At 64.1% G+C, this 56,116-nt stretch carries 56 protein-coding genes and 1 pseudogene (2 of these 57 only partly in view); 40 read left to right on the forward strand and 17 right to left on the reverse strand.

Translation table 11 applies throughout. From position 1 onward, the window contains the following. From IB236_RS13130 to IB236_RS13175, 10 genes are all read left to right on the forward strand, one after another. On the forward strand, positions 1 to 244 hold the 3' portion of the coding sequence (locus IB236_RS13130) for a hypothetical protein (protein WP_192421119.1). It extends 236 nt beyond the left edge of the window; only the last 244 of its 480 coding nucleotides appear in the window; the start codon falls outside the window, past its left edge; its stop codon occupies positions 242 to 244. Between the two features lie 48 nt (positions 245 to 292). Next, a complete protein-coding gene (locus IB236_RS13135; protein ID WP_192421120.1) occupies positions 293 to 757 on the forward strand; it encodes a hypothetical protein in 465 nt (154 codons plus the stop codon). Next, the gene (locus IB236_RS13140; protein WP_192421121.1) at positions 757 to 1,452 is read left to right on the forward strand and encodes a DUF6682 family protein; all 696 of its coding nucleotides are present in this window, start codon (positions 757 to 759) and stop codon (positions 1,450 to 1,452) included. Before IB236_RS13135 ends, IB236_RS13140 begins: the two co-directional genes overlap by 1 nt. A gap of 56 nt (positions 1,453 to 1,508) precedes the next feature. Further along, positions 1,509 to 1,913, forward strand: coding sequence for a hypothetical protein (locus IB236_RS13145; RefSeq protein WP_192421122.1), 405 nt, complete (start codon positions 1,509 to 1,511; stop codon positions 1,911 to 1,913). A 10-nt stretch (positions 1,914 to 1,923) separates the two neighbouring features. Continuing rightward, entirely contained in the window at positions 1,924 to 3,114 is a 1,191-nt protein-coding gene (locus tag IB236_RS13150) for a hypothetical protein (protein ID WP_192421123.1), read from the forward strand. Then, the gene (locus tag IB236_RS13155) at positions 3,108 to 4,280 is read left to right on the forward strand and encodes a hypothetical protein (protein WP_192421124.1); all 1,173 of its coding nucleotides are present in this window, start codon (positions 3,108 to 3,110) and stop codon (positions 4,278 to 4,280) included. The genes IB236_RS13150 and IB236_RS13155 overlap by 7 nt, the downstream gene beginning before the upstream one ends. Further along, positions 4,277 to 6,364: a DUF1311 domain-containing protein gene (locus IB236_RS13160; RefSeq protein WP_192421125.1), complete on the forward strand. Its 2,088-nt coding sequence runs from the start codon at positions 4,277 to 4,279 to the stop codon at positions 6,362 to 6,364. Before IB236_RS13155 ends, IB236_RS13160 begins: the two co-directional genes overlap by 4 nt. Positions 6,365 to 6,367: 3 nt before the next feature. Continuing rightward, the gene (locus IB236_RS13165) at positions 6,368 to 6,802 is read left to right on the forward strand and encodes a hypothetical protein (protein WP_192421126.1); all 435 of its coding nucleotides are present in this window, start codon (positions 6,368 to 6,370) and stop codon (positions 6,800 to 6,802) included. After that, positions 6,803 to 8,650 (forward strand): hypothetical protein, encoded by a 1,848-nt coding sequence (locus IB236_RS13170; RefSeq protein WP_192421127.1) that lies wholly within the window; start codon positions 6,803 to 6,805, stop codon positions 8,648 to 8,650. It abuts the gene before it with no gap. 102 nt (positions 8,651 to 8,752) lie between these two features. Then, on the forward strand, positions 8,753 to 10,570 hold the full coding sequence (locus tag IB236_RS13175) for a hypothetical protein (RefSeq protein WP_192421128.1): 1,818 nt from the start codon (positions 8,753 to 8,755) through the stop codon (positions 10,568 to 10,570). Here the strand turns inward: IB236_RS13175 and IB236_RS13180 are convergent. Then, positions 10,561 to 11,151: a hypothetical protein gene (locus tag IB236_RS13180; RefSeq protein ID WP_192421129.1), complete on the reverse strand. Its 591-nt coding sequence runs from the start codon at positions 11,149 to 11,151 to the stop codon at positions 10,561 to 10,563. The two genes, IB236_RS13175 and IB236_RS13180, sit on opposite strands and share 10 nt — an antisense overlap. Between IB236_RS13180 and IB236_RS13185 the strand changes: the two genes are divergently transcribed. The 15 genes from IB236_RS13185 (at position 11,150) to IB236_RS24335 (ending at position 27,942) form a co-directional block, all read left to right on the forward strand. Next, positions 11,150 to 12,007, forward strand: a complete 858-nt coding sequence (locus IB236_RS13185; protein WP_192421130.1) for a histidine kinase — start codon at positions 11,150 to 11,152, stop codon at positions 12,005 to 12,007. The genes IB236_RS13180 and IB236_RS13185 overlap by 2 nt on opposite strands. Beyond that, entirely contained in the window at positions 12,001 to 12,288 is a 288-nt protein-coding gene (locus IB236_RS13190; protein ID WP_192421131.1) for an STAS-like domain-containing protein, read from the forward strand. The genes IB236_RS13185 and IB236_RS13190 overlap by 7 nt, the downstream gene beginning before the upstream one ends. Before the next feature lie 112 nt (positions 12,289 to 12,400). After that, positions 12,401 to 21,940: a PLxRFG domain-containing protein gene (locus tag IB236_RS13195; RefSeq protein WP_192421132.1), complete on the forward strand. Its 9,540-nt coding sequence runs from the start codon at positions 12,401 to 12,403 to the stop codon at positions 21,938 to 21,940. 49 nt (positions 21,941 to 21,989) lie between these two features. Next, on the forward strand, positions 21,990 to 22,337 hold the full coding sequence (locus tag IB236_RS13200) for a hypothetical protein (protein ID WP_192421133.1): 348 nt from the start codon (positions 21,990 to 21,992) through the stop codon (positions 22,335 to 22,337). Continuing rightward, positions 22,327 to 22,677 carry a hypothetical protein gene (locus IB236_RS13205; RefSeq protein WP_225581141.1) on the forward strand — a complete coding sequence of 117 codons (351 nt, stop codon included), beginning with the start codon at positions 22,327 to 22,329 and terminating at the stop codon, positions 22,675 to 22,677. The genes IB236_RS13200 and IB236_RS13205 overlap by 11 nt, the downstream gene beginning before the upstream one ends. Positions 22,678 to 22,690: 13 nt before the next feature. After that, positions 22,691 to 23,413: a head decoration protein gene (locus IB236_RS13210; protein ID WP_192421134.1), complete on the forward strand. Its 723-nt coding sequence runs from the start codon at positions 22,691 to 22,693 to the stop codon at positions 23,411 to 23,413. After that, positions 23,413 to 24,033 (forward strand): hypothetical protein, encoded by a 621-nt coding sequence (locus IB236_RS13215; protein ID WP_192421135.1) that lies wholly within the window; start codon positions 23,413 to 23,415, stop codon positions 24,031 to 24,033. The genes IB236_RS13210 and IB236_RS13215 overlap by 1 nt, the downstream gene beginning before the upstream one ends. Before the next feature lie 2 nt (positions 24,034 to 24,035). Continuing rightward, positions 24,036 to 24,641, forward strand: a complete 606-nt coding sequence (locus IB236_RS13220) for a hypothetical protein (protein ID WP_192421136.1) — start codon at positions 24,036 to 24,038, stop codon at positions 24,639 to 24,641. Further along, entirely contained in the window at positions 24,601 to 24,966 is a 366-nt protein-coding gene (locus tag IB236_RS13225; protein WP_192421137.1) for a hypothetical protein, read from the forward strand. Before IB236_RS13220 ends, IB236_RS13225 begins: the two co-directional genes overlap by 41 nt. A gap of 68 nt (positions 24,967 to 25,034) precedes the next feature. Continuing rightward, positions 25,035 to 25,304 carry a hypothetical protein gene (locus tag IB236_RS13230; protein ID WP_192421138.1) on the forward strand — a complete coding sequence of 90 codons (270 nt, stop codon included), beginning with the start codon at positions 25,035 to 25,037 and terminating at the stop codon, positions 25,302 to 25,304. Continuing rightward, a complete protein-coding gene (locus tag IB236_RS13235) occupies positions 25,301 to 25,939 on the forward strand; it encodes a glycoside hydrolase family protein (protein WP_192421139.1) in 639 nt (212 codons plus the stop codon). The genes IB236_RS13230 and IB236_RS13235 overlap by 4 nt, the downstream gene beginning before the upstream one ends. Positions 25,940 to 26,034: 95 nt before the next feature. Beyond that, positions 26,035 to 26,208, forward strand: a complete 174-nt coding sequence (locus tag IB236_RS24325; protein WP_225581142.1) for a hypothetical protein — start codon at positions 26,035 to 26,037, stop codon at positions 26,206 to 26,208. Continuing rightward, positions 26,205 to 26,684, forward strand: coding sequence for a hypothetical protein (locus IB236_RS13245; protein ID WP_192421141.1), 480 nt, complete (start codon positions 26,205 to 26,207; stop codon positions 26,682 to 26,684). The genes IB236_RS24325 and IB236_RS13245 overlap by 4 nt, the downstream gene beginning before the upstream one ends. Positions 26,685 to 26,692: 8 nt before the next feature. After that, positions 26,693 to 27,148: a hypothetical protein gene (locus IB236_RS24330; RefSeq protein ID WP_225581143.1), complete on the forward strand. Its 456-nt coding sequence runs from the start codon at positions 26,693 to 26,695 to the stop codon at positions 27,146 to 27,148. Positions 27,149 to 27,198: 50 nt separating this feature from the next. Further along, complete coding sequence (locus tag IB236_RS24335; protein WP_225581144.1) at positions 27,199 to 27,942, forward strand: Gp49 family protein; 744 nt, start codon at positions 27,199 to 27,201, stop codon at positions 27,940 to 27,942. A gap of 347 nt (positions 27,943 to 28,289) precedes the next feature. On the opposite strand, the gene IB236_RS13260 is transcribed toward IB236_RS24335, so the two are convergent. From IB236_RS13260 to IB236_RS13280, 5 genes are all read right to left on the reverse strand, one after another. Next, entirely contained in the window at positions 28,290 to 28,568 is a 279-nt protein-coding gene (locus IB236_RS13260) for a hypothetical protein (RefSeq protein ID WP_192421142.1), read from the reverse strand. An 84-nt stretch (positions 28,569 to 28,652) separates the two neighbouring features. Next, on the reverse strand, positions 28,653 to 29,930 hold the full coding sequence (locus IB236_RS13265) for a site-specific integrase (protein ID WP_192421143.1): 1,278 nt from the start codon (positions 29,928 to 29,930) through the stop codon (positions 28,653 to 28,655). A 268-nt stretch (positions 29,931 to 30,198) separates the two neighbouring features. Further along, complete coding sequence (locus IB236_RS13270) at positions 30,199 to 30,687, reverse strand: dihydrofolate reductase (RefSeq protein WP_121943287.1); 489 nt, start codon at positions 30,685 to 30,687, stop codon at positions 30,199 to 30,201. 32 nt (positions 30,688 to 30,719) lie between these two features. Next, entirely contained in the window at positions 30,720 to 31,328 is a 609-nt protein-coding gene (locus IB236_RS13275; protein ID WP_056743682.1) for a DUF4337 domain-containing protein, read from the reverse strand. A gap of 74 nt (positions 31,329 to 31,402) precedes the next feature. Continuing rightward, positions 31,403 to 32,272, reverse strand: a complete 870-nt coding sequence (locus IB236_RS13280) for a thymidylate synthase (protein ID WP_192421144.1) — start codon at positions 32,270 to 32,272, stop codon at positions 31,403 to 31,405. A gap of 112 nt (positions 32,273 to 32,384) precedes the next feature. Between IB236_RS13280 and IB236_RS24340 the strand changes: the two genes are divergently transcribed. Together IB236_RS24340 and IB236_RS13290 are read left to right on the forward strand one after the other, a co-directional pair. After that, positions 32,385 to 32,972, forward strand: a complete 588-nt coding sequence (locus IB236_RS24340) for a hypothetical protein (protein WP_225581145.1) — start codon at positions 32,385 to 32,387, stop codon at positions 32,970 to 32,972. Then, positions 32,863 to 33,168 (forward strand): annotated as a pseudogene (locus IB236_RS13290) (N-acetyltransferase family protein); the annotation flags it as partial. The gene IB236_RS24340 and the pseudogene IB236_RS13290, both read left to right, overlap by 110 nt. Before the next feature lie 106 nt (positions 33,169 to 33,274). On the opposite strand, the gene IB236_RS13295 reads toward IB236_RS13290, so the two are convergent. Then, a complete protein-coding gene (locus IB236_RS13295) occupies positions 33,275 to 33,568 on the reverse strand; it encodes a DUF4148 domain-containing protein (protein WP_192421145.1) in 294 nt (97 codons plus the stop codon). Between the two features lie 55 nt (positions 33,569 to 33,623). Further along, on the reverse strand, positions 33,624 to 33,917 hold the full coding sequence (locus tag IB236_RS13300) for a DUF4148 domain-containing protein (RefSeq protein WP_099729858.1): 294 nt from the start codon (positions 33,915 to 33,917) through the stop codon (positions 33,624 to 33,626). A 440-nt stretch (positions 33,918 to 34,357) separates the two neighbouring features. Between IB236_RS13300 and IB236_RS13305 the strand changes: the two genes are divergently transcribed. The 11 genes from IB236_RS13305 (at position 34,358) to IB236_RS13355 (ending at position 45,290) form a co-directional block, all read left to right on the forward strand. Beyond that, positions 34,358 to 35,689 carry a sugar ABC transporter substrate-binding protein gene (locus IB236_RS13305; protein WP_192421146.1) on the forward strand — a complete coding sequence of 444 codons (1,332 nt, stop codon included), beginning with the start codon at positions 34,358 to 34,360 and terminating at the stop codon, positions 35,687 to 35,689. A 157-nt stretch (positions 35,690 to 35,846) separates the two neighbouring features. Beyond that, positions 35,847 to 36,710, forward strand: a complete 864-nt coding sequence (locus tag IB236_RS13310; protein ID WP_056743676.1) for a carbohydrate ABC transporter permease — start codon at positions 35,847 to 35,849, stop codon at positions 36,708 to 36,710. 15 nt (positions 36,711 to 36,725) lie between these two features. Beyond that, positions 36,726 to 37,571 (forward strand): carbohydrate ABC transporter permease, encoded by an 846-nt coding sequence (locus tag IB236_RS13315; protein ID WP_056067136.1) that lies wholly within the window; start codon positions 36,726 to 36,728, stop codon positions 37,569 to 37,571. Between the two features lie 46 nt (positions 37,572 to 37,617). Beyond that, positions 37,618 to 38,661, forward strand: coding sequence for an ABC transporter ATP-binding protein (locus tag IB236_RS13320; RefSeq protein WP_192421147.1), 1,044 nt, complete (start codon positions 37,618 to 37,620; stop codon positions 38,659 to 38,661). Next, the gene (locus IB236_RS13325) at positions 38,658 to 39,392 is read left to right on the forward strand and encodes an SDR family oxidoreductase (protein WP_192421148.1); all 735 of its coding nucleotides are present in this window, start codon (positions 38,658 to 38,660) and stop codon (positions 39,390 to 39,392) included. The genes IB236_RS13320 and IB236_RS13325 overlap by 4 nt, the downstream gene beginning before the upstream one ends. A 19-nt stretch (positions 39,393 to 39,411) precedes the next feature. Continuing rightward, on the forward strand, positions 39,412 to 40,815 hold the full coding sequence (dalD, locus tag IB236_RS13330) for a D-arabinitol 4-dehydrogenase (RefSeq protein ID WP_192421149.1): 1,404 nt from the start codon (positions 39,412 to 39,414) through the stop codon (positions 40,813 to 40,815). A gap of 29 nt (positions 40,816 to 40,844) precedes the next feature. After that, positions 40,845 to 41,780 carry an AraC family transcriptional regulator gene (locus tag IB236_RS13335; protein WP_056743668.1) on the forward strand — a complete coding sequence of 312 codons (936 nt, stop codon included), beginning with the start codon at positions 40,845 to 40,847 and terminating at the stop codon, positions 41,778 to 41,780. A 129-nt stretch (positions 41,781 to 41,909) separates the two neighbouring features. Next, entirely contained in the window at positions 41,910 to 43,394 is a 1,485-nt protein-coding gene (gene xylB, locus IB236_RS13340) for a xylulokinase (protein ID WP_192421150.1), read from the forward strand. 28 nt (positions 43,395 to 43,422) lie between these two features. Beyond that, positions 43,423 to 44,457 carry a PfkB family carbohydrate kinase gene (locus IB236_RS13345; protein ID WP_192421151.1) on the forward strand — a complete coding sequence of 345 codons (1,035 nt, stop codon included), beginning with the start codon at positions 43,423 to 43,425 and terminating at the stop codon, positions 44,455 to 44,457. Between the two features lie 72 nt (positions 44,458 to 44,529). Then, positions 44,530 to 44,805, forward strand: coding sequence for a hypothetical protein (locus IB236_RS13350; protein ID WP_192421152.1), 276 nt, complete (start codon positions 44,530 to 44,532; stop codon positions 44,803 to 44,805). Continuing rightward, positions 44,802 to 45,290, forward strand: coding sequence for a GNAT family N-acetyltransferase (locus tag IB236_RS13355; protein ID WP_192421153.1), 489 nt, complete (start codon positions 44,802 to 44,804; stop codon positions 45,288 to 45,290). Before IB236_RS13350 ends, IB236_RS13355 begins: the two co-directional genes overlap by 4 nt. Positions 45,291 to 45,434: 144 nt before the next feature. Here the strand turns inward: IB236_RS13355 and IB236_RS13360 are convergent, their stop codons facing one another. Genes IB236_RS13360 through IB236_RS13375 form a run of 4 tightly spaced genes read right to left on the reverse strand, consistent with a single transcriptional unit; the run spans position 45,435 to position 48,467 of the window. After that, on the reverse strand, positions 45,435 to 46,055 hold the full coding sequence (locus IB236_RS13360; protein WP_192421154.1) for an SMI1/KNR4 family protein: 621 nt from the start codon (positions 46,053 to 46,055) through the stop codon (positions 45,435 to 45,437). 20 nt (positions 46,056 to 46,075) lie between these two features. After that, the gene (locus tag IB236_RS13365; RefSeq protein WP_121943278.1) at positions 46,076 to 46,543 is read right to left on the reverse strand and encodes a GNAT family N-acetyltransferase; all 468 of its coding nucleotides are present in this window, start codon (positions 46,541 to 46,543) and stop codon (positions 46,076 to 46,078) included. A gap of 19 nt (positions 46,544 to 46,562) precedes the next feature. Beyond that, the gene (locus tag IB236_RS13370) at positions 46,563 to 47,978 is read right to left on the reverse strand and encodes an FAD-binding oxidoreductase (RefSeq protein WP_192421155.1); all 1,416 of its coding nucleotides are present in this window, start codon (positions 47,976 to 47,978) and stop codon (positions 46,563 to 46,565) included. 57 nt (positions 47,979 to 48,035) lie between these two features. Then, on the reverse strand, positions 48,036 to 48,467 hold the full coding sequence (locus IB236_RS13375) for a DUF2069 domain-containing protein (protein WP_192421156.1): 432 nt from the start codon (positions 48,465 to 48,467) through the stop codon (positions 48,036 to 48,038). A gap of 21 nt (positions 48,468 to 48,488) precedes the next feature. On the opposite strand from IB236_RS13375, the gene IB236_RS13380 reads away from it, so the two are divergent. Next, a complete protein-coding gene (locus tag IB236_RS13380; RefSeq protein ID WP_056067158.1) occupies positions 48,489 to 49,739 on the forward strand; it encodes a YihY family inner membrane protein in 1,251 nt (416 codons plus the stop codon). Positions 49,740 to 49,843: 104 nt separating this feature from the next. Here IB236_RS13380 and IB236_RS13385 read toward each other — a convergent pair whose 3' ends face one another. From IB236_RS13385 to IB236_RS13395, 3 genes are all read right to left on the reverse strand, one after another. Then, positions 49,844 to 50,191, reverse strand: coding sequence for a DUF962 domain-containing protein (locus IB236_RS13385; RefSeq protein WP_192421157.1), 348 nt, complete (start codon positions 50,189 to 50,191; stop codon positions 49,844 to 49,846). 161 nt (positions 50,192 to 50,352) lie between these two features. After that, positions 50,353 to 51,171 carry an alpha/beta fold hydrolase gene (locus IB236_RS13390; RefSeq protein ID WP_192421158.1) on the reverse strand — a complete coding sequence of 273 codons (819 nt, stop codon included), beginning with the start codon at positions 51,169 to 51,171 and terminating at the stop codon, positions 50,353 to 50,355. 2 nt (positions 51,172 to 51,173) lie between these two features. After that, complete coding sequence (locus IB236_RS13395) at positions 51,174 to 52,496, reverse strand: O-acetylhomoserine aminocarboxypropyltransferase (protein ID WP_192421159.1); 1,323 nt, start codon at positions 52,494 to 52,496, stop codon at positions 51,174 to 51,176. Positions 52,497 to 52,654: 158 nt separating this feature from the next. On the opposite strand from IB236_RS13395, the gene IB236_RS13400 reads away from it, so the two are divergent. Next, entirely contained in the window at positions 52,655 to 53,104 is a 450-nt protein-coding gene (locus tag IB236_RS13400) for a CBS domain-containing protein (protein WP_015013536.1), read from the forward strand. 63 nt (positions 53,105 to 53,167) lie between these two features. On the opposite strand, the gene IB236_RS13405 is transcribed toward IB236_RS13400, so the two are convergent. Together IB236_RS13405 and IB236_RS13410 are read right to left on the reverse strand one after the other, a co-directional pair. Next, the gene (locus IB236_RS13405) at positions 53,168 to 55,405 is read right to left on the reverse strand and encodes an EAL domain-containing protein (RefSeq protein WP_370539916.1); all 2,238 of its coding nucleotides are present in this window, start codon (positions 55,403 to 55,405) and stop codon (positions 53,168 to 53,170) included. Between the two features lie 225 nt (positions 55,406 to 55,630). Beyond that, positions 55,631 to 56,116, reverse strand: the end of a protein-coding gene (locus IB236_RS13410) for a caspase family protein (protein ID WP_192421160.1). It continues 1,086 nt past the right edge of the window; the window shows 486 of its 1,572 coding nt (coding positions 1,087–1,572); its start codon lies beyond the right edge, outside the window — the gene reads right to left on this strand; it ends in the stop codon at positions 55,631 to 55,633.

Genomic DNA, 56,116 nt, shown 5'->3' on the forward strand with positions numbered 1-56,116 from the left:
CACCGGCGACTTGGGCTTTGCCTACAAGGACGGAGTGGATGACGCCGCTGTGCCGCAGGACGCGGACTACTTCGGCGCCGGCCTGGCTATCGCCACCGCAGCCCGTCTGCGCAATGCGACCACCAACCCCAGCATCGTCCTGCCGAAGGATGCCAATCTGCTGCTGACCGTCAAGACGGTGGGCAACGACAAGGCTTCGGAAATCGAAGTCGTGATCTACGGCATTGCCGAAGGCGTGAAGTAAGGAACGGCGGGCCGGGAAACCGGCCTGTCTCCTTTTCTGGAGGCTCCAATGAAATTTGAGTTGATCCGCTACGAGGGCACATCCCCGTACACCGACCGTACCCCCATGCGTAACGCTTGGGAGCCGGGCGAGGAAAAGCTGGTGTCCGAGGTGGATGCCAAGTTGCTGATGCGCTACCTGGAGTTCAAGCGCGTGCCCGCTGTCGCCAAGAAGGCCGCCAAGGCTGAGAAGTCCGACAAGGCGGGCACGGAGCCGACCTCTAAGACCGATGACAGCAAGGACGACAACGCTGCTGCACTGGCCCAGGCCCAAAAGGCAACCACCGAGCAGCTGCTGCGCGAGAAGCAGGCCAGCGAGCAGATCGAGGCGACGCTGCTGGAGGTGTCGCACATGACCAAGAACGCCTTGTCGGACTTCGCCAAGGCGAACTACGGCGTGAAGCTGGACATGAAGGACAAGGCCGATGACCTGCGCAACCAGGTCACAGCGCTGGTGCAGGGCGGGCTCAACTGATGACGCTGGCCGATTTGATCCGCCGCTTCCGCGTTCTGGCGGAAGACAAAGTGAAGCCGTACCTGTGGTCTGACGAAGACATCACGGACTGGCTGAACGATGCCCAGGCCCAAGCCGCCGTGCGTGGCCGCCTGCTGGTGGAGGATGCAAACCCGGCCATTTGTGAGGTGGCGGTCGTAGCTGGCCGCCATACCTACAAGCTGCACCCCACGGTGTACGAGCTGGTGCGTACCGGCTTCCGTCCCGCCGCTGCAGGTGGGCGCCCTTGCAAGTTCTCGCTCAAGTCGCGGGAGTGGCTGGACGCCAACTACCCGGAGTGGCGCGATGCTGACGACTGGCAGTACACCCGGGATGAGCAGCGCTACCTGGTGCAAAACGACACTTCGGTGCGCATCGTGCCGGTGCCAGGTGAGGACGGCACGCTGACCATTGAGGCCTACCGCCTTCCTCTCAAGAAGCTGACCGCCGACAACGATACCGCTTCCCCCGAGATCCATGCCGCGCACCACGAGCACCTGATTCAGTGGGCTCTGCACCGGGCTTTCAGCGTACCCGATTCCGAGGTGTACGACCCAGTGCGCGCGGAGAAGGCCGAGCGCGCGTTCACCGCGTACTTTGGCCCGATGCCGGACAGCGACATGCGCCGCGTCACTCGTGAGGATGTCCCGCACCACAACGAGGCGATTCTGCCGTGAGCCCTGCGCGCGGCTGACTGACACATCTATCCATTATTTCCATCGGAGGAAGCACCATGGCCAACGACGTTTACACCAAGGGGAAGAACCGCATCCTCACGGCCCAAATCAATTTCGCAACTGATCCCTTCAAGGTTGCTCTGGTCGGCATTGGTTACGCCCCATCTTTGGATGTGCACGAGTTCCTTTCGGACCTGGGCGCCAACACTATCGGCACCAACCAGACGCTTGCAAACAAAGTGGTGGCCAATGGCACCTTCGATGCAGATGACCCTGTGTGGGCCTCCATCGCTGCGGGCAGCACCGCCAAGGCACTGGTGATCTACAAAGACACCGGCGTGGCGGGCACGTCGCCCCTCATCTTCTACATCGATGAGGTGACGGGCTTCCCGCTGTCCACCAACGGCGGCGACATTTCGCCCCAGTTTGACAACGGCCCGTTGAAGATCTACTCGCTTTAAGAGGGCGGCCATGCCCTTGACCCCGACCACCTGGGACGCCAGCGGCGCAGGCCCGAATGCCGCTATCTCAGGCGGTGGGCTGATCTACTCGACCTCCAACTACTACGCCAACGGTGTTCGCACCGTGGCGGGTAGGGATGATGGGCTGTTCTATTGGCAATACACGCTCGACCTGTTCCCCTCGGGCTCCACATTGAAGATCGGCGTAGATGCCGATTCGGCCTCCGAGTCGGGCCTGTTTTGGTCCGGCAGTGTCAGCACCCTCGATGAGGGGGATGTGCTGGGCTTTGCTTTTGATGTGGCTGCCGGCACCCTGGTAGTGACTCGCAATGGCACGGTGTGGAAAACGCTGACCAGCGTGGCCCGCGACCCGGGCCTGCCGCCAGCTTGGGGGCCGTGCATCGCTCAGGTGGACGCATCCGGTCCGGTGCAGATCACTGCCAATTTTGGCGGATCGGCCTTTGTGGGCACGGTTCCCGCAGGCTATGAAGCGGGCTTCGGATCGTCTGACCCGGTGCTGCTGGTGACGGGCTTCAAGAGCGCGGCCCTGGGCACGCCGACCATTGACTATCCGCCCATCATTTCAGGGTTCAAGTCGGCCAGCTTTGGCAGCCCGCGCCTGGTGCAAAAGGGCGATGTGTCTGGGCTGCAGGCCGCATCAGCATTTGGCCGCGTGGTGCTGCGCACCAACCAGGGCGCCAATGTGCGGGGATTCAAGACTGGCCGCTTCGGCTGGATCTCGGTCCCCGGTGGCGTGACCGGACCCACCAACCAGGCGGGCTATGTGGCGGGCATTCGTGGCAGTGCTTTTGGCGCTGTGGCTGTGTCGGCCGTGGTAGAGCCCGAAGTCACAGGCCTGCGCAGTGGCTCGTTTGGCCCCGTGCGGGTTGCGCAGATCCTGCCAGTGCAGGGACTGCAGGCGGGCGCCTTTGGTGTTGTCGGCCTGGCGATGGCGGGCGCCGTCAAGCCCGTGCACCGTGGTGCCGTGGGGCGGCCTACCGCCGTCCTGATCCAGCCCGTAGCGGGGTTCTCTGGCGGTGCATTGGGCAAGCCACGGGCCTTTGCCAGCTCATCGCACGAGGTCAGCGGGTTTGGTGGTGGTCAGCTGGGCGCTGTGACTGGGCGCTGGACCTATCGCGCATTTCCTGTCGTCGGGCGCGGCCGCTTTGGCCGCATTGTTCTGGGGAGCCTTCCATGCTGACGCTGGAGAAGTTTTCGGGCATCAACAACGTGGTGCCGCAGGAGCGGCTGGACACCACGGATCTGACCGTGGCCACGAACGTGGACATTGGGCTCACGGGCGAGGTGTGGCGGCGCGGCGGGTATTCAGTGGCGACCGATGGGTGCCACAAGAACGTGCATGAAGGCGTGGGCTTCAAGCTGGCCACCGCAGAAGGCGCTTTGGTGGGCATCGCGCCCGATAGCGCGAAGACTGTCCTGCACCCAGCCCTGGGCGGTGCGCGGGTCTGGTACTGCAATTTTCCCGATGGGCGCACGGCGTTCTCCAACGGCCTGGTCCGCGGACTCACCGATGGCAAGGTGGCGACCGAGTGGGGTGTGCCAGAGCCTGACAGGGCAGGGGCCGCATCGCCCGTGGCCGGCGCATTGCACCCCGGCGAGTATCGCTACGTCCTTACCTATGTGCGCCTGCTCGATGGCCTCGAAGGCGCTGGCCTGTGGAGCGCGCCGGTGCAATTGCCCGATGGAGGCATCCTGTTGATGAACCTGCCCCAGCGGGAGGGCTACAAGATCAACGTGTACCTCACCGGAGCCAATGGAACATCCGCGCACCTGGCGGGCAGCACGCTGACCAACAGTTTCAGCTACCTGGGCGCCAATGATGCGCTCGTGACCCCATATGCCACGGACGGGCTGGTGCCTGCCCCTGCGGGCATCTGTCTGGCTTTCTGGCGCGGTCGGGCCCTCATTGCGGTGGGCAAGGTGCTCTATGCCTCGCGCCCGCACCAGTGGGAACTGTTCGACCCTCGCAAGGACTTCAAGCAGTTCAGCTCCGACATCACCCTGGTGGAGCCCGTCAAGAGCGGGATCTACGTGGGGACAGGCACCGAGCTGGCATTCCTGGGCGGTGTGGACTTCGACTCTCTGGCCTATGACAAGGTCATGGACGGGCGTGTGGTTCTGGGCTCTGGTGTTTCGGTGAGCGGCGATCAGGTCAAGGCGGGTGACGGTACCGGGGCTGGCCGGGCCATGATGTGCATTGCTGGCGGCGAGATCGTGGCCGGGTTCGATGGCGGCACGCTCTCGCACCTGAGCGCCAACCGGTACACCACCGACGTGCGCGAGGTGTCCGCCACCTTCCGCAAGGTCAACGGCATCCCGCAGTACATCGCGGTGGCCCAGCAATGAGCCAGCTCACGCCCAACAACTGGATGACGCTGGAGGGCGCGCCCGTGACCGGCGCCACCCCGCCGCGCCTGATCGTGGTTGAGGGCCTGATGACCGACCGACAGCATGCGCTGGTGATCCATGAGTACACCACCTTCTGCCTGCGCAAGACGACTTCCATTTGTGAGCACTTGACCGAGAACCGTGTGCTTGCGGACGGTACGCGCGTGTTCATGGAGTCCATTCAGGGCAAGGACCGGGTGATGGTGTGGCCTGCCGCAACGGTGGCCGGTGGTGGGAAGGCCTTCATTGCCGTCCCGGCCTATGTGAACCTGGGGTTTGCGCCGATCTTTGATCGCCTCGTCATCGACCTGAGCGGTGATGAAAAGCCGCCGTACCCAGAAGAGCCAGAGTTTGACCTCCCCTTTCCGGTGCAGCAGTTCGCGCCCATCGTGCGCGTACGGTTCAGCCAGGAATACGGGGCGGTGGTGTCTTTCCCCGAGGCGCCGGGCAGCTTCTTTCGGAACATCACCTATCGCTCCACCATCACCGCAGGCGGCGAAGAGACCTATGCGCTGGATGGCTCCCTCACCTGGACCAGCTCCATCCTGTTCGACCTGGTGAATGCGCCGCTCGTGCCCATGGCGTTGCCAGACCCTGAGAACCCGGACAAGTTCTACAGCGCGGAATACAACAACGCAGGCGCCAACCCGGACGACTTCACACCAGGGGAAAACCTTGGGCCTTATTCCAACGTCTATTTCTTCATCCGCACGGGGTCGAACGCATTTTCTGGCGCAACGCAGTACAAGGATTTCGTGCCCGGCGGAGCGACCGGGATTGCCGTGTCGGTGAATGCCGCGCTGTGGACTGAATACCAGTCGCAGGAGGCCGCCGCCGCCGCGCTGAATGCAATCTACGAGGCGGCCTACTTGGCTGCTGTGGAGGCATGGGGCATCGCGCACGAAGAGTGGCTGGCTACCACCTACCAGGCGTGGCTGGATGCCTGCCAGGCCATTGACGATATGTACCCACCTCTGGGCCCGTACCCGGGCATGGCCGAGCTGCGTGCCGAGCAGCGGGCAATCCAGCTGACTGCGTTGCGCAATTGGCTGGACGGTGGCGTGCAGAGCAGCCCGCACCTGGCTGCGCGCATGCTGGAGTTCCCATGGAACATTGCTACCAAGCCCGCAAGCACCTTGCCTGCCCTGGGCGAGGTGACGGCATCGGGCCCGAACGGCGATGACATCGACCGGTATCTCGATTTCACGGTGACGGGCGCTGATCGCCAGGCGATAGTGCCTGACCCGATCACCGACAACCCGATTGATGAAGCCCAGTTTGGGCACGATGCACCGCATCCCTTGGGGCGCGATTTCGCCATGCCGAAGTGCCTGTTCGGCTGGGTGGCGAACGGCACCTATCAGCGGTTTGCCGCCTATCGCGCGTTCCACAACGCAGAGCCGCCCGAGGTGCGCCCCCACGATCTGAGCACGATGGCGTTTGACGTGCGCTCGCAATATGACCAGTTCCTGGCTACGGGCGTGGTGCGCGCCACCACCAACGACTCCCGGGTGAACTCTGATGGGTATGTGCCGCCTGGCACGCGGCTCACTGTGGTGCACCTGGAATACGAGGTTTTCGATCTGTTCACGGGGCTGTGGATCTGGACGCCGTGCTTTGACATCCGCCGCTTCGATTCGCTATGGATCGCCAGCCTGGGCCGGTACACCATGCCGCCCGCGCCTGTGCCGCCCGATGGTGCCGACCGGCCGCGCCGTGTGCGCGTGCGCAAGGTGCAGACGCTGCGGCGCAAGCCTGACATGACCTGGAGCGTCCCCGAGCTGGTGGACCCCAAGAAGCTCAAGGACGAGGGGGTATGGGACAAGGAAGTGTTGGCGGGCACGGGCAACAACCCGTTCGCCGTGGTCATTTTCGAGGGCCTGCCGCCAACCGCTTTCCCCATCGCCAATGGCGTCCTGTCGCCGCCGCTGTGGAGTGGCGACCTCAAGATCATCCGCGAGCTGCTGGCGCAGGAGTGGGATGGCAGTCTCAACATTCCGCCGCTGGTTGCCCACGCGCTGGACATCACCAAGAAGGTTTGAACCATGACCACCATCGTCATGAACACCCTCACCGGCGCGGTGAGTGAATACGACTGGGATTTCCAGTCCATCACGCCGACCCACGCCGGTTCTGCGGTGGCGCTCTACGCCCTCGGCGGCGATACAGACGCCGGGCAACCCATTGACGCCACGATCACCACGCCCAAGCGGGTGTGGGGCGAAACCACCAAGAGCCTGATGTCGGGCGTCTATTTCGCCATGCAGAGCGCGGGTAACGGGGTGCTGCAGGTGCACACACCCAGCGATACCTATTCCTACCCGGTGCAGTCCCTGCCAGATGGCGTTTCGCGTGGCGTGCCTGGGCGTGGCATCCGCGAGAACTACCTGGGGTTCTCCTACAAGAACGTGGCCGGTGCCTTCTTCCGCATCGACCGCATGGAGATCCCTTCCATCAAAACCAAATCCCGGAGGCTCTAAATGGCCAGCGCAGCAGAACTTGTCAACAACACCTTCGCCCTCGCCCAGGGCTATGCGCAGAGCGCGCAGCAGAGTTTGGTGTCGTTCTCGGATCGCCTGAAAAACGCGATCTACACCCCGCCCACCCTGAGCGTCACATGGACAACGCTGGGGGCGCCCACGCTCGCGGCCATGCCCACAGCGCCGACGATGCCCACCATCAATTTTGATCCGGGCATTCTGGGCAACGCGCCGAGCCTGTTCAACGAGGCCGCGCCGAACTTGGCGATCTCCGACTTCGCGGATGTGGCGCCGGACCTGAGCCTGCCCACGGCCCCGGCCATCAGCTACGGAGACATCCCGGCCGTGCCCTCTATCGGGGCAGTGGCTGTCCCCGATGCACCGACCGTGAGCATGCCTGCCGTGCCCACCTACGTGAGCATCAATGCCGTGCCCTTCGGCGGTATTGACCTGCACGACGAATGGCTCGACAGCCTGGGCGACCGGCCTACGCTGGAACTGGCCGCGCCCACTCCGTATTCCTACGCGCGCGGTCCTGAGTACGCCTCCGAGCTGCTGAACAAGCTGAAATCGGTGCTTGATACCCGCATGAGCGGTGGCACCGGCTTGGACCCCGCGGTGGAGCAGGCCATCTGGGACCGTGCGCGCGGGCGCGAGACGCAGATTGCCCTTGCTAACCAGGCCGAGGTGATGCGCACCAGCGAATCCTTCGGTTTCTCCCTGCCTACGGGTGTGCTGGCGGCCCAGCTGCGCGATGCCCAGCGGGACTACTACGACAAGCTCTCCGGTCTGTCCCGCGACATTGCCATCAAGCAGGCGGACCTGGAGCAGGAAAACCTGAAATCCGCCATCGCGGCCGGTATGCAGCTTGAGCAGCAGCTGATTACGTACTCCTACCAGATGGAGCAGTTGTCTTTCGAGGCCTCCAAGGCCCTGGCCGACAACGCCATCCAGATCCACAACGCGGCCATTGAGCAATTCAAGGGGCTGCTGCAGGGCTACCAGACCTACGCCAGCGTCTACAAGACCATCATCGACGGCCAGTTGGCCAAGGTGGAGGTGTTCAAGGCGCAGCTGCAGGGTGAGCTGGCCAAGGCCGAGATCAACAAGGTACTGGTGGAGCAGTACAAGGCCCAGATCGAGGCCGGCATGTCGCAGGTCAAGATTTACGAGGCCCAGGTCGGTGCCGCGAAGACCCTGGTGGAGTTGGAACAGGCCAAGATCGGCGCGGCGGGCGAGCAGATCCGTGCCTACGTGGCCCAGGTCAACGCCGAAACCTCCAAGGTCGAAGCGTACAAGGCCAGCGTGCAGGCCGAGGCCACCAAGATCGACATTTGGAAGACCAAGGCGCAGGTGTACGGCATCCGGGTGGGGGCGCAGGCCGAGCACTCGCGCGCGCTGATCTCGCGCTACCAGGCCCTGATTTCTGCCAAGACGGGGGAGTGGGAAGGCTACCGGGCCCGCGTGCTGGCCGAAAGCACCCGCATCGAGGCGCTGGGCAAGCAGTCAGGCGCGCTGCTCGATGGCTTCCGTGCACAAACCCAGGCGCTCAGCGCGCAGGCCGAGCTGCAGACCAAGGTCTGGGAATCCAACATGAAGCAGTACGAGGCGGGCGTTCAGGTGGCGATGCAGGCCGCCAAGATCAACAACGACGCGGCCATCCAGACCAACAACGCGCGCCTCGATGCGGCCAAGGCCGGCACGCAGGTGTACGCACAGCTCACGTCGAGCGCCTACAGCATGATGCACGCGAATGCCGGCATCAGCGGCAGCGCGTCCATGGGGGTGAGTTACAGCTACAGCGGCGATGTGACCGGTACGGTACCGGCGATCTCTTCGCCGGGCTAAAGGAGCCAGGCACTTGTTTTCCAGCAACCGCAAACCCTGCATAGGGCTTTGCGGGCCCCTGGCTGGTGTCAACAATCCCGGCAGATGAATAAAGGAGTCCCCATGCGAGGCTTTCAACCCCAAAAATTTGCAGACGGCGGCTTGGTGCAAGGCCTCAAGCGTGCCTTTGGCATGGACGAAGAGCGCAACGCTCGCGTGGCCGCTTACCGCGCCCAAGCCGCGCAGGAAGCTGCCCAGAAGCAGCAGGCCGCTCCAGCACCGGCGCCCGCTCCGGCCGTGAGCGACTACATGGGCATGGGCGCAATGGCGCGCCGCGAGAAGGCTGCAGGTCTGAAAGATGGCGGTACGGTCAAGCCGCGCGGGTTCAAGGCGGGTGGCCTGATCCGTGGACCCGGCACTGGCACCAGTGATTCCATTGAAACCGCAAAGCGCCCTGGCACCTTCATCATGCCCGCTGATAGCACGCAGGCCATTGGCCCCGAAGCTCTGGAGGAGCTTGGCGAGGTGGGCGATAGCGCGATGGAAGAGCAGGGGGAATCGGTGCCCGTGCGCCTGAGCAATGGGGAATTCGAGCTGCCACCCGAACAGGTGCAGGCGCTGGGTGCGTCTGTGCTGACTGTGATGCGTGATGCTACGCACAAGCCGGTGCGCGGCTTCGCCCCCCAGGCACAGCCGGAAGAGCCACGCCAGTTCTTTGTGAATGGGGGCGAGGTGAAGCGTATGGCCGCAGGGTTCATGCCGGGCACGCGCTCGGTGTTCAACGAATCGGGCAAGGCCATCGGTGATCTGGTGGGCCAGGGCCGGTATGGCGCTGCTGCAGGCGAGACTGCCCGTGCAGCACTGGCCTACGGCCCCGCCGTGGTGGATGACGTGGTTGGTGGTGCATGGCGCGCCGCTGTGCCCGCCGTGGCTGATGCGGGAAAGCAGTTCCTGGGTATTGGGGATTCCGCACCCGCGCCATCAGCGCCAGCCCCTGGCACCACACCCAAGCCGGCTTCCCCGCCCATGCCATCGGCGTCTCCTGCACAGGTGCAGCCTGCTACTGCGGCCACAGCACCGGTAGGGGAGCCTACCGCCAAGCCCGCCGCACAGCCTCTCAGTACCGGCCCAATTACTGCGCAGAACAACGCGGCAGCGGAAGCGCTCTCTGCGCCCCGGGCGGTTGGCTTCGCGCCTGGCGGGGCCTCTACGGCGCCTACGGCCCAGGTGACGGCCCCTGTTGTCCGCAACTCCACCAATGACTGGGCTGCCCGCAACGCGATTCGCAGCGCGCAAGTGTCCGCCAGCTCGATCACGAACGATCCGTCGCGTATTGGCGCACGTGCCGCTGCGCTCAGCCCTGACAACCTGGCCTTTCAGGCAGCGCTCAAAAATGACCAGGCGCTGCAGCTGGCCCAGCCCGGCATGGACTTGGCCGCCATGCGCGAGAACTCTGCGCTCCAGCGAGAAGGCATGCAGCAGTCTGGTGCTGACCAGCGTTCGGCACGCGGCTTTCAGATCGACAACCGCCGAGCGGCCGTCGAGGAAAAGCGCGCCTCAACCGAGGCGGAGGCGCGTGGCTTTGACATTCGCCAGGGTTACCGCCAGGAAAAACTGAGCGAGCGTTACGACGCTGCAAAGACGCCCGAAGAAAAGGCGGCCATCGCGCAGCAGATCCGCGACCTGTCCGGCAAGCAGACGGAATCGCCATGGAAACTCCAGGTGACGCCGACCACGAAGAATGCTGATGGGTCCACTACCGAGGGTAGTGTGATGCGCTACAACACCCAAACGGGCGCAGTGGAGCGTGTGGATGCGGGGCAGGTTGGCGCCCAGCAGCCCTTGGACAAGAATCAGCAGGCGATTGCCGTCCGTGACAACCCGAATCTGAGCCGAGAGCAGAAGGTTGCAGCGCTGCGAAAGTTTGGGTATCAGGGCTGACGCTTGCACTCACCGAGGAACTCGGTGATCTGCGAGCAGGGCTTGCCTTCTTTGTCTGTGCCTGACGTCTGGGCGGATGATCCAGCGGGTTGCGCGATAGGTGCAGATCGCTGTTCTTGCTTCGGCCCTACACTGAGGACCAAAGTGAGCACGATGCCGACGAATGGCATGACCACCACAGCACGAGCGGCCCACCTCCAAATTGCAGGCCCGGTGTATCTCCCGGCTGAACGCCAGAGCCCGATATACCAGGCCAGCATGTAAGCAAACATCAGCAGTGCCCAGACTTGCTGCAGCTCAGGGCTGATCCCTCGAAGGCCTCCAAGGGCCATGCCAGCAGCAGCACCAGCCACAACGCCGTGCAGCCAGAACATTCTGGCGAGTGGTACCTCTCCTGCAATGAATGCGGCTACTGGGTTGTGTTGAGATGTCGCTGACATAGTGCTCTCCTCCTGGCGGAACTTTAGCAGTCGAGCATCCTGCGCTTTCATCCCTCTGTAAAATTTCAGCCTTAAAAAAGGAGGGGAGATGGCTGCTTCAGTGCCAATATTGCTACCTGAGTCTTTTGGTTCTGGCTCCATGTACTACGTCATCGGACAGGCGATGCGTGGCATGAACGCCCAGGTTTCGGAGCAAGTGGTAATCGATTTCTCTAGGCTCAAATTCATCGAGCCTATTGGTGTTGTAATTCTCAGCAACCTGATCGAATACCTCGCCAGAGCTGGTATCCCGACCGCTTTGGCAGGCGTCAATTTCAAGAGCACAGCTGCGGTTGCGTACCTGGATGACTCAGATTTTTTTAAGCGCTATATCGGTCGTCCATTGCGAGAGTGGGCCAAAGCAAGAGAGACTTGCCTCCCGTTAACAATGGTCTCAAATGCTCAAGCGGTTGGCTACTTGCACTCAACACTTGTGCCGTGGTTGGCTGTCAGCTTAAACACATCCGAGGCATCTCTGGCAACAGTCAGAATTTGTCTGGACGAGGTTTTTTCCAATATTAACTTCCACTCTGGCGTTGACTATGGCTGCCTCCATATTCAACATTTTCCGCAATCAAAAGAGGTGCAGATCGCGATCTCCGACTTTGGCGTGGGAATCCCATCTAACGTTCGAAAGGTTCGACCGGAATTGGTTGATTCTGTTGCTCTGGCATTGGCTTGTGAGGAAGGCTTCACAACCCAATCTAATGTGAAGAACAGAGGTGCTGGACTTGCAACTTTGATCCGCTACTTGACTCTCAAAGACAGGGGCAAGGTGTGGATTGTGTCTGGCGAAGCCAATCTGTCTGCGATCCATGACAATGCAGCCAAGAAGAGCAAGGTGACTTCCCGTACCGTCAAAGGGTTCTATCCGGGTACTTTAGTGCGGATCACACTGAAACAAGATAGCATTCGAGACTTGGAGTCTGATGTTCAAAGTGAGGAGTTTTCATGGTAATACGAATCCTCGACCACGTTGAGCACGCATCCTCCTATGAGGATGGCGATGCCATTTTTAAGCTGATCAGTGCGCCGATCAGCCGCGGCGAAGATGTTGTTGTGTCTTTCGATGGCATCCAGGCCGTTCCGTCTGCTTTCATCAACGCCTCTCTGGTGAGACTGGCTGAACTGACGACTGTTGGAGAGATTCGGGCGCACTTGAAGATCGCTCAGTCAACGCGTCAAATCAATGACCTAATTCGGAGTCGGTTTGATTTCCTAGCGAACATGGCTTCTTGAATCGCCTGCACAACATGCCCGAATGAGCCCGCCAAAGCGCGGGCTTTTTCGTTTCTTGGCGCTGCCCTGCATAGGGTTTGGGCATTGTTGAGGGCGCGGCCATCCTGAGGGGATGAGCCAAATTGATGACTTCCTCGCCGGCAAGGCTGCACAGCCCGCGCAAAAGAGCCAAATCGACACATTCCTCGATGCTGCCTCGCCGCCATCCCGTGGCTTCAAAGGCTGGGCGGGCGACGCGCTAGGGGTTGTGGCTCGTGGCGCTATCTCTGTGCCCGAGGCTGCTGTGGGCTTACTCGACATCCCCACTGGCGGCGCGGTCGGCAAGGCTCTGGAGAACGAGGGTGGATCTGTTGGCCTTCGGTTCAAGCAGGCCAAAGAGGCAGCGAGCGATCTGTTCGACTCGGACGCCACCAAGCAGCAGAACCAGCAGTTCCAGCAAGCCGATGGCATCGTAGAGAAAGCCAAGGTTGCCCTCTCCAACCCGAGCATGGTTGTCCGTGCCGTTGGGGAGTCCGTGCCTTCCATGGTCGCTGGTGGCGTCGCTGCGCGAGGACTCATGGCCGCAACAAAACTGGGCCAGATGGGCGCCGCTGGTGCCGCATTGGCGGGCGCGGCCGGCGAAGGCCTGACTGCGGCGGGTTCCGCAGCTGAGCAGATCCGCCAGGAAACTCCCGATGGCCTGCTGACCCCCACCCAGGCCGCGCTCGCAGCCGGTACCGGTGTGGCCACGGCCGGCTTCGGCGTGCTGGGCGGCCGCGTGGCCAACAAGTTGGGCATCGGTGACGCCGAAACCATGCTGGCCCAGGGCACCAAGGGCATGGCGAAGCAGAACGCCGACGATGCCGCTACCGCCGCCGTCAATCCTCTGGTGCAGCAAGCGGCTGCCAAGAGCATTCCGCGCCGCGTGATTGAGGGCGCAATCTCTGAGGGCTTCCTGGAAGAGCTGCCGCAGTCCGTGGCCGAGCAGATTTTCCAGAACGTGGCGCTTGGCAAGGACTGGCTGACGGATGTGGATTCCGCAGCGGTCATGGGCGTGCTGTCGGGCGGCGCCATGGGTGGCGCGGCTTCCGGCTATCACGGCTTCAAGCAACCTAAAGCGGAACCAGGTGCGTCGCCTTCCGACCAACCTGGTGCCGCACCCACTGACGCCGGCGCCGCGCCGCCCAACCCTGGCATGGAACGTATCCAGCAGGCATTTGCCGCCCAACTGGCGGCGCTGCAGCAGCAGGAGCAAGGCGACCCCAACGTGCCCCAGACCGCGCCTCCCGATGGCGCGGCAGCGCTGGCGCAGCAGCAGGCCCAGGCCGCCGAGCAGCGCCAGGCTGCCATGGATGCCTCGCGCGCCGTGCAGAGCCCTGACGATGAGATTTACCAGTCCACCGGTGCGACCGTGCCGCGCTCCGTGGCCATGGGTTTGGACCCTGCTGCCGGCCCGCTGTCGGCCAGTGCCGCGCTGGCTGTCGATACCGGTGCCTCAGACCAGGTGCAGCAGGCCGCTGCGCTGGCCCAGGCTGCCGAGGTGGCGCAAAAGCAAGTCAAAAAGCCTGCCCAAGGCAATCAAAAACAAGAGCAGCCAGCGCTTACGCAGCAAGGCGTAAACCAGGAAACGGGCGAGATTTCGCAGGGCTCGCCCATGGAGAGCTGGAGCGATGCCCAGCTGTCCAGCACCTTCCGTGGCGCTCAGTCGCGTGAGGTCCGCATGCAACTGGCCCAAGAGCTGGGCCGCCGCCGCGCGCTGCGTGAGCAGCAGGAGCTGCAGGCCGAGCTGGATGCAGAACAGCGCGCCAGCGTGCCCGGCGCAGAGCGCGCCGATGCCGCTTTTGCCTCCCTCACCGAAGACGCCGGCCCGGTACCGGCCGATCTGACCATTCCCGCAACCACAGAAGGAAACCGCAATGGCCCTCAAGCCGCCCAAGCCCAGCAAGGTAGCGCGCAACCGTCGCAAGTCGGAGCAGCGCCAGCAGTCGCACTTGGAGCACCAGATGCTCAAGGACGCCCAGGCGCGAATGGCGCGCAGCAAGCAGCCGCTGCAGGCCTGACCGATGGCGCCCCGACTGCGAACCCTGGAGCGCAAGCAGCGCCAGCGCCAGGCCCGGAGGCTCAGGCGCCGAGCGGAAAAGTCGAAGCGCTGCGCCAGCAACTGCGCGACGTAGAGTCCAAGATCCTCGGTGCTTCCCCGGCCGCGATGGGGCAGGGCGGCGGCGACATCGAGGCGGCCATGAAAAGCCGCAAAGTGCCCGTGACCCTCAAAGCGCAGCGCAAGAAGCTGGTGGATCAGGTACGCGCGGCACAAGAGGCCGAGGTGAAAACCTTTGCGCCCGAGACAGGGACGTTGGGCATTCCGCGCGAAGAAATGCCGCAGGTGCCCACGCAATCACACGGCGGCCTGGTCAAGCATCTGAACGCCCAGGGCATCGCGCACGAAACCACAACGGTGAATGCAGCGGACCTTAAACCCACGCAGGCGGAATACTCGCCAGCCAAGGTGGAGGCCGCCAAGGCTGCCACCGGGGACCGTGCCGTGATCGTGTCCAGCGATGGGCATGTGATCGACGGGCACCACCAGGCCATGGCAGCGGCCGAGGAAGGCAAGCCCGTGAAAGCCATCGTGCTGGATGCACCGGTGGAACAGGCGCTGGAGGCGGTGAAGAACTCGCCGAGCGCTCTGGGAAATGAAGAGAATCAGGCCCCAGCGACTGCGAATACTGCGTCAGTAGCTACAAAAAGCGAAGCAAAGACGAAGGCCTACGAAGCCGCCCCCGCTGCCCCCCCTGTTCCCAAGAAGGCCGCATCGCGCGGCATTCTGGCCAAGAAGGCAGCGGCGGAAGAGGCTGCGCGCGCCGAATATTTCGCCCCTGGGAACATCGTCAAGAGCTACGGTGGGCACGACCGCGTAGTGTCATATCTGCCTTCGGACCAAGACGGGCGCTGGAGCGTGACGGTGCGCCAGGTGCGGCCCCAGGACGGGAAGTGGGTCGATGTTCCAGGTCTGCGCGAGCGCACCCACGCCACCATGCCTGATGGTCGCGAGCTTAAGGCGGGGCCGGTGCAGCGAGCGCAGCCCCTCGATCAGTCGCAGCGATTCGGCGCAGGCAAGGCGCTTACCAAGGACGAACGCAAAGCCGTGCTCAATTCGCTAGTGGACGTATACAAGGCGAAGGGCGCGCCAAGGGAGTTGAAGGGGATCGGCCGCGACGGCAACGAGCGCACCGGCTATGTGCACTCGCCTGATCTGTTCGAGAAGTCGGACATCACAGGCGCCATGGTGCGGTACTACGTGACTTTGCCTGATGGACGCCGTGCGCATCCCACGGAGCTTTTCCCAGAGTACACCCAGGCTGACATTGACGCTGAGCTGGAGAAGCAGCGTTCCGAGGAGCGTGCCAAGGCCAACGAGGTGAAGCGGCTCACTGACGATCGGTATCAGTTTGGAAGCCGGGAAGAAGCGGAGGCCTACTGGGACGACCGCAGCGCAAAGTCTCTGCGCACGGCGGCAGGGCTGCCCACCATCTTTGCGGCGTTGGATCGCACGCTGCTCACCGATGGCCAGAAGTTTGTTTTGGTGCCCGATTCCACGATCAAGCAGCCGGGCATGGCTGAGGCATTTGCTGATGCAGGGTGGTCGAAGCCTGATCGCGCAATTGCCGCAATGGAAACCCCTCAGAGTCGGGCCGCGCCGGAATCGGCTGTGCAGGTTCAGGAGCCTGCGCCATCCCCCACAGAGTCCAGCGAGCCCACTGACCGCATCACCGATTTCGGCGAGAAGATCGGTGGTGCGCGCAAGGACCAGGCCGCCACCAAGGGCACAAAGGCTGCTCGTCCGCGCAGCACCGACGAGCGGCCTGCGTGGGCCCGCCGCTTCGAGATCAGCCAGATTGCCAAGAGCAGCCGCCTGGGAGAGGAGGGGCGGTGGGTTGTGCGCGACACGCGCAGCCTGGATGCGTTCAAGCAGCCGCGCCGAATGGGCCGCGAGACTTTCGCCACGCGTGAAGAGGCCGAGCAGGCAGTGCCGCTGCTGGCAGTTGCACAGAAGCACCGGGTGGTGCCAGCGCGAGGAGAGGGCGCTGGTTATGAGATCTGGCGCGACGTGAACGACCGCAAGCGTGTGAAGGTGGTGGACCAGGTGTTCACCACTCGCGAGCTGGCGGTGGAGTACATGGCGGCCCATGCGCAGGAGATCATCGAGACGAACACCACCTTTGGCGAGGCGGACTTGCCTCGCCCACCCTCTGAGGTGCGCACGGGGGCCGAGCGGCGTACCGGCGACGCGCGGGACAGCGACTTCATGGACGTGTTCGGCTTCCGGGGTGTGGAGTTCGGGAACTGGAACAACCAGCAGGAGCGCCAGCAGCTGCTCAATGACGCCTACGACGGTCTGCTCGATCTGGCAGACGTGATGGGTGTGCCACCGCGAGCGATAAGCCTCAATGGAGAGCTGGCGCTGGCATTCGGCGCCCGTGGTCACGGTCTGAGCGGTGCCCGCGCGCACTACGAGCTGGACAAAGTGGTCATCAACCTGACCAAGATGAACGGCGCCGGCTCACTTGCGCACGAGTGGTTTCACGCCTTGGATCACTACTTCGGCCGCCAGGACGGCAAGGCCCCTGCTGAGTGGGTGGTCGCCAAGGACGGCACACGCGCGCTGCAGGTGCACGACGCACCAGAAGACGATATGGCCAGCGGCGGAACGCGCGGCGAGCGCTCTGGCATGCGGCCTGAGCTGCGTGAAGCATTCACGGATGTGATGCGCACGATTGCGCGCAAGGCAGAGGCCTATGTGGAGGACACGGCGCGCGCCGACAGGTTTGTGGCAGCAGCCCGGGAGGAGGTGAAGCGACGCCTCGACTCCATCCGCGCAGACCTGGCGCGTGATCTCGATACCCGGTACTACAAGCGCCACAACAAGGCCGCCACGGCAGATCAGCTTGCCGAGTTTGACTCTGTGGCCGAGAAGGTCGTTGCGGGAGAGGCGCTGGAGCTGCGCGTGGAGTCCAAGGGCTCCGGCCGTTCCATCAGCGCAGGAATCCGCTGGACCAATGACGCGCTCAACCGCCTGAGCGCCGTGATGAAGGCCGTGCGCGGTCGCCAGGGCTTCTCTGCGGATCAGGACGGCCCCCTGGACCGACTGCGCGGCGTGATGCAAAACTACAGCGCGCGGTTGAAGATGCTGGCCGATGCGCAAGACGCGACGGAGAAGAGCCGTGCGGTGCCCACGGAGTTCGTCATGAACGCCAAGGAGCTGGATCAGGGCCGGGGGCAGGACTATTGGACACGTCCGCACGAACTGGCGGCGCGCGCCTTCCAGGGTTACGTGGAGGACAAGATCGCCGAGCGGGGTGGGCGCAGTCCTTTCCTGAACTATGCCCCTGAAAACGCTGCCATTCCCACACCGTGGGGTTTCAAGCGGCCGTTCCCTGCCGGCGCTGAGCGGGTGGCAATCAACAAGTCTCTGGACAAGTTGGTGGATGTCATCCAGACCCGCGAGAGCGAAAACGGTGGCGTTGCGTTGTTCCGCCGCGAGGATGAGGGGCGCACAACGCCCTTCGACGTGGACACATTCCTCAAGGCCATGGGGAGCCAATCGGCTTACTCCGAGGCCGCTCAGCGCCAGGCTATCGACTCCGTTTCTGCCACGGTGGATGCCATCCGCGCCGCCTGGGGCCCGAATGCACCCGAGGTGGTGGTGGCGTTCGACATGCAGGACCAGCGCATCCCCGAAGCTGCACGCAAGGCTGACCTGCGCCAGCGCAGCGGCGGTGCGCGCGGAGCGCCCGAGGGCTTCTACTATCGGGGCAAGGCCTACCTGATGGCCTCTCGCCTGAACACACCTAACGACGCGGCGCGCGTGCTGTACCACGAGGTGCTGGGCCACCACGGGCTCCGCGGCAAGTTCGGCCGCGACCTGGACCAGGTGCTGAACCAGATCGCCACCATGCGCAAAGCCGAGGTGGCCGCCAAGATGCGGGAATACGGCCTGCGCGGGGTGAACAGCCTGAGCGTGCGCGAGGCGGCCGAGGAGGTCCTGGCAGAAATGGCCGAGAAGAATCCGCAGCTGCCATTCGTGCAGCGGGCGATTTCCGCCATCCGCAACTTTCTGCGCCAGCATGTCCCGGGCTTCCAGAGCCTGCGCCTGACGGACAACGACATCATTCAGGCGTACATCCTGCCAGCACGCGGCTGGGTGGTGCGCGGTGGCCCCGATGGTGACCCCGGTGGTGGGCTTGGCTTCTCTCGTGCCGATGAAACCCCGCTGCGCCCGGCATCCACATTCACCGAAGCGCGTGAGGCGGCCCAGGAATTCCAGGGCAAGGCTCTGACCAATGAGGCAACGGGGCTGCGGGCAAATGTGTCTCGCAATACGCTGGACAAGATGCTCAGTCGCAAAGCGGTGGAGAAGTCGGCCAGCGCCCAGGCGCAGTCTCGCGCGGTGGCAAACCTCGACCGCCTGTACCAAGACGCAATCTTCGGGTGGAGCAAGGAAGACCGGGACGGGAACACCAATGTTCGGGCGGTGCACCGCTTTTTTGTGCCCATGGCCATGGATGGGCGCATGCTGATGGCGAAGCTCACCGTGAAAGAAACGGTGGACGCCAATCATGCCAATCCGCTCTACACGGTGGAGGCGGTGGATTTCAACGAAAAATCCCCCGCAGCTGTGTGGGTGGACGCATCTGCCAAAGCCGATGGCATTGACCTGACTTCCATCCGCTCTGCGAGGGACGTTCTCAGTCTAGCGCAGGAGATTGAGCAGCGCAACGCCGAGGATGACGGCGGCGCGTTGTTCAGTCGCTCCAAGATGGCAGACATCGGAGGGTCCGCGATGGGGCAGTTGCAGGAGGCCATGACCCATCCTGGCAAGGTGTCTCTGTGGGACAAGACCGTGGGCACCATGCGCAACCTGGCCGAGCGCTCGCCGGTGTTCAAGCCGGTGTACGAGGCGGCGCAGCGCTTCATTGATGACGTGTCCATGCTGGGCAACGACGCTGCCGACCGCGCGCCGCGCTTGCTGCCCCGGGTGGAGACGCTGGCCGACCTCAAGAAAAAACCGATCACGGCCGCCGACAACCAGGCCGTGGCCAAGCCACTGTTTGAGGGCACGCTGCTGTGGGCGCGCGATGTGGACGGCACGCCCGTGACCACCGAGGCCCTGAATGCGAAGTACCGCAACACCACGCCTGATGAGAAGGCGCAGATCCTGCTGCGCACCGGCAAGATCCAGGAGCAGATGCTCAAGGCGTGGCGCGGCCTGCCGGTGGATCAGTACAACACCATCATCAACAACAAATTTGATAGCACTATCCTCAAGCCGGGTGTTGTCTGGACGGAGAAAGAGCTGAAAAACTTGTTCGACCTGAGCGCCGAGCAGGTGAGCCTGTACCAGGAGGCGCGGGCCGCGATTGACCGATCGATCGACATGACCGCCCGCGCCGACATGCTGCGTGCGCTGGGTGCCGGATACGCTGGCCTGCGTGAGGCAGTTCTGGCGCAGGCCAGCGCGGAAGACGCGATGGTGCTCATCACGGACACGCTGCAGGCCGAGGCGCGCGAGCTGCCAGACCAGGCCGACCGCATCCTGAGTCTGAACAACGCCGTGGTGAAGAGCTACGAGCGTGCCAAGGCACTCATGGACGCGGGCTACGCGCCGCTGTCGCGCTTCGGCCGCTACACCGTGGACGTGGTGGGCAAGGACGGCACGCGCGAGTATTTCGGCATGTTTGAGTCGATGTACGAGTCCAACAAGATGAAGGCCGCCATGGAGAAGGAATTCCCTGGCGCGACCGTCACCCAGGGCACCATGAGTGACGAGGCATTCAAGCTGTTCCAGGGCATCACCCCCGAAAGCCTTGAGCACTTCGGCCAAATGCTGGGTCTGAGCGGCGAGGGCTCGGACCCGAAGGACAAGGCATTCCAGGCCTACCTGCAGCTGGCGAAGAACAACCACAGCGCGCTCAAGCGCCTGATCCACCGCAAGGGCATCAGCGGATACAGCGAGGACGTGGGCCGGGTGCTGGCGAGCTTTGTGTACTCCAATGCCCGCCTGGCGGCCGGGGGCCTGAACGCGGGCACGCTGGAAACGGCCATTGAGGGCATCCCCAAGGAGCAGGGCGAGCTGCGCGACGTGGCCATGGGCCTGCGCAGCTACATCCAAGATCCACAGGAAGAAGGCCAGGCCGTGCGCGGCATGCTCTTCGCACAGTACCTGGGCGGCTCCGTGGCTTCGGCCATGGTCAACATGACACAGCCTTTCCAGATCACCATGCCCTGGTTGAGCCAGTTCGGAGGCTTGCGCAGTGCGGCATCGCACCTGGCCGGTGCCGTGCGGGACATGACCCGGCGTACCGGCTACGAGCCAGACCTGGCCAAGGCGCTGCAAACGGCAGAGGCCGAGGGCATCGTTTCGCCCCAGGAAATCCACCAGCTCATGGCGCAGGCGCGGGGCGCTGGCTCGCTGCGCACGGGCGATGGCACCAAGCTGGGCGATGCACGCGCCGCGGCGGCCAACAACTGGGAGCGGGTGAAGGTGGCATGGGGCCAGCCCTTTGCACTGGCTGAGCAGTTCAACCGCCGCAGCACCTTCATTGCCGCCTACCGCATCGCCAAGGAGCAGGGCATGGCCGACCCGGCGAAGTTTGCCGAGCGTGCCGTGCAGGAAACGCAGTTTGTGTACTCAAAGGCGAACAAGCCGAAGTGGGCACGCGGCACCATCGGCGGCACGCTGTTCACCTTCAAGACCTATTCGGTCAGCTACCTGGAGCTGATGCACCGCATGTGGAGCCAGGGCGGCCCCGAGGGCAAGCGCGCCGTTGGCTGGGCCGTGGCCATGCTGCTGCTGATGGGTGGCGCTGGCGGCCTGCCTTTCATGGAGGATGCCGAGGATCTGATCGACGGCGCCGGCCAGCTCATGGGCTACAACATCAGCACCAAGCACTGGCGCAAGCAGGCGCTGCGCGACGTGGTGGGCAAGGAGCTGGCCGACTTCATGGAGCAGGGCGTGTCCGGCCTGCCCGGTGCGCCCATCGATGTGTCGGGGCGCCTGGGCATGGGCAACCTGATCCCCGGTACCGGCCTGCTGCTGGCCAAGCAGAACCGCGAGCGGGATCTGCTGGAGGTGGCTGGGCCAGCGGGCGACCTGGTGGCGCGCGGCTTCACTGGCGCGCGCAAGCTGCTGACCGGCGACGTGGCCGGCGCGGCGCTGGAAGTGTCGCCAGCGGCGGTGCGCAATGCCGCCAAGGGCATCGACATGGGTACCAGCGGCATCTACAAGGATGCCAAGGGCTACAAGGTCATCGACACGACCCTGGACGAGGCAATCGCCAAGGCCATCGGGTTCCAGCCCAAGAGCGTGGCCGAGGTGCAGGAGGCCAACTCCTTCATGCAGCGCTCCAAGAGCTTCTACATCCAGACCAGCAGCGACATCAAAGCGCAGTGGGCGCAGGCGGTGTTTGAGAAGGATGACACCGCGCTGCAGCGAGTGCGTGACCGGCTGGCCGCCTGGAATCGCAACAACCCGGACCAGCCTATCCTGGCGAAGATCCCGGATGTGATGAAGCGCGTGCGCGAAATGGGCAAGGACCGGACCCAGCGCATCGAGGAAACAGCACCCAAGGCCTTGCGCAGTCAGATGCGGGAAATGGCCCGGGAGAACGGGTAGCCCGGTATAGGGTTTTGCCACATGCCCTGCAGCCGGAAAACTGCAGGGCATGAACACGCCGATCAAGAGCAACCTCACGATCTACAAGCGCGGCACTTACAAAAAGCGCTGGCGCTGGAAGACGCCCAGCGGGACCCCCGTGGACCTGACAGGGTGCGGCGCACGCATGCAGATCCGTTCGGAGGTGGACGGTCCGTTGTTGCTTGACGTGTCGGATTTCATTGCGCTCGGTGGTGTGAATGGAACGGTGGACCTCGTTATCCCAGACGAAACCACTGGCGCCATCGAATGGGAGGGCGGTATCTATGACTTGCTGATCGACCATCCAGGCGGCGATGTCACGCCGTTCGCCGCTGGCGGCGTAGGCATCCTCGAAGGTGCAACCCATGTCGTCTAACTGCGCGTGTGTTGAGGAAGTGCTGACCGATGTTGTCATCGACGAGGTGGAAAGCCCTGTCGTTGCCGAGATTGAGGTTACAGAAGTTGTCGCCGTCGCAGAGCAGGGGCCGCGCGGAATTCAGGGTGTCCCTGGACCAGCCGGCGGTGCCACCTATACGCATACGCAATCAATCCCCTCCGCTGTTTGGACCGTGGCTCACAACCTGTCGCGGCGCCCGTCTGTCGCGGTCACGGATCACCTGGGCAACTTGCTCGCTGCCGATGTTCTGTATGTGGACGCAGACATTGTGCAGATCACTCACGGGGCCCCATACATCGGCTACGCCCACTGCAATTGAGAGGACCACTACCATGAAAATCACCAATATCTTTGACGCCAACGGCAACCGCCTGACGAACTTGCAGGACGCCGTGAACCCGCAAGATGCGGTGACGAAGGCGCAGCTCGATGCCCAGGCCCAGGGCTTCAAGTGGAAAGATCCGGTGCGGGCCGCCACCACGGCCAACATCACCTTGTCGGGCGCTCAGACCATTGACGGTGTGAGCGTGGTGGCGGGAGACCGCGTGCTGGTCAAGGACCAAAGCGCGGGCTCTGGCAACGGCATCTATGTGGCAGCCGCAGGTAGCTGGACCCGTGCCACCGACTTCGACGCCGCCGCTGAGGTACTGGGTGCAACGGTGTTCGTGTCCGAGGGCACGACCAACGGAAACGCCCAGTACAAGATGACCACCGATGCGCCCATCACCCTGGGCACCACGGCGCTGGTGTGGGTGCAGGTGGGCGGAGGCACCAGCTACACCGCAGGCACAGGTGTGAACATCACTGGTGGCGTAATCGCCATCGACACCGCGGTGGTGGCGCGCAAGGTGGCGGCGACTGTCGGGGACGGCACCGCCACGACCATCACCGTCACCCACAACCTGAACACGAAGGACGTTTCTGTCAGCGTGCGCGAGGTCAGTACCGATGCTGGCGTGCTGTGCGACTGGGTGGCCAATGGGGTCAACACCGTCCAGCTCACTTTCTCCACGGCGCCGACCGTAGGCCAATACCGTGTCGTCGTGGTGGCCTGATGAAACACGTCGGCGTCAATCTCGCGTTCGACAAGGGCTATGTGATGTCTGGCCCTAACGTGCTTGTGGGCAACAAAGTGCTCACGGGAACGCTTCTGCCGTTTGCCGGGAATTGGTATCGGCTGTGCTCCATGTCGAACTCGAACGCTGGGTATATGGCGGAGTTCTACCTGGTTATCCCGACGCGCCATGTGATGCTGAAAGTGACGTTCGCAAAAACCACTCAGGGCGCTGCTTACGGCTCAGGCATCCTCAAGGTGGAGCTGCTCGGCTCGTACAACTACGGCCACGCGCATCCTTATCTCTGGCGGGTCGTGGACAACGGCACCAATGGTCAGACGTTTGTTGACATCCGTTTTCCGAACGCCGATGGCACCAGCTCGTTTGCCTACCAGGTGCACTTACTCGCATCGATCCAGAACGGCACGGCCATCGACTTTCCGCTCAGTTCGCAAGGTTCGGGTGTGGGAGCGGGCATTCTGAACTTCGGCTTCAGTATGGGCACCGGGGCGGGCGAAGGTTGGACATCACAGCAGGTGACGCTCAACGCAACCAATGGCGCCTACGAGGCATTGAGCAACACATTTGCCCGCACTGTTGGGACCGCTACGGCGTACTGACCATGATCCTCATTGATGTACTCAAGAGCGACACGCCGCCGTCCATAGAACTCGTTTGGAGCACTGGCGAGGGAGAGTTGCGCCATGGCTATCCGAACTCGGCCATGGCGCAATTGCGCGCCGCGCTGGGCGATCAAGCCGCTCCATACGAGGGACTGATTGCAGAAGTCGAAGCGTCCTATGTTTCTACGCCCATCGAGCAGCGCCGGTCCAATACCTGGGAGGCCATTAAAGCCGAGCGCGACCGCCGCGCTGCCCTGGGCGTGAAGGTCGGCGCGCACTGGTTCCACAGCGACGAGAAGAGCCGCATCCAGCAGCTCGCGCTGACCTCCACCACGCTCGTGATTCCGCCAGGGCTGCAGTGGAAGACGCTGACCTTTGCGCCGCCCCCGGTGTTCGTCGTGATGACCCGCGAACTGGCTATCCAGATCGTGCAGGCCACGGCGGCCAGCGACTCAGCCATCTTCATGGCGGCTGAGATCCACCGGATGACCATGGAAGCGAACCCAGACCCGGGCAGCTATGACTTTTCGGGCGGGTGGCCGCCCAGCATTGAGGACGAAGCACATGACGCAGGTTTCCAATTCGACGCCGCCCGCGCGGCTTAAGCGCCTTGGCGCGCTGGCGCTTGCCTACGGGCAGCAGGTGTTCATCGCTGCCGACCAACTGGTCAATGCGCTGATCCCGCCGCTGGACGGCACTGTGAGCTATGCGGACGAAACGCTGTCCGCGCGTGCGTACCGCGCTCACCGTGACGGCAAGGTGCTGGGCAAGTTGTTCATGCCCATCATCAACCTCCTGTTCTTCTGGCAAGGACCGGGGCACTGCAAGAACGCCTACACCAAGGAGTTCGACCGCAAGAACTACCCGAGCGAGTACCAGCCGCCGAACCAGCCGCGCTACACCTCGCGCAGCACCCGCACCCCTTCGTAGCGCTTTTCTTTCTGCCCGCCCTGTATAGGGTTGGGACAACCAGGGGTGCGCCGGAATGATCCATGGTCATGAAAGACCAGATCCTGCACCCAGAAAATGCCATGACGGCCAAGACCATCGTCAACTGGCTGGCCGCCTTCCTTGGCATCGGCACCTTCCTCGGCGTTGTGAACCTTGCTGTGGGCGTGCTGTCTGCAGCCTGGTTGACGGTGCAGATTTATGGCTACATCAAGCATGAGTTGCCGATGAAGCGCATGCGCCAGCAGATCATGCGGCGCGAGCTGGAGCGCGGTGCAACTCAACCCGCCGAATTGGGCGAGCTGGGGGCCGACAAGTGAGCCGCGTTCCCATCCAGCTGCGTGCCAGCCTGGCCGCCCTGGTCATGCTGATGGGCGCCGGTGGTGGGGCCTACTACGTGGACGAGGCCGCCACACGCGAGGCCAACACCAACGCCTACATCCAGGCCGTGGCCGCTGATCCCGAGGTATCGGACGGCATCCGCATTGCCATGGTGATGGCCAGCTTCTACGAATCCAGCAATCGCCACATCGGCACGCCCTACGTGGACAAACTGGGCAAGGGCCAGCCGCTCACCGTCTGCAATGGCCTGACCGGGCCCGAGGTGGTGGCCGGCCGCACCTACACCCCCGCCGACTGCTACCGGCTGGAGAAGCGCCGGTACATCGGCTACGAGGTCGAAGCCAAGCGCCTGCTCACGCACTGGGCCAGCTACGACCCGTTCCAGCAAGCCACCTTCCTCGACTTCCTGCACAACAAGGGCGAGGGCAATTTCATCGGCAGCACCATGCGCCGCAAGGCCAATGCCGGGGACTGGGTGGGCGCTTGCCGAGAAAACACGCGCTGGAACCGTGGGACTGTGCAAGGCGTTTCCACCGTGCTGCCAGGCCTGCAGCTGCGCGGCGATGCCAACGGCGAAATCTGTACGTCTTGGCGCCTTGGAGTTCATAAATGATTCGCTTTGTACGCATTTCATTTTGTTTGCTCATTTCGTGTATCACGGGTTGCGCTGTGATCCCCACCAGCACCGCCCACAGCGCCTGTGAACTGTTGAACACGGCTTCCCAAGAAGCTGATCTGGCGCCGGCCTGGTATCTGAGTGCCGGCGAGGTACTGGAAGCGTGTGGGCAGGACCGTGCCAGGGCCGATGCCGCCGCCCGCGCCTGCTTTGCCGAGGCCCGCAACGGCTACCGCAACAGCAAGGAATGTGAGGCCATGCCGTGAACCTCACCCTCATCACCCACCTGATCGCGGCCCTGGCCGCTGCCACCGGCGTCTGGATCTTTCAAGACGCCCGCATGGACGCTGCCGTGGCCGAGGTCCGGCTGGAGCAGACGAACGAGCGCCTGGGCGCCGTGAGCCAGGCCCGCGCCGACGAGCGCGGCATCAACAAGACCTACCAAGGAGCCCTCAATGCTGCCCGTGACCGTGAAGCACTTTTGCGCACTGAAATTGACCGTCTGCACGTTGTTTCTGATGGGCTGCGCGACCAAAACGCCGATGCCGCCCGCCGCCTCGCTGCAGCTCCCCCCGCCGCCGTCCTTGAGTACGCCCTTGCCCTCGGAGTCGTATTCAACGACTGCCGCGCGGCGTATGGAGAGCTGGTCCCAAAAGCTGATGGCCACGCAAGTGATGCGCGCACCCTCCGGGGAGCCTGGCCAGTAATCCCGCCCCGGCCGGATGCCGGGCCCACCCCCTGAGTACCTAAATGCCCTCTACCACTATCAAATACTTCGCCTTCGCTCACCTGTCGCCCAAGCTGCAGGCCGTGAGCAAGCCTCTCGGTGAGCTGGCTGAAAAGCTGGAAGCCCTGTTGCCGGACGGCCCCGAGAAAAGCGCCGGCATGCGCAAGCTGCTGGAGGCCAAGGACTGCTTCGTGCGCTGCGCCCTGGACATGCCTGAGACGACCCAAGACAAGTTGCAGGCCCATGCGTCTGGCACTGCCGAGGGTTTTGCCCTGCCGGTGGATGTCCCGCCCCACCAGGCGCGCGTGATTAAGGAGAAGGCCGCCCGCGACGGCGAAATCAGCAGCCTCTCGGCCTTCATCGACGCAAACCCTGTGTTCGCCACGTTGCCCGCCGACGAACAAGCCCGCATGCGCCGCCAGCTCGATGTGATGCGCGAGCTGTCCGTGATCCTGGGCGAGCGCATCGCCAACTTCTAAGCCATTCGGCCCGCCCCGGCCGGATGCCGGGTCAACTCCCTGAGAACATCATGACCTCTACTGTCATCACGCCCACCATAGGCCGTAAAGTCTGGTATCGCCACGATGGAGGCCAGACTCTCGATATCAACGGAGGCCAGGTCAACGTGGTTTCCTACGACGACCAGCCGATGGATGCCACCGTGATCTATGTGTGGCACGACCGCTTGGTCAACCTGCGCATTACCGATCATGCTGGCAACACCTTTGCGCTTACCAGCGTCAATCTATTGCAGCAGGGCGATGTGACTCCGGGCTACCGCCACTGCGAGTGGATGCCGTACCAGAAGGGTCAGGCGGCGAAGGCCGCAGCCTCGGCACCCCCCGTGGTGGACCCCGGCCCCGACTCCCTGGAGCGCGAGATACAGGCCAAGGCCGACAAGGGCCCGCGCGTGACGCCTGCAGCATTGAAGGATGAAATTGCCAGCGCATACTACTTTACCGCCGACGAGGGCGTGTACGGCTATGAAACGCTGAACAGCGAGAGCGTATCTACGCCTGAGCCGCAGGGCCCATTGGGCTTGCTCACTATCTGCGTCTTGGAGCTGCGCAACGGCTTCACGGTGCTGGGCCACAGCGCTTGCGCGAGCCCGGAGAACTTCGACTGGGAAATCGGTAAGCGCATCGCCCGCGAGAACGCAGAGCGCCAGATCTGGCCCCTGCTGGGATTCCGCCTGCGCGACGAGCTGGCCCGCCCGGTGCTCACCGAAGCGGATGCTGCTGCTGATCTGGCCGGCACCCCGCGCCCCACCTGATTTCGACTGCACTACCTGCAGCAGTCCACCAATGAAAAAGCCCCGCCGCAGTGATGCGAGCGAGGCTTTTTACATGTCTGGGTCGTGTTCGTAAGCCCAGTTATCGGCGGACTCAGGGGATGGGTGCGGCCCGTGAAAAGCCGCAATTGGCCTATTGTCATCACCCCACGACTGGCCATCCCAAAACGCAGATGAAGGAGACATTCCTTCGTTTTCATCCCAGCAAATGAGCACGGCGTACCATCCCTTGGGGCCTGTAGGGTTAGCGCGCGACCACGTAAATTCAGCGCTTGTCATTCCATGCATCCCTTGTGTGTTCTACGCCTAAAACATGGGCGCAAGAGTTTCTAGGCAGTCGGCATCTTGTCGAAGTCGGCCAGTGGCATTTCCGTGCCGTCATGCGCCACCAGCACGCCAGCCGTCGTGGCCGAAACCTCCACCGGGCGGTCGTTGAACTTGCCCACCTCTGGGGCGTATCCAGGCATGGAGACACCCCCATACAGCTGGGTAAGCCGTAGATCATCGGCCTGCTGCTTGGTCAGGATCAGCTTCTGCGGCTTGGTTCCTGGGTGCTTGATCCAGTGCACGCGGAAGGCATTCGACACCCTGCGGTGGAGTTCTGCCATGCCGGGGTGGTGTGGGGGGAGGTCAACGATGTTTTGGGCGGCCATGGATAGTGATTGTCTACGGTCCAGAGGGGGTGACCCAGCTCATGCCACCCTGCGCAACCGGACCACGTTCGCCTCACCATCGCGGCCGGGTGGGGCGCTGTTCTCGCACCCCACTAGGTAGTCGGCCCAGAGTTTCAGGGCCCTGCGGCGCTCCGGTATTTCCTCCCGCACGTCGTAGACCCCCTCCATGCCCTTGAGCGTGTGGTTCAGGGCAATCTCGGAGATTTCGCGCGACACCCCCATGTTCATGAGGTGGCCCTTGGCCGTGCTGCGCGTGTCGTGGGGGGTGAATTTGCGGATGTCCATGTCACCGCGCTCAAACGCGCGGCGCAGGGCAGCCCAAAGGGTTGTGCGTCCGATAGGCACGTCGCCAAGCTCTTTGGAGCGGTCGGCGCGGCGAGTGGGTAGCACGTACACGGAGTCGCCAGACAGGGCGATCAGCTCGTGGAACCAGTCAACGACGACCGGTGCGAGGGGAACCAGGAAGCCAGCGCGGGTTTTGACGGACTCTGCGGGCACCCACCAGGTGCCGGCCTCCAGGTCCAAGTGCTCCTTCTTGGCCTTGACCAGCTCCACACCGCGCACGCAGGTGGCCAGCAGGATGCGGAAGGCCAGGGCGTTCTCCCGGCCGATGAAGTCAATGCCCGGCAGCAGGGACTGCAGCTCCTTGTTCTCCAGCATGACGCGCTGGCGTGTCTTGGGGCGAGGGCCCTTGAGCGCAGACAGCTTGATGCCGGTGCACGGATTGGCCGCAATGAGCGTCAGGCCGCAGGCGTGGTCGAGAACCTTGGAGATAGAGGTGAGCAGCCGCTTTGTCATCAGCCACGTCCGGCCGCTCTCTTTGAGGACGGTCACGACATCAATGCTCGTTACCTTGTTCACCTGCCAGGAACCCAGGCGCGGCAGGATCACCTGGTCGATGTCGGCATTGCGGTAGTAGATGGTGTCCTCTGCGAACACATCCGGGCGGAGCACCTTCTCTCGATAGTCGGCCACCAGCTCGCGCATCGTCCATGCTGCTGCGGTGCGCGACTTGCGCTCCTGCTTCTCGGCTGCTGGGTCCGCGCCGCCATCAATGGATGCACGCAGGGCGCGGGCTTTCTCCCGGGCCGCCGCGAGTGTCACATCCGGGTAGCTGCCGATGGTCAGCTCGCGCCGCCGCCCACCCTGCACGCGATACCGGAGCACCCATGTGGCGGTGCCGCCTGTGGAAAGGGTGAACGTCAGCCCATCGCCATCCGATTTGGCGACAGCCTCACCTTTTGAGATCCAGCGCTTGATCTGTATATCGGTGAGCGTGTGACTGATTTTGGGCATCGGCAGTCCTTTTTTGGGTAGCTCGGAGTGTAGCTACCCACCTAGCTACCCGGAGTTCATGCGCCAATGAGAATCAGTGTGCGACAGTGTGAATCAAAAAACCCAATGAAAACAACGGCTTGCGATGCTTGCTGAGACGTTGTGATCCACTCTGAAACACTAATTGAAATTCCAGGTGGCAATTTGCATGGTTTTTGGCCGGTAGCGCTAGTGGATCATGCGCTGGCAGCTATCAAAATGTGAGTAAAAGAGTGATGGGGCTGCGCCGTCAGCTGCGGCGCACACGGGTCACAAAGCTGAACGGCAGCCCGTTGGTGCTCACGTGGTGCTCGCGGGCGGTTTCTACCCATTCTGCGCCCAGCACAGGGGCATAGGCATCGCCGTCAAAGTCCTGGGCGATCTCCGTCACCTCCAAGCAGTCCGCCAGGGGCAAGGATTCGGCATAGATCTGCGCGCCGCCAATGATCCACACGGTTTTGCCTGCGTCGCACAGCGCCAGGGCTTCGGCCAGGCTGCCTGCGCGGTGGGCACCCTCGGCCTGCCAGTCGGCCTGCCGCGTCACCACGATGTTGGTGCGGCCGGGCAGGGGGCGAAAGCGCGGGGGCAGCGAGTCCCAGGTCTTGCGGCCCATGACCACCGGGCAGCCCTGAGTGAGCTGCTTGAAGTGCGCCATGTCCTCGGGGATGTGCCAGGGCAGGCGGTTGTCCTTGCCGATGACGCCGTTGGCCGCGCGGGCGTAGATGAGGTGCAGGGGCATGGGGCTCGCTCTGTGCGTGAGTGGGGAGGGGATCAGATGTGCAGGAACGCCAGCGCGCCCACACCCAGGCCCACGGCGGCCACGCCGTACATGCCGTATTCCAGCCACTTCTTCTTGGTCAGCAGCGCAATCGCGGCCAGGGCAATCGCGACCTGCAGCGCAGTGGTGGCCTGGGCCCAGCGGTGGTGCTGGTGCATCTGGGCTTCGCTTTGCTGGTCGAACGCGTGGGCATCGGCCTCCAGCTTTTCGGCTGCGGTCTTGATCTCGTTCTTTTCTTTTTCGTAGCGGTCGATCTTGGCCTGGTATTTGACCTTCTCGGCTTCGGCCGGGGTCAGGTCACGGGCCAGCTCTGCCAGGCTTTGTTTGGTGCTTTTGGACTGGAAGTAATTCCACTGGTTGGAGGCCTCGGTCTTCTTGATGGCCGCGTCGTTCTTCATCAGGCCCGCATTGGCCTGGGTGGCGCCGCCCATGTAGGCAAAGATGGCACCCACCGTGGCCACGATGGCCGTGAACATGGCGATCTTGTTGGTGGACGAGCCGCCGCCATGGTCCGCGCCGTGGTGCGCAGCATCGTGGCCGTGGGTGGCATGTTCGACCGCGTGGTCGTGGGGGCCGTGTACGTGGAATCCGCCGGAAGACATAGATAGAAGCTCGTTGTATTGGTTATGGGTGAAAGCGGGGCCTGTGCCGCAGGCTGGCTGGTGCAGTGGTCAGGTCAGACTGCCACGGGCGCCTTGATGGCAGGGTGGCACTGGTAGTCCACCACTTCAAAGTCTTCGTACTCGTAGTCGAAGATGCTGTCCGGCTTGCGTTTGATGTTCAGCACAGGGTAGGGGTAGGGCGTGCGCGCCAGCTGGGTCTGCACTTGCTCGTGGTGGTTGCTGTAGATGTGGCAGTCGCCACCCGTCCACACGAAGTCGCCCACCTCCAGATCGCACTGCTGGGCCACCATGTGGGTCAGCAGCGCATAGCTGGCGATGTTGAACGGCACACCCAGAAAGATGTCTGCACTGCGCTGGTACAGCTGGCAGCTCAGCGTGCCGCGACCTCCCGCCTCTTGCGCAGGCGCGACGTAGAACTGAAAGAAAGCGTGGCAGGGCATCAGCGCCATCTTGTGCAGCTCGGCCACGTTCCAGGCGCTCACGATGATGCGGCGCGAGTCGGGGTTGGTCTTGAGCGTTTGGATGACGTCGCTGATCTGGTCGATGTGTCCGCCGTCCGGCGTCGGCCAGCTGCGCCACTGCACGCCGTACACCGGGCCCAGGTCGCCGTCCTCGCGCGCCCATTCGTCCCAGATGGTCACGCCGCGCTCTTTCAGCCAGTTGTTGTTGCTCGATCCGGTCAGGAACCACAACAACTCCTGGATGATGGATTTGAGGTGCACCTTCTTGGTCGTGACCAGCGGAAAACCTTCCTTCAGGTCAAACCGCATCTGGTGGCCGAACACGCTCTTGGTGCCGGTGCCGGTGCGGTCCGACTTGTCCACGCCGTGGGTGAACACATGGCGCATGAAATCTTCGTACTGGGAGCGCACGGGGCGGGCGGGCAAGGCAGGAGCTGCCGGGGCAGCAGAAGGCTGGGTCATGGGATGGATCACTCAGGGTAGGGCGCCGCCATCAAGGGGTGGCCGTTGCCGACGGCGGATTTTATGCGGAGCGGGAGAATGCCAGACTCGCCGTCCATCCACTGCACTTCCCATGACGACTTCCGATACCCCCGTCACCATCCGCCCCCTCCAGGCTGCCGACTGGCCCGCCGTGTGGCCCATCCTGCGCACCACCTTCCAGGCGGGAGACACGTATGCGTTTGCCCCCGACAGCACCGAGGCTGAGATCCACAAAGCCTGGGTAGAGCTGCCTGCTGCGACCTTTGTCGCCCTGGGCGTGGGCGGGGAGATTCTGGGCGCTAAGAACGTGTTTACGATCTTTTCAGGGCCGCGCGAGTCCCTTGCCGGGATGGGACGCAAGGCGCGGGGCGCAGTGGATAGCCCGGCTATCCACAAGCGCCGCAACGCCGCGGACCGCCCGGCAAGGCACTTGCCCGAAGGGTTGGGGCGAAATCGGGCGATTTGGACGCCCCGACTGCTTGCATGGGCACGAGCCCATGCGGCGCATCCGAAGCATCCACTCATCCCGATTGCGCCCCAACGCGGCCCCGAAAAGATCGTAAACACGTTCTTACTTCATCAAGCCGAATCAGCCTGGGCAGGGCGCCCATGTGTGCAACTGTGGCTATGTGGTGGCGCCGACCGCGCAGGGGCAGGGCGTGGCCTCGTTGATGTGTAAGCACTCCCAGCAGCAGGCTGTGGTCATGGGCTTTCGGGCCATGCAGTTCAACCTGGTGGTGGCGAGCAACGTGCGCGCCGTGCGGCTGTGGCAGCACCTGGGCTTTGCGATCGTGGGCACGCTGCCCGGGGCCTTCCGGCACCACACGCTGGGCTATGTCGATGCCCATGTGATGTTCAAGACACTGGTGGCCTGAGCTTGTTGCCAATGAAATAAGGGCTCCCACATGGGAGCCCTTTCTGAGAGTCCGGGGGCACACGTCCACAACAGTGAGAGGCCGCCACCCGGGAAGGTCCGCGTTCTTACATTGCGCTGATTTCGCCCGATGGGATCTTGCCGGTGCGCACGGCTTCGGCCGCTGCGGCGCGCACTGCAGCACGGTCGGCAGTCGACTTGTAGGTCACGACACGCGAACCAGCGGGTTCGATGCTGCGTGTTTGGGCCACGGTTGAGGCTTCAGCAGCCACTTCGGCACGGGTGCGGTTGGTGTCGAACTTGAGGGCGAATTGCGAGCCGTCGGCTTCGTCAGCGTGGGCGCCGAAAGCGGAGAAAGCAGCCACAGCAGCGATGGACAGGAAACGTGTTGTCTTGTTCATGATGATCTCGATTCTTGATGGGGTGGGGGGCGAAGTCCGTTGATTCCGGGACGGCTTACAGAGCGCCGAGTTCGCCGGAAGGGATCTGGCCAGTGCGCACAGCTTCAGCAGCCTGGGCGCGCACGGCAGCACGGTCAGCCGTGGACTTGTAGGTCACCACACGCGAACCAGCGGGCTCGATCGAGCGGGTCTGGGCCACGGTAGCGGCTTCAGCAGCCACTTCAGCGCGAGTGCGGTTGGTTTCAAACTTGGTGGCGAACTGCGAAGCATCGGCTTCGTCAGCCTGAGCACCAAAAGAAGCGAAAGCGGCGACAGCGGCGATAGACAGGAAACGTGCGGTGTTGTTCATGATGGATAAGTCCTTGAAGTTGAAAAAGCGTCTCAAAAAAGCCGGGTCAAAAACCATTCCTGAACCGGGTTCGGTGAGTCGCCTTGCGGGTTCGGCTCATCGATGGGTTGAACTGTACGCCGATGGTGTTTAGAGAAAAACCACTGAGTCGCAAACTGACTGTTCCAGTTTTGGAAACAGTAGGCCCACTCAGGACGCGCCCTTGGGTCAAATGTGTGCAGCGCCCCGCAGCGCCAGGGCCGGCACCCCAGGCCCACAATGCACATACCCAATTGATGCGACTAGGTATAAATCCTGAGATTCTGGCGAAATTTAGTATGTGTAGTGCTTTTCAAAGTATCAACTGAGCATCAGAGCATCGGTATCGTTCAGCCTATCAATGCCGCAATCCGACTGGCGTTGAATGGCAGATCCATACCAACTACGCAGGAGACGTTCCGATGCCCCGTTCCACCCGTCCACACACTCGCTTGGCTCTGGCCGCTGCTGCCCTGGCGGCATCGCTGTGCGGAGCCGCTGCGCATGCGCAGACCGAACTCGTGATTGCCACCGTGAACAACGGCCACATGATCGAGATGCAAAAGCTCAGCAAGAATTTCGAGCAGGCGAACCCCGACATCAAGCTCAAGTGGGTCACGCTCGAAGAAGGTGTGCTGCGCCAGCGCGTGACGACCGACATCGCCACCAAGGGCGGCCAGTTCGACGTGATGACGATTGGCATGTACGAAGCGCCTATCTGGGGCAAGAAGGGCTGGCTGCAGGAGCTGAAGACCGATGCTGCCTACGACGTGGATGACCTGCTGCCCGCCGTGCGCAATGGCCTGACGGTGGACGGCAAGCTGTTTGCCGCGCCGTTCTATGGCGAAAGCTCCATGCTGATGTACCGCAAGGACCTGGCCGACAAGGCCGGCGTGCAGGTGCCTGAGCGTCCCACCTGGCCGCAGATCAAGGACCTGGCCGCCAAGATGCACGACCCCAAGAACGGCGTGTACGGCATCTGCCTGCGCGGCAAGCCAGGCTGGGGCGACAACATGGCGTTTTTGACCACGCTGGTCAACACCTTCGGCGGCCAGTGGTTCGACATGCAGTGGAAGCCGCAGCTCGAATCCAAGCCCTGGAAGGACGCGATCACCTTCTACGTCGACCTGCTCAAGAACTATGGCCCGCCCGGCTCGTCGGCCAACAGCTTCAACGAGATCCTGGCGCTGACCAACTCCGGCAAGTGCGGCATGTGGGTGGATGCCACCATTGCGGCATCGTTCGTGGCGGACCCCAAGCAGTCCAAGGTGGCCGACCAGATGGCCTTTGCCCAGGCGCCCACCATGAACACGCCCAAGGGCGCGAACTGGCTGTGGTCGTGGAATCTGGCCATCCCGGCTGGTTCCAAAAAGGTCGACGCCGCGCAGAAGTTCATCACCTGGTCCACCAGCAAGGACTACATCCAGCTGGTGGCCAAGACCAACGGCTGGGCTAACGTGCCCACCGGCACGCGCAAGAGCACCTACGCCTCGCCGGATTTCCAGAAGGCCGCTCGTTTTGCCGCCGCAGAGAAGACCGCCATCGACTCGGCCAACCCCACGGATTCGACCTTGCCCAAGAGCCCGTATGTGGGCGTGCAGTTCGCGGCCATTCCGGAGTTCCAGGCCATCGGTATCGCCGTGGGCCAGCAGATGAGTTCTGCGCTGGCAGGCAAGACGACGGTGGACGCGGCACTCAAGGCCGGCCAGGTGGCGGCTGACCGCGAAATGAAGAAGGCTGGCTACTACAAATAGGCAAGCACCCATTGGGCTACTGCGCGGCCCGATCTGGAGGCGGTGTTCCTCGCCGTACGGGAGTACGACTGCGGTACAGCACCCCCACCTCGGGCCGCTCACTACGCCCGCTGGGCGCTTGCCTCACTGCGCTGTGTAAGTCTGTATCGGAATTCCCATGAACCGCCGCCTGCTACCCCGTCTGCTGCTCACGCCAGCCATGGCCACGCTCTTCCTGTGGATGATCGTTCCGCTGGTGATGACGATCTACTTCTCGCTCATCCGCTACAACCTCATGCAGCCGGACCAGACGGGCTTTGCCGGGCTGGAGAACTTTGAGTATTTCGTCACCGACCCGTCGTTTGGCACGGCGGTGGTCAATACGCTGCTGCTGCTGGGCAGCGTCATTCTCATCACGGTGGTGTTCGGCATTGCGATTGCGCTGCTCATCAACGAGCCGTTTGCGGGCCGGGGCATCGTGCGGGTGCTGTTGATTTCGCCGTTTTTCGTCATGCCCACGGTGAACGCGCTGATGTGGAAGAACATGATGATGAACCCCATCTACGGCGTGCTCGCCCAAGTGTGGATGTTCTTTGGCGCACAGCCGGTGGATTGGCTCACGGACCACCCGTTGTTCTCGGTGATCGTCATGGTGTCGTGGCAATGGCTGCCGTTTGCCACGCTGATCTTCATGACCGCATTGCAGAGCATGAACCACGAGCAGCTCGAAGCCTCGCGCATGGACGGCGCCAACTACCTGCAGCAGCTGCGCTACCTGTATGTGCCGCACCTGGCGCGCTCGGTGGCGGTGGTGGTGATGATCGAACTCATCTTTTTGCTCAGCATCTTTGCCGAGATCTACACCACCACGGGTGGCGGGCCGGGCGATGCGAGCACCAACGTCACCTTCCTGATCTTCAAGCAGGCGCTGCTCAACTTCGACGCGGGCGTGGCCTCGGCAGGTGCGCTGTTCGCAGTGTTGCTGGCCAATATCGCGGCGGTGTTTCTGATCCGCATGGTCGGCAAGAACCTTGACAAGTAAGACGGGGCAACGCTCATGACAACGACAAAACGACGCCGCTCCAACTTCCCGCTGGGCCTGCTGGCCCTGCGCACCGCCGCTGCCTGGGGCGTGGCCCTGCTGCTGTTTTTCCCGCTGGGTTGGCTGTTCCTCACGGCGTTCAAGACCGAGTTGCAGGCCATCGCCGTGCCGCCGCAGCTGTTCTTTGTCCCCACGCTCGAAAACTTCCACGAGGTGCAGGAGCGCAGCGACTACTTGCTGTACGCCAAGAATTCGGTCATCACCAGCGTGGTCTCTACCCTGGTGGGGCTCATGCTGGCTGCGCCTGCGGCCTACGCCATGGCCTTCTTCAAGGGCAAGTACACCAAGGACATCCTCATGTGGATGCTGTCGACCAAGATGATGCCCGCCGTGGGCGCGCTGGTGCCCATCTACGTGCTGGCGCAAAAGAGCCACCTGCTCGACACGCAGCTCGCGCTGATCATCGTGTTCGCGCTGTCCAACCTGCCCATCATGGTCTGGATGCTGTACTCGCACTTCAAGGACATCCCGCGCGAGATCCTGGAAGCCGCGCGCATGGACGGCGCCACGCTGTGGCAAGAGGTGCGCCTGGTGCTGCTGCCGCTGGGCATGGGGGGCCTGGCATCCACCGGCCTCTTGTGCCTGGTGCTGTCGTGGAACGAAGCCTTCTGGAGCCTGAACCTCAGCGCCGCCAAGGCCGGCACGCTGGCCACGCTGATCGCGTCCTACTCCAGTCCCGAAGGCCTGTTCTGGGCCAAGCTGTCCGCCGCGTCGCTGATGGCCATTGCGCCCATCGTGGTCTTTGGCTGGTTCAGCCAGAAGCAACTGGTGCAGGGCCTGACGTTTGGTGCGGTCAAGTAAGCCGCAGTTTTCCTCCCAGTTTTCAAGATTTCAGGAACCCGATTCCATGGCCTACCTTCAACTGCGCGGCATCGAGAAATTCTTCGGCGAGCACCGCGCCATCAAGGGCATCGACCTCACCATCCAGCAAGGCGAGTTCATCGTCTTCGTCGGCCCCTCGGGCTGTGGCAAGTCCACGCTGCTGCGGCTGATCGCGGGGCTCGAAAATATCGACGGCGGCACCCTGATGCTGGACGGCCGGGACATCACCGACCAGCCGTCGAGCAAGCGCGACCTGGCCATGGTGTTCCAGAGCTATGCGCTGTACCCGCACATGAGCGTTTACGAGAACATGAGCTTCGCGCTCAAGCTCGCCAAGGTGGACAAGCAGGTGATCGACGAGAAGGTGCAGAACGCCGCGCGCATTCTCAACCTCACGCAGTACCTGCAGCGCACGCCCAAGGAGCTGTCGGGCGGGCAGCGCCAGCGCGTGGCCATCGGCCGCGCCATCGTGCGCGCGCCCAAGGTGTTCCTGTTTGACGAGCCACTGTCCAACCTTGACGCGGCACTGCGCGGCCAGACCCGTGTGGAGATCGCCAAGCTGCACCGCGACCTGGGCGCCACCACCATCTACGTGACGCACGATCAGGTGGAGGCCATGACATTGGCCGACCGCGTGGTGGTGCTGCGCGACGGCGTCATCGAGCAGGTGGGCACGCCGCTGGAGCTGTACGACAAGCCTGCCAACCAGTTCGTGGCCCAGTTCATCGGCACGCCGCAGATGAATGTGGTGCCCCTGCCGCAGCTGCCATCGCCTATACAACAGCAGGCACCCGCCGGGGCGGAGGGCGGTGCCATCGGCCTGCGCCCCGAGAACATCACGGTACGCAACACCGGCGCGACGCCCGTGGGCGGCCAGGTGGACCTGATCGAAGCGCTGGGCGCCGAGACGCTGATCTATGTCAGCACGCCCGGTGGCGCGCAGTTCGTCTCGCGCCAGAACGACCGCACAGGCCTGCGCGCAGGCGATGCGGTCAGCCTGGACATCGATGCATCGCACGCGCACTGGTTCGACACCGCCGGCCGCGTCGTGGCGGGTCACGCAGCATGAGTGCCGCGCAGACCCTGCAAGGGCAGGTGGCGGCGGTCACCGGCGCTGCCTCGGGCATCGGGTTCGCCAGCGCCCAGGCCATGGCCGATGCCGGCGCGCGCGTGGTGCTGATCGACCGCGACGAAGCCGCGCTGGCCAAGGCCTGTGCCGCCATCGGCCCCAGCGCCTTGCCGCTGGTGTTGGACCTGCTCGATGCCAAGCAGTGCGCCAGCCTGCTGCAGCGCACGCTGGCGTTGGCTGGTCAGCTCGACATCTTCCACGCCAACGCCGGGCTGTATGTGGGCGGCGACCTGGTGGATGCCGACCCCGACGCCATCGACCGCATGCTGAACCTGAACGTCAACGTGGTGATGAAGAACGTGCACAACGTGCTGCCCCACATGATCGAGCGCGGCACGGGCGACATCATCGTCACCAGCTCGCTGGCCGCGCATTTCCCCACGCCGTGGGAGCCCGTCTACGCATCGTCCAAGTGGGCCGTCAACTGCTTCGTGCAGACCGTGCGCCGCCAGGTGTTCAAGCACGGCATTCGTGTGGGCTCCATCTCGCCCGGGCCCGTCATCACCTCGCTGCTGGCCGACTGGCCCGCGGAAAAGCTGGCCGAGGCCAAGGCCAGTGGCAGCCTCATCGAGGCGTCTGAAGTGGCCGACGTGGTGCTTTTCATGCTCACCCGCCCGCGCGGTATGACCATCCGCGATGTCGTGATGATGCCCACGAACTTTGATCTCTAGAAACCCGCAGTCACGCACCATGAATTTCATCCTGCACCTGGGCCTGGGCTCGTTCCACCGCGCCCACCAGGCCGTTTACGTTCACGCATTGCGCCAGCAGGGCGACACGGGTTGGGCCATCGCAGGCGGCAACCTGCGCCCCGACATGGCCGACACCATCGCGGCGCTGCAAGCGCAGGATGGGCGCTACACGCTCGAAACCGTCACCCCCCAAGGCGAGCGCAACTACACCGTCATCGAGTCGATCCAGCGTGTGATCCCCTACCAGGACGACCTGGCCCCGCTGATTGCCATGGGTGCCGACCCCGCCACCCGCATCATCAGCTTCACGGTGACCGAAGCGGGCTACTACCTGGATGCCCAGAACCAGCTCGACTGGCCCACTTTTGCCGACCTGCGCGCCGACCTGGCGGCCGTGAAGGCGGGCCAGGCAGGTCACACCATCTATGGCGGCCTGGTCAGCATCCTGCGCGCGCGCAGGGCAGCCGGTGCAGGCGCTGTGACGCTGATGAACTGCGACAACCTGCGCCACAACGGCGACCGCTCGCGCGGCGGGCTGCTGCAGTTCATCGAGGCGCTGGGCGATGCGCCACTCAAAGAGTGGGTAGAGCAGAACACCACCAGCCCCAACGCCATGGTGGACCGCATCACGCCGCGCCCCACGCCCGATGTGGCCGAGCGCGTGAGGGCTGCAACGGGTTGGGGCGACAAGGCCGCACTCATGGGTGAAAGCTTTATCCAGTGGGTCATCGAAGACGACTTCATCGCAGGCCGCCCCTCGTGGGAAACGGTCGGCGTCGAGATGGTGCGGTCGGTGCAGGCGCACGAAGAGGCCAAGATCCGCCTGCTCAACGCCACCCACAGCTGCATTGCCTGGGCGGGCACGTTGGCGGGTTACCAGTACATCCACGAAGGCACACACGACGCGGCCATTCGCCAGATGGCCTACGACTACGTCACCGACGACGCGATCCCGGTGCTCCACACCCCAGAGCAGCCATGCCCCATCAACCTGGAGCAGTACCGCGACGTGGTGCTGGACCGCTTCGGCAACCCTGCCATCGCCGACACCAACCAGCGCGTGGCCATGGATGCGTTCTCCAAGATCCCCGGCATGATTGCGCCCACCATCCGCGACCGACTGGCGCGCAACGCGTCGTTCGATAGCGTGGCCATGCTGCCCGCGCTGTTCCTGGCCTACCTGCAGCGCTGGCACGCGGGGCAGATCCCCTACAGCTACCAGGACCAGGCCATGGATCCCGCCGTGGCCCATGCCATCTGCGATGCCGCTGACCCCGTGGCAGCCTTTGCAGCCGACACGACCTTGTGGGGCGAGATGGCCGGCCACCCCCGACTCGTAGACGCGTTGAGCAAAGCCTATGCCCGCGTGTTGGCTTTTGTGGCAGAGCGGACAGGCGCCTGATGCTGGTGTAATTTGAGCCCACTATCGCCATGACCGTGAAGATGCCCATCGCCCCGCGCCAGACCAAGCCCGAGCTGGAGCACGACTATGTGCGCTCGCCCGCGTTGGGCTACGAGTCGCCCGAGACGGCGGGCTTCATCCGTTGTTTGTCGCACGGGTTTCCCACGCCGCTGGCGCGCTGGCATTACCACGACGAGTACGAGCTGCACCTGATCACGGCCACCTCTGGCAAGGTCTTTGTGGGGGACTGGATCGGTCAGTTCCAGCCCGGCCACCTGGTGCTGACCGGGCCGCGCCTGCCGCACAACTGGATCAGTATGGACCTGCCCGAAGGCGGCGTGCCGCTGCGCGACCTGGTGATCCAGTTCTCGCACGCGCCGCTGGTGGCCAGCAGCGAGACCATCCCCGAGCTGCGCGAGGTGCTGCCTCTGCTGGAGCGCGCGCGCCACGGTGTGGAGTTCTTTGGCATGGAAGCGCAGGCGCAAGAGCACTGGCACCGCATCAAGGCGCGCCAGGGGCTCGCCCGGTTCGGCGCTTTCTGTGAGTTCATGAGCGACCTGGCGCGCTGCACCGACTTTCGCCTGCTGTCGAGCACGCAGCTGCAAAGCGAGGACAACGACACCCAGCTCGACCAGATCAACGCCATCGTGAGCCGCATCACCGACCACCTGGCCGACCCGCTGTCGGCGGCCGACCTGGCGCAAGAGCTGGGCATGACGGAGAGCCGCTTTTCGCGCTTCTTCCGCCGCGCCACGGGCAATACCTTCACCGACTTCGTGAACCTGGTGCGCGTGAACCGCGCGTGTCAGCTGCTGATGGAGACCGAGCGCTACATCACCCACATTGCATATGACGTGGGCTTCAACAACATGGCCAACTTCAACCGCCGCTTTCTGGACATCAAGGGCATGACGCCCAGCGAGTACCGCAAGCAGGGCGCGGGCAGGTTTGGAAAGACTTCCTGATCCCCGGCCGGATCTGCACCCTGAGAGGCGGGGGGAGGCCCTTGTTGCGTGACCCCTGCACGCAGCCCGCCAAAGGCAAAGGCCGGGCCATGGCTTTCACTGTGAATCACTGACATCTGTCCATCACCCATGTACCTCGGAATCGATTTAGGCACCTCGGGTGTCAAGCTCCTGCTGCTGGACGATGCGCACACTGTGGTCGCTACGGCAGATGCCGCCGTGCCTCAGCTGCGCCCCCAGCCCACCTGGAGCGAACAGCACCCCGCCGACTGGTGGGCCGCTGTGGAGACTGCCGTGGCGCAGTTGCGCGCGCAGGCTCCCGCAGCGTGGGCGCAGGTGCGGGGCATCGGCCTCTCGGGCCACATGCATGGCGCGGTGGTGCTGGACGCGCAGGGCCAGGTGCTGCGCCCGGCCATCTTGTGGAACGACGGCCGCGCCAGCGCCGAATGTGCGCAGCTGGAATCGGCGGTGCCCACTTCGCGCCAGATCACCGGCAATCTCGCCATGCCCGGCTTCACCGCGCCCAAGCTGCTGTGGCTGCGCACGCACGAGCCCGCCGTGTTCGACCAGATCCGCACCGTGCTGCTGCCCAAGGACTGGCTGCGCCTGCAACTCACTGGCGATATGGTGAGCGACATGTCCGACGCATCGGGCACGCTGTGGCTGGACGTGCAGGCGCGCGCCTGGAGCCCGGCCATGTTGCAAGCCTGTGGGCTCGATGTTTCGCACATGCCGACGCTGGCCGAGGGCAGTGCGCCCACAGGCACACTGCGCAGCGATGTGGCACGCCGCTGGGGGCTCGGTGACAGCATCGTCGTGGCTGCTGGCGCGGGCGACAACGCCGCCAGTGCCGTGGGCGTGGGCGCCCGCACTGCGGGGCAGGGCTTTGTGTCGCTGGGCACCTCGGGTGTGGTCTTTCGCGTGACGGACGCTTTTGCGCCTGCCACCGAGCGCGCCGTGCATGCCTTTGCCCATGCGCTGCCGCAGCGCTGGCACCACATGTCCGTCATGCTCAGCGCAGCGAGTGCGTTTGGCTGGGTCACCCGGCTCATGGGGCGTGGCGACGAGGCGCAACTGTCTGACGCCGTCAGCGTCCTCAACACCACCCGCCAGGCGCAGGCGCCGCTGTTTTTGCCGTACCTGAGTGGCGAGCGCACGCCGCACAACAACGCGGCTGCCACCGGCGTGTTCATGGGCCTGCGGGCCGAGCACGAAGCGGCGGACCTGGCCTATGCCGTGATGGAAGGCGTGGGCTTTGGCCTGCTCGATGGCCTCAATGCCATGCGTGCTGCCGGGGCCGGGCAGGGTGGTGCTGCCCGCCGGGATGACGCAGCCCTGGCCTTGGTCGGTGGCGGTGCCCGCAGCAACCCCTGGGCGCAGCTCTTGGCCAGCGCGTTGGGCACCACGCTGCAGCGCCCGCAGGGCGCACACGCCGCAGCCGCCCTGGGGGCCGCGCGCCTGGCGGCCATGGCCTGCGGTGGTGACGAAGCCCATTGGTGCCAGCCCCTGCCCGCTGACGCCACCTTCATGCCACAGCCCGCACAACAAACCCAGCTGGCCGAACGCTATGCCCGCTTTGTCGCGCTGTACCCCGCGCTGCAATCGCAGTTCTGACGCACTGTCTGCTTCCTCCCAAACGTCCATGACTTCCGCATCCACGATTTCCCACGGCACAGCGCCCATCCACGCCGCCATTGCCGGCGAGGCCCTCATCGACCTGATCCGCCGCCCCGATGGCAGCTACCTGCCGTGCCTGGGCGGCGCGCTCTACAACCTGTGCCGTGCGCTGGCCCGCCAAGGCGTGGGCACCCAGTACCTCAACCCCCTGTCGCGCGACCGTTTTGGGCGTGAACTGGCTGCGCAACTGGTGGCTGACGGCGTGGTGCTGGCACAGCCCGAGCCCGTACAGCAAGTCACCTCACTGGCCGTGGTCAATCTCGACGCACATGGCCACCCCGACTACGCCTTCTACCGCGAAGGCGTGGCCGACCGCGCCGTGTCCGCCGCAGGTCTGGGCGATAGCTGCGCCGCCTTGCCCGCGCTGCAGTTGGTGTGCACCGGCGCGCTGGCGCTCGACGCGCGTGACACGGCCATCTACCTGCCGTGGCTGGCCGCCCAGCGCGCCGCAGGCCGCTGTGTGGTGGTCGATGCCAATCTGCGCCCCTCCGTCATGCCCGACCTGGCGGCCTACCGCACCACGGTGCAAGCCGCGCTGGCCCATGCCCACATCATCAAGGCCAGCGACGAAGACCTGGAGCATCTGGCCGTGCCTGGTGTGGATGCCCTGGCCCGCGCACAGCACCTGCTGGCCGCCAACCCACAGGCCCATCTGCTGGCGCTCACGCTGGGCGCGGAAGGCGCCTGGCTGCTGCACCGCAACGGCGTCCAGCGTTTTGCCAAAGAGGCCCAGCCGCTGCCAGTGGTGGACACCGTGGGCGCGGGCGACAGCTTTCTGGCCGGGCTGCTGGCGCATTTGCTGCGGCAATTGCAGGCTGCCGGTGGTGCGAGCTTTGTGCGGTTTGTCGAAGCGCTGGCGGCCGATGCGTGCCAGCAGGCGCTGCGCCATGCGCTGGCCAGCGCCAGTTTGTGCGTGATGGAGCAAGGCTGCGTGCCGCCGGGCTGGGAGGCTGCCCGCGCATGGAGCCAGCAGCATCCCGCAGCCCAAGACCCGCGCTGACACGGGGTTGCGCCCGCACCCTTGGAGGCGGGCCGTCTATGATCAAACGTCGCCGATTCGCTGGGGATGCCAATGACTGATCTTGTGGTTGCGGTGCTGTGGTCAGCCGTCGATGTGCTGCTGATATTGACTGGCGCATTGGTGGTGCGTGTGCTCAGCCTGGGTCGCTGGGGCACAGAGCATGTGCGCCACAAGGAAGCCCGCATGTTTGCTCCCGCCGGAGCGTTGTCGTTTCGGCGCGAGGGTCAACGCGTGGTGACTGCGAGCGGCCTGTACATCGCCGGATCTTTGTTCTACGTATTGCTGGCGGTGTTGCTGGTGGGCTTGTCGCGGGCCGCATCGGCATGAGGCCCGACAACGCAGCCTCCGAAGCTCTCCGCATCATCCCTGTGGGCCCCGATGCCGCAGAAGCCGCCTGCACGGTCATCCGTCAATCCATCACCCACTGCTGTGCGCTGGACCACGGCCATGACCCCACCATCCTGATGGCCTGGCTGGCCAACAAGACGCCCGAGAACCTGGCTGCGTGGATCTCCGCGCCGGGCGCTGCAGCATGGGGAGCGTACCGAGGCGACACGATGGTGGGCTTTGCGCTGCTGGCGCGGGCCACGCTGGCGCTTTGCTATGTGGTGCCAAAGGCCTTGCACCAAGGGGTGGGGCGGGGCCTGCTGCAGCACGTGGAGGCCCATGCACGCGAGGTGGGGCTCGCAGCTTTGGGGTTGGAGAGCACACGCACTGCGGAGGCCTTTTATCGCCGCCATGGCTATGTGCCGCATGGAGCAGTGCAAACCTGGGCGGGGCTACAGGCACAGCCAATGCGCAAGGTGTTGTGACGTCACCTTTTCGGCGGCGGCGTCACCCCTCAGGTCACGGACGGGAGAGCGAATGTTCTAGTAAAAATGGCCTCTGGCGCGCAATTTATATGCGCTGAAAGCTCTCATTTTTATAGCGATGGGTGCTCCCAGCCCTGCCGCAGCTCACACGTCGGTACGCACCCGGTGGCTCTGGTTGTCGCTCATTTCCAGAATCCACCACTGCGCCCCCGTGTTCTTGTCGATGAAGCGCATGTGCGAAGCGATGTTGGCCAGCGTGGGGCTGTCGAGGTGGAGCAGGCGCTGCACATAGTCCACCAAGTCCTCGGCCGCGTGGGTGAATTCAAAACCGTCGTGGTCGAACTCGAAAACCTGGCCGGCGCACTCTCCATCGGTCGCGATCAGGATGTAGTTGCCCGAATGGGGTGTCTCGCCAATCACTTGGCAGTGTTCGATCCAGTCGGGCAGGATCTCTTCGCGTTCTTCGTCGCTCAGGTGTTCCGTCCAGCCCTCAAACGCCTCTTGCAGCGTGGGCCATTCAGCGGGCGGGGCGATGTAGCGGGCGGCGTCGCCCGAGTCGGCATCGTGGTACAGCAGCACGCCGCCGAACGTGGCGTAGAAAGCGGCGAGCTGGCCCACACCGGGCAGGGGGGCATCCAGCGCAGCGGGGGGCTGGATGTGGTGCTGAAAATTCACCGTTTTGGTCTCTTGCGGCTTGTTGATGCGCTCACAGGAGAACGTGCCTTTGTGTTCGGCGATGGCGCGGTGCAGATCAGGCAGTGTCATGGGCAGACCTTGGGTGGCTGTCAAAGTTCTTGTGCGTACACGATGAAACCATGGTGCTTGGCCAGCTTGTCGTACAGCTGGCGCCCGGCGGCATTGGTCTCGTGGGTTTGCCAGTACACGCGGGACGATTGGGCGGCGCGCGCTGCGCCGTACACCGCTTCGATCAGCGCCCGTCCCACGCCCCGGCCGCGCGCGGCTTCGCGGGTGAACAGGTCGCTGAGGTAGCACACGGGCTCGATGCGCGTCATGCTGCGGTGAAACACATAGTGCGTGAGGCCCAGCAGCTCGCCGCTGGCATCGTCCTGCGCTACCAGGCAGAACATGGGCTCTGCCGCGTCATGAAACCGCTGCCAGGTGGCTTGCGTGATGTGCTCCGGCAGCGCGGTGGCGCCAAAGCGGCCATAGAACGCGTTGTAGCCATCCCAGAGCGGGCGCCAGGCGGCGTAGTCTTCGGGTTGAACCGGGCGCACAGTCACGGCAGCGGTCATGGGTCAGCTTTCTGTGGGTTTACTGCAGCACGCGCTTCGGGTTCATGATGCCCTGTGGGTCCAGCGCCTGTTTGATGGCGCGCATCATGCCAAGCGCCACGGGCGATTGGTACTTGGCGAGCTTGTCGGCCTTGAGTTCGCCGATGCCATGCTCGGCCGAGAACGAGCCGCCAAACTCGGCCACGGCCTCGTACACCAGGTGGTTCACATGCGCCTCGTGCTCGCGCAGGAAGGCCTTGGGGTCGCCTTCTGCCGGTGCCTGCACGTTGTAGTGCAGGTTGCCGTCGCCCAGGTGGCCGAAGTTGACCAGGCGCACGCCGGGGATCTCGCGCTGCAGCACCGCGTCGGTGTGGGCCACAAAGGCAGGGATGCGCGAGATCTGCACCGAGATGTCGTGCTTGATGTTCAGGCCCTCTTCGGCCTGGGCGAGCGGAATGCTCTCGCGGATGTGCCACAGCTGGTGCGCCTGCGTGAGGTTCTCGGCCACCACGGCGTCGGTCACGCAGCCCATTTCAAACGCGGTCTCCAGCAGCGATTCAAACCGTGCACGCGCGTGTTCTTCGGATTCACTGTCGGAGTTTTCGAGCAGCACGCACCAGGGCGCGTTGTCGTCGCCGAGGAAGGGTACGCGCAGCTGCGGCATGTGTTTGCCGACCAGGCTCAGCGCAAACTGGCCCATCACCTCAAAGCCCGTGAGGCCCGCGCCCAGCTGCTTGTGCGCCAAGCCCAGCAGCGCCACGGCGTGCTCCATGGATGGCACGGCGGCCCAGGCGGTGAGGCGTGCGGCGGGCTCGGGGTAGAGCTTCATCGTCGCGGCGGTGATGATGCCCAGCGTGCCTTCGCTGCCGATGAACAGGTCGCGCAGGTCGTAGCCGGTGTTGTCCTTGCGCAGGCCCTTGAGGCCGTCCCACACCTCGCCCTGCGGCGTGACCACTTCGAGGCCCAGGCACAGGTCGCGCGCATTGCCGTAGCGCACCACCTGCGTGCCGCCTGCGTTGGTGCCCAGGTTGCCGCCAATGGTGCAGCTGCCCTCGGCAGCGAGGCTCAGAGGGAAGAGCACGCCGGCCTTCTCGGCCACGTCCTGCAGGTTCTGCAGGATGCAGCCCGCTTCTACCGTCATGGTCAGGTTGTCGGTGTCCACACTGCGCACCGCGTTCATGCGCGTGAGGCTCAGCACGATCTGTGTGCCGCTGTCATCGGGCGTCGAGCCCACGGCCAGACCGGTGTTGCCGCCTTGCGGAACGATCGCGGTGCCCGCTGCCGCACAGGCCTTGACCACAGCGGCCACCTCTTGCGTATTGGCAGGGCGCACCACGGCCAGGGCCTTGCCGCGCACGCGGCGGCGCCAGTCCTGTTCCCAAGCGGTGAGATCGCCTTCGTTGAGCACATGGGCGGGGCCGACGATGGTGCGCAGGGTGTCGAGCAAGGTGGTCATGGGTGAAGCGACGGGTTCAGTGGGTTGATCGGGTAGCGGAGTGCTGCGACATGGGCATCAGGGGGCGGGTGGCGCTGCGCTGGCTTCCGCCGCAGCGGCGGCTGCCTTGGCGTTGCGCTGGCGCACGCGCACATGCAGCGTGCAGGCGGTGAACAGCACGAGGCACAAGGCCACTTCGCCCCAGGCCAGCCATTGCGATGGGGGCTTGTCGCCCCAGCCGCGCACCACGCCTTCGGTGAAGTACAGCCAGATCACCAGGCTGACCCAGCGGTAGGTGTACATGCGGTTTTTCAGGATGCCTGCCAGCGGGATGCACAGCGGCAGGGCCTTGATCGCCAGCCAGGTGCCGCCTGGGCGCAAGGGGGCCAGCACCAGTTCCCAGGCCAGGCACAGAACAATCAGGGCGAGCAGGCTGCCGGTGGCTACCCAGCGTGTGGCGGCAACGCCGTTGTCGGACGGTGTGAGAGGGATGGCGGGGGAGGCAGTCATTGGGGTGGCATCATATCGGCCATGCCTTTTTCCATACAGACAGTAGCGTCACGCACCGAGGCGTTGATCAATGAGCTGTCGCACTTCCCATGGAAGACCACGGCCCAGACGCTGCGCGAGCGCTTTCGTGAGGACCACCTGGGCCTCACGGCCAGCAGCCTCACCTTCACCACCATCCTGGCGCTGGTGCCGTTTTTCACCGTGGCGCTGGCGGTGTTCACCGCATTTCCCATCTTCGGCAAGCTGCAGGACGCGCTCCAGGGCTGGCTGGTCAGCAGCCTGGTGCCCGACAGCATCTCGCGGCAGGTGTTGGGCTACCTCACGCAGTTTGCGGCCAAGGCCAGCAGCCTGGGGGTGGCGGGGTTCAGCATCCTGCTGGCCACGGCGCTGGCACTGATCCTGACCATCGACCGTACGCTCAACGACATCTGGCGCGTGCAGCGCCTGCGGCCGCTGGGACAGCGTGTGCTGATCTACTGGGCGGCTATCACGCTCGGCCCGTTGCTGATGGGCGCGAGCTTGGCCCTCACTTCGTATGTGATGTCGGCCTCGGGCGGGCTGGTCAAGCGCCTGCCGGATGGCGTGCAGTTGCTGTTCGATTCGATCCAGTTTGTGGTGCTGGCGGGCGGCATGGCGTCGCTGTACCACTATGTGCCCAACACGCCGGTGAAATGGCGGCACGCCTGGACGGGCGGCTTTTTTGTCGCGGTGTGCATCGAGCTGGCCAAGAAGGTGCTGGCGGTGTACCTGGGCAAGGTGCCCACCTATTCCGTGGTGTACGGCGCGTTTGCCACGCTGCCCATCTTGCTGGTCTGGATCTATGTGGCCTGGGTCATCGTGCTGCTTGGGGCGGTGGTGACCGCGTACCTGCCCAGCCTGCTGGCGGGGGTGGCACGGCGCGGCACGGTAGCGGGCTGGACGTTTCAGCTGGCGGTGGAGGTGCTGCAGGCGCTGCACCGTGCGCGCCAGCAGCCCATCAAGGGCCTGCGCCCCAGCCAGCTGGCCCAGTTGCTGCGGGTCGATGGATTGCAGTTGGAGCCCGTGCTGGAAGCCCTGACCGCGCTGGACTGGGTTGGACAGGTGGCCGATGCTGCGGTGAGTGCGGCCGACGTGCCCGAGTCCCGCTATGTGCTGCTGGCCGACCCGGAAAGCACCTTGCTTGCGCCCCTGGTGCAGCGCTTGCTGCTGCAGCGCGTGGACAGCCTGGGGCCGCTGTGGGTCAACGCCAGGCTCGAAAGCTTGCACATGGCGGATGTGCTGCAGGCGCGTTGACCGGGGTGAATGACTGCCTTCAAATAGCGGCTCATTGCTATACAAATAATAGCTAAAAAGGCATGTTGCACTAGCGCTTCCAGCCTCTGGGGCTCCAAGTCATCTCACAGGGGTACTTTACCCGTCCAGATGTCCTTGTACATGACCCAGTCGCCCATGAAGCTGTACAGCGGGCGCTTGAAGCTGGCGGGCTTGTTCTTTTCAAAGCCGAAGTGCCCCACCCAGGCAAAGCCGTAGCCGCAGAGCAGGCCGTACAGCAGGTACTGGGGCTTGCCCGTGGCCAACAGCATGGTCAGGCAGACCAGGGTGAGCGTGGAGCCCACAAAGTGCAGGCGGCGGCATGTGCGGTTGCTGTGCTCGCTCAGGTAGAACGGGTAGAAGTCCGCAAAGCTTTTGAAGGCACGAGGGTCGGTGGCGGGCGCAGGTTGCGAGGCGGCAGTCTGGGTGGTCATGGCGTTGTCTCCGGGCGGCGTTGAGGCTCTGCCCGCGTTATACGCCGTGGCCTCGGTGCGCACCAGCGGGGCAGTGCGGGGGTGCTGTCGCCAACGGGTCTGCCACCCTGAACCGGCTATTGAAACCCCGGCGGGCTGCCTGCGCGCCGGGGTTTGGGGGCTCACCGGGCCAGGAAGTCGCGGATGGCGGCCAGTGTTTCTTCCGGCGCCTCGGTCATCTGGTTGTGGCCCACGGGCAGGTGGGTGATCTGCACCTGCTTGCCCACCGCCTGGGCAGCCTTGACGAGACCCTGTGCCGCCTTGGGCGCCGTCATCTGGTCCTGGCTGCCCAGCGCAAACAGCACGGGGCAGGTCAGTTGCGCCATGGCCGCTTCGCCACCGGCATAGCTGTCACAGGCCACAAACCCTCGGTGGAACACGTTGACTGCCGTGTTGCTGCGCAGCACCTTGCGCCCCAGCGCCATGCCTGCACCAAACACCCAGGTGCCCGGGCCCAGGGCCGACGGGGGCGCAGACAGGGTGCTGCGGGAAAACACATTGACCATGCGCATCGCCTTCTCCGGGGCGGTCTGCGAGGCCTCGATGAGTGCGGGCGACACCTTCATCGGGAAGGCGGTGCCCACCAGCACCAGGTGGCTGATGCGGTCCTTTAGGCGCGCAGCGGCTTCCATGGCGATGAGGGAACCCCAGCTGTGGCCTACCAGCGCCGCGCGCTGCACGCCCGCGGCATCCAGCAGCGCGCCGATGAAGTCCGCGCCTTGCTCCACCGTGGCGGGGGCATCGCCGCCACTGCGGCAGTGGCCGGGCAGGTCGATGGCCAGAACGTTCCAGCCGTGGTTGGCCATGTAGCGGCTTTGCAGGGCCCACACGCTGTGGTCGTTGAGCACGCCATGGATGAACACCACGGTCGGTTTGGCGGCATCAAATGCCTTGCCGCCGGTGTAGCAGTAGATGGCGGCGCCGTTGACTTGGATGTGCATGGTCAGGCCCCCGCCTTTTCTGCTGCCTTTTCGGCGGCTTTCAGCGCGCGCTTGAGGTCGTCGATGAGGTCGTCGGCGTCTTCGAGGCCGATGGACAGGCGGATCGTGCCCTGGCTGATGCCTGCGCCCGCCAGTGCTTCGTCGCTCATGCGGAAATGCGTGGTGCTGGCCGGGTGGATCACCAGGCTGCGGCAGTCGCCCACGTTGGCCAAGTGGCTGAAGACCTTGAGGGTTTCGATGAACTTTTTGCCCTGCTCGCGGTTGCCCTTGAGGTCAAAGCTGAACACGGAGCCCGCACCGCGTGGCAGCAGCTTTTGCGCAAAGGCGTGGCTGGGGTGAGACTCCAGCAACGGGTGACCCACGCGCGACACAAACGGCTGCGCGGCCAAAAAATCGACCACCTTCTCCGTGTTGCGCATGTGCTGTGCCATGCGCAGCGGCAGGGTCTCGATGCCTTGCAGGATGAGCCAGGCGGTGTGCGGGCTCATGCAGGCGCCAAAGTCGCGCAGGCCCTCGCGCCGCGCGCGCAGCAGAAAGGCGCCCACGGTGCTCTCTTCGGTGAACACCATGTTGTGAAAGCCATCGTAGGGCTGCGTCAGCTCGGCGAATTTGCCGGCCGACTTTGGACCGTCCCAGTCAAAGCTGCCTCCGTCCACCACGATGCCCCCCACCACCGTGCCATGGCCCGAGAGGAACTTGGTGGCCGAGTGGTAGACCAGATCCGCTCCATGTTCAAAAGGCTTGATGAGCCAGGGCGAGGTGAGGGTGGAGTCCACCAGCAGCGGCACGCCTGCCTCGTGCGCGATGGAGGATACGGTGGGTATGTCCAGCACATCCAGGCCAGGGTTGCCCACAGTCTCGCCAAAAAACAGCTTGGTGTTGGGGCGCACAGCGGCGCGCCAGCCGTCGATGTCGCCGGGTTTGACGAAGGTGGTCTCGATTCCGAAACGCGACAGCGTGTAGTGCAGCAGGTTCTGCGAACCGCCATACAGCGCCGTGCTGGCGACGATGTGGCTGCCTGCGCCCATCAGCGTGGCAATCGCCAGGTGCAGTGCAGCCTGGCCGCTGGCGGTGGCGATCGCGCCCACGCCGCCTTCCAGGGCGGCCACGCGCTGCTCCAGTACCGCATTGGTGGGGTTGCTGATGCGGCTGTACACATGGCCGCCGCGCTCCAGATTGAAGAGGGACGCGGCGTGGTCGCTCGACTCGAAGACGAACGAGGTGGTCAGGTGGATGGGCACGGCGCGCGCGCCGGTGGCGGGGTCGGGGCTGGCGCCTGCGTGCAGCGCGAGCGTGTCAAAGCCGGGGTCGGAGTAACCGGGCATCTGTGTGTCTCCCATGTTGTCAATGCAGGCGGGCATTGTGGGCTATATTTGCTGACAAACAGCCTGCAGCACCTGGGCAACCCCAGCGGATGTGCTGGTGTGTGCGGGCCCACACATACTCTTTCCGATTCTTCCCGATCCCCCGGAGACTCCGCACCATGAAAGTCAGCGACATCCTTCGCGTCAAAGGCAACACCCTCTACACCGCATCGCCGGACGAGCCGCTGGCGGGTGCCGTGAGCCTGATGGCAGAGCGCGACATTGGCTCGCTGGTGGTGATGGAGCATGGCGACCTGGTGGGCATGCTCACCTTCCGCGAAGTGATCCAGGCGCTGGTCAAGAACGGCGGCAGCGTGGGCACGATGCTGGTGCGCACGGCCATGGACGATGCGCCCCTGACCTGCACGCTTGAAACCGACATGGACGAAGTGCGCCGCATGATGCTGGACCGCCACGCACGCTACATGCCCGTGATGGACCGCCGCATGCTGATGGGCGTGATCAGCTTCTATGACGTGGCCAAGGCCGTGGTGGACAGCCAGAACTTTGAGAACAAGATGCTCAAGGCCTACATCCGCGACTGGCCGGAAGAAGAACCCCGTACCTGAGGTTGTGGGCAGGGCGTGAGGCCCACGCCCCGGCGTGACGGCACAGATGTGCCTCTAGCCAGGTCAGCGATAGGGGCGAGGCGCCTGGGCGCAGAGCCAGGCCTCGATCTCATCGGGTGGTAGCGGCTTGCCGAACAGGTAGCCCTGCATGACCGGGCAGCCGTGGGTCTGCAGCCACTGCTGCTGGCCGGTGGTCTCCACCCCCTCGGCCACCACCACCATGCCCAGGCTGTGCGCAATGCTCAGCACCGACACCGTGAGGGCGCGCGCTGTGGCGCTGGTGGTGAGGTCCTGCACAAAAGCCATGTCGAGCTTGAGCTCGCTGATGGGCAGGCGGTGCAGGTAGCTCAGGCTGGAATAGCCGGTGCCGAAGTCATCCAGCGACAGCTTGAAGCCCTGGTGGTGCAGGGCCTCGATGTTCTGCAGCGTGACGGGTCGCGCATCCATCATCACACTCTCCGTGATCTCCAGCAGCACATCGCTGGCGCGCAGGCCATGGCGCTGCAGCGCATCACTGATCTCCTGCGCAAACTCCGGCCGGTGGAAGCTGCGGCCCGACAGGTTGATGGCCACGCAGGGCACGTCGTGGCCTGCAGCGCGCCAGGCCGCCAGCTGGCGGCAGGCTTCGTCCAGCAGCCACAGGGTCAGCTCATGGATCAGCCCGGCGTCCTCGGCCACGGGGATGAACTGCGACGGCGGCACCATGCCCCACTGCGGGTGGTTCCAGCGCGCCAGAGCCTCCACACCGTGCAAGGTGCCGGGGGAACTGCTGAGAACCTGCGGCTGGTAGTGCAGCGTGAGGCTGCGGTCGGACAGTGCCTGCTGCAGCGCGCGCTCCAGCGAGGCGCGCTCCTGGGCACGGCGGTTCATCTCGGCGCTGAACAGCTGCAGGCTGTGGCGATGGTCGCTTTTGGCCTGGTGCATGGCCTGGTCGGCATGGCGCAGCAGGGTGTCGATGGTGTCTCCATCGTTCGGAAACATCGCAATGCCGATGCTCGCGTGGGGCACATGGGTCTGCCCGAAGATGTCCAGCGGCTGGGCAATGTCGTGCAGCAGGCGCTGGGCGCTTTGCACGGCCTGTTCGGTGGTGCATTCGGAAAGCAGCAGCACAAATTCATCGCCCGACAGGCGCGCGATCAGGTCACGCGCACGCAGGCCTTGGGTCAGGCGCTGGGCCACCTCGCTCAGCAGCGCATCGCCTGCGGCGTGCCCCTGGGTGTCGTTGACCTGCTTGAACCGGTCCAGATCGAGGAACAGCAGCGCGCCGGTATGGCGCCCCCGCTGCAGGTCGGCCAGCGCCCGCTCTCCGCTGCTGCGAAACAGGGCCCGGTTTGGCAGCCCGGTCAGCACATCAAAAAACGCGAGCTGGTGGATACGCTCGTGCGTGCTGTTGCGTTCGATGGCCAGCGCACACAGGTGCAGGCATACATCGACAAGGCGCTGATGCAGCGCGTCGGGTGCGCGCGGTTCGCGGAAGTAAAACGCAAAGGTGCCAATCGGCTGGCCCCGGTGGTCGCGAATGGGGCTGGACCAGCAGGCGCGCATGCCGCTCGGGGCAAACAATTCCTGGTAGTCAGCCCAGAGGGGGTCTGTGGCCATGTCGGTGACCACCACGGGCGCGTTGCGGAAGGCGGCGGTGCCACACGACCCTACCTGGGGGCCAATCGCCAGTCCGTCCAGCGCGCGGCTGATGGTGGCTGGCAGGCTGGGCGCTGCCAGCGGGTGCAACCGGCCTTGTGCATCTACCGCCAGGATGGAGGCGGTGACCTCGGGCGCGATGCGTTCGACCTCGCGGCAGACCAGGGCCATCAGCTCGGGAAGGGGCAACTCGTTGACCATGCCCTCCAGCACGTGCGTCTGCAGGACCTCGTGCATCTTGGTGAGCGTGATGTCGGTCAGGATCGAAATGCTGCCCCCCGGTCCGCCGGAGCTTTCGTCGGACGCATTGATCACCAGGGACACCCAGCGGGGTTGCCCCGCCTTGCTGTAAAGCAGGGTGTCCGTACGAAAACTGCCTTTGGTCAGCACATTGCCCCGGATGCTTTCGAGCAGGTCCGGATCGGAGTGGGGGCCGAGCAAGACCTCGCTCAGGTGCCTGCCCAGCACCTCGGCGGGCTGGTAGCCAAACAACCGCGTGAATCCTTCATTGATATACACCACACGCTTGGAGCTGTTGGTCATCACGACAGCGTTGTCGCTGGCATCAAGGGCCCGGCGCAGCGGTGTATCCGCCAGGGCCGCGGGCGCGGAGGTACAGGTCGGCGATGCTGGACCCGGAAGAGGCGGCATTAAAGCGGGCATGAATGTCCCAAAAATCGATGCTGGATGCTAGCAAGCACCCATGGCCCTGCCAAGCAGGATGTGTCCAACCGTCCTGCTTGTGAAGCTGTCCTTTTGCCGCACCACGTATTCGTGATGGGGGCGCGGAAGATCGGTTGTTCCAGAGGGCCTTGAACGCCGCGTGGATTTTTACGGACCGTTCGGCAGTTGACCGGCAGGCACCTTTTCAGGAGCATGGAATCCGAACTACCGTGGCTTGTGGATGCGTACTACTTCCCGCGTCCAACTGTTGTCCCGTGTCATCCCGTTGTGCAAACTGACTTTGGCCCGTCGGACGTACTTTGCGATGGTTCCGCGGCTATCAACCCAATAGGTGACTTTTCCAGACAGCCCCCTGTATGACCGCAAGCTGGCCTCGATGCGGTAGGCGTACATCGTGCCCGCCGGCACGGTGATTTGTTCGTAGGCTGCCACTTTCATTTCCTGCTCTACCCATCCCACGTCGCCAATCGGCGTCTGGATGTTTTTGGGCATTGTTTCTTGCGACCGGCTGACCCATTTTTTTCCGATCTGAAACTCATCGGCGGGCAGTGACTGGAGGGGAGGGTCAAAGTCGATGCCCATGTCATTGCGGACGGTGCCCCCCGCGAGGGTCACGATTTGCTTGCCGTTGTTGATTTCGACGAGGCCATCCTTGATCGATGTGACACGGAGTGTTTCCCGGCGTGTCTC

This window comes from Acidovorax sp. ACV02, from assembly GCF_014851475.1.
Classification (GTDB): Bacteria; Pseudomonadota; Gammaproteobacteria; order Burkholderiales; family Burkholderiaceae_C; genus Acidovorax; species Acidovorax delafieldii.

Bases quoted from the DNA above. Each gene is read 5' to 3' on its own strand.
- IB236_RS13405 (WP_370539916.1), bottom strand. From the start codon at position 55,405: ATGCCCGCTTTAATGCCGCCTCTTCCGGGTCCAGCATCGCCGACCTGT.
- xylB (WP_192421150.1), top strand. From the start codon at position 41,910: ATGTACCTCGGAATCGATTTAGGCACCTCGGGTGTCAAGCTCCTGCTG.
- IB236_RS13220 (WP_192421136.1), top strand. From the start codon at position 24,036: ATGATCCTCATTGATGTACTCAAGAGCGACACGCCGCCGTCCATAGAA.
- IB236_RS13145 (WP_192421122.1), top strand. From the start codon at position 1,509: ATGGCCAACGACGTTTACACCAAGGGGAAGAACCGCATCCTCACGGCC.
- IB236_RS13295 (WP_192421145.1), bottom strand. From the start codon at position 33,568: ATGAACAAGACAACACGTTTCCTGTCCATCGCTGCTGTGGCTGCTTTC.
- IB236_RS13350 (WP_192421152.1), top strand. From the start codon at position 44,530: ATGACTGATCTTGTGGTTGCGGTGCTGTGGTCAGCCGTCGATGTGCTG.
- IB236_RS13205 (WP_225581141.1), top strand. From the start codon at position 22,327: ATGTCGTCTAACTGCGCGTGTGTTGAGGAAGTGCTGACCGATGTTGTC.
- IB236_RS13360 (WP_192421154.1), bottom strand. From the start codon at position 46,055: ATGACACTGCCTGATCTGCACCGCGCCATCGCCGAACACAAAGGCACG.
- IB236_RS13270 (WP_121943287.1), bottom strand. From the start codon at position 30,687: ATGCCCCTGCACCTCATCTACGCCCGCGCGGCCAACGGCGTCATCGGC.
- IB236_RS13400 (WP_015013536.1), top strand. From the start codon at position 52,655: ATGAAAGTCAGCGACATCCTTCGCGTCAAAGGCAACACCCTCTACACC.
- IB236_RS13310 (WP_056743676.1), top strand. From the start codon at position 35,847: ATGAACCGCCGCCTGCTACCCCGTCTGCTGCTCACGCCAGCCATGGCC.
- IB236_RS13315 (WP_056067136.1), top strand. From the start codon at position 36,726: ATGACAACGACAAAACGACGCCGCTCCAACTTCCCGCTGGGCCTGCTG.
- IB236_RS13335 (WP_056743668.1), top strand. From the start codon at position 40,845: ATGACCGTGAAGATGCCCATCGCCCCGCGCCAGACCAAGCCCGAGCTG.
- IB236_RS24340 (WP_225581145.1), top strand. From the start codon at position 32,385: ATGACGACTTCCGATACCCCCGTCACCATCCGCCCCCTCCAGGCTGCC.
- IB236_RS13230 (WP_192421138.1), top strand. From the start codon at position 25,035: ATGAAAGACCAGATCCTGCACCCAGAAAATGCCATGACGGCCAAGACC.
- IB236_RS13265 (WP_192421143.1), bottom strand. From the start codon at position 29,930: ATGCCCAAAATCAGTCACACGCTCACCGATATACAGATCAAGCGCTGG.
- IB236_RS13385 (WP_192421157.1), bottom strand. From the start codon at position 50,191: ATGACCACCCAGACTGCCGCCTCGCAACCTGCGCCCGCCACCGACCCT.
- IB236_RS13380 (WP_056067158.1), top strand. From the start codon at position 48,489: ATGCCTTTTTCCATACAGACAGTAGCGTCACGCACCGAGGCGTTGATC.
- IB236_RS13180 (WP_192421129.1), bottom strand. From the start codon at position 11,151: ATGGAGCCAGAACCAAAAGACTCAGGTAGCAATATTGGCACTGAAGCA.
- IB236_RS13395 (WP_192421159.1), bottom strand. From the start codon at position 52,496: ATGCCCGGTTACTCCGACCCCGGCTTTGACACGCTCGCGCTGCACGCA.
- IB236_RS13185 (WP_192421130.1), top strand. From the start codon at position 11,150: ATGTACTACGTCATCGGACAGGCGATGCGTGGCATGAACGCCCAGGTT.
- IB236_RS13165 (WP_192421126.1), top strand. From the start codon at position 6,368: ATGACCACCATCGTCATGAACACCCTCACCGGCGCGGTGAGTGAATAC.
- IB236_RS13345 (WP_192421151.1), top strand. From the start codon at position 43,423: ATGACTTCCGCATCCACGATTTCCCACGGCACAGCGCCCATCCACGCC.
- IB236_RS13320 (WP_192421147.1), top strand. From the start codon at position 37,618: ATGGCCTACCTTCAACTGCGCGGCATCGAGAAATTCTTCGGCGAGCAC.
- IB236_RS13170 (WP_192421127.1), top strand. From the start codon at position 6,803: ATGGCCAGCGCAGCAGAACTTGTCAACAACACCTTCGCCCTCGCCCAG.
- IB236_RS13210 (WP_192421134.1), top strand. From the start codon at position 22,691: ATGAAAATCACCAATATCTTTGACGCCAACGGCAACCGCCTGACGAAC.
- IB236_RS13160 (WP_192421125.1), top strand. From the start codon at position 4,277: ATGAGCCAGCTCACGCCCAACAACTGGATGACGCTGGAGGGCGCGCCC.
- IB236_RS13225 (WP_192421137.1), top strand. From the start codon at position 24,601: ATGACGCAGGTTTCCAATTCGACGCCGCCCGCGCGGCTTAAGCGCCTT.
- IB236_RS13260 (WP_192421142.1), bottom strand. From the start codon at position 28,568: ATGGCAGAACTCCACCGCAGGGTGTCGAATGCCTTCCGCGTGCACTGG.
- IB236_RS13300 (WP_099729858.1), bottom strand. From the start codon at position 33,917: ATGAACAACACCGCACGTTTCCTGTCTATCGCCGCTGTCGCCGCTTTC.
- IB236_RS13175 (WP_192421128.1), top strand. From the start codon at position 8,753: ATGCGAGGCTTTCAACCCCAAAAATTTGCAGACGGCGGCTTGGTGCAA.
- IB236_RS13355 (WP_192421153.1), top strand. From the start codon at position 44,802: ATGAGGCCCGACAACGCAGCCTCCGAAGCTCTCCGCATCATCCCTGTG.
- IB236_RS13370 (WP_192421155.1), bottom strand. From the start codon at position 47,978: ATGACCACCTTGCTCGACACCCTGCGCACCATCGTCGGCCCCGCCCAT.
- IB236_RS13275 (WP_056743682.1), bottom strand. From the start codon at position 31,328: ATGTCTTCCGGCGGATTCCACGTACACGGCCCCCACGACCACGCGGTC.
- IB236_RS13305 (WP_192421146.1), top strand. From the start codon at position 34,358: ATGCCCCGTTCCACCCGTCCACACACTCGCTTGGCTCTGGCCGCTGCT.
- IB236_RS13190 (WP_192421131.1), top strand. From the start codon at position 12,001: ATGGTAATACGAATCCTCGACCACGTTGAGCACGCATCCTCCTATGAG.
- IB236_RS13200 (WP_192421133.1), top strand. From the start codon at position 21,990: ATGAACACGCCGATCAAGAGCAACCTCACGATCTACAAGCGCGGCACT.
- IB236_RS24335 (WP_225581144.1), top strand. From the start codon at position 27,199: ATGACCTCTACTGTCATCACGCCCACCATAGGCCGTAAAGTCTGGTAT.
- IB236_RS24330 (WP_225581143.1), top strand. From the start codon at position 26,693: ATGCCCTCTACCACTATCAAATACTTCGCCTTCGCTCACCTGTCGCCC.
- IB236_RS13280 (WP_192421144.1), bottom strand. From the start codon at position 32,272: ATGACCCAGCCTTCTGCTGCCCCGGCAGCTCCTGCCTTGCCCGCCCGC.
- IB236_RS13325 (WP_192421148.1), top strand. From the start codon at position 38,658: ATGAGTGCCGCGCAGACCCTGCAAGGGCAGGTGGCGGCGGTCACCGGC.
- IB236_RS13195 (WP_192421132.1), top strand. From the start codon at position 12,401: ATGAGCCAAATTGATGACTTCCTCGCCGGCAAGGCTGCACAGCCCGCG.
- IB236_RS13135 (WP_192421120.1), top strand. From the start codon at position 293: ATGAAATTTGAGTTGATCCGCTACGAGGGCACATCCCCGTACACCGAC.
- IB236_RS13215 (WP_192421135.1), top strand. From the start codon at position 23,413: ATGAAACACGTCGGCGTCAATCTCGCGTTCGACAAGGGCTATGTGATG.
- dalD (WP_192421149.1), top strand. From the start codon at position 39,412: ATGAATTTCATCCTGCACCTGGGCCTGGGCTCGTTCCACCGCGCCCAC.
- IB236_RS13365 (WP_121943278.1), bottom strand. From the start codon at position 46,543: ATGACCGCTGCCGTGACTGTGCGCCCGGTTCAACCCGAAGACTACGCC.
- IB236_RS13140 (WP_192421121.1), top strand. From the start codon at position 757: ATGACGCTGGCCGATTTGATCCGCCGCTTCCGCGTTCTGGCGGAAGAC.
- IB236_RS13390 (WP_192421158.1), bottom strand. From the start codon at position 51,171: ATGCACATCCAAGTCAACGGCGCCGCCATCTACTGCTACACCGGCGGC.
- IB236_RS13155 (WP_192421124.1), top strand. From the start codon at position 3,108: ATGCTGACGCTGGAGAAGTTTTCGGGCATCAACAACGTGGTGCCGCAG.
- IB236_RS13150 (WP_192421123.1), top strand. From the start codon at position 1,924: ATGCCCTTGACCCCGACCACCTGGGACGCCAGCGGCGCAGGCCCGAAT.
- IB236_RS13375 (WP_192421156.1), bottom strand. From the start codon at position 48,467: ATGACTGCCTCCCCCGCCATCCCTCTCACACCGTCCGACAACGGCGTT.